Raw genomic sequence first — 54299 nt, forward strand, 5'->3', positions numbered from 1 at the left:
AAATCAATTTGATGCACGTTCTATTTCATTCTCAAGGACTGCGTCCGTTTATCGTCAATTGGGAGAACCTAGCGGGACGGTTGCTGCAACGAGTACAGCGGGAAGCCATGACAGAAGATGAGCAGTCTACAAGGTTGCTCAAGGAATTGATTGGCTATCCGGGTGTCGCCGAGCTTATAAATTCCTCAAAGCAATTGACCCAAGATGCCTTGCTTCTGACATCTCATTTCAAGCGAGACGATCTGGAGTGGAAGTTTTTCTCGACGATCGCCACCTTGGGCACACCGTATGACATCACGCTTCAAGAACTACGGATTGAATGTTTGTTTCCCGCCGATGAAGCCACTGAAAAAGATTGGGAACACTATGGAAATGAGCGATGAATCTACCGATGAAATTTAGGAATTATCGCAAAACTCTTGCATGACTTGAGCTTTAACCTGGTTGAGCGGGAAACTTTTGGGATAAGTCGAATACATCAGCATAATACCCTGGAGTGTGGAAGAGAAGTAAAGCGATCGCATTCTCGGATTTTCGACTCCCAAGGCTTTGAACAGCTCTGTTTGCACTTCAAACTGTCGAGCTTGCTCATTCATCAGCTTTTGCGTGTATTTGGCAACCACTGGATCAAGTCTCGGTTGAGTGAACAGGTTGAGGTAAAACCGAAACACTTCTGGCTGTCGTCGTACATCTTCTAGAGCACCCTCTGCAATGTACCGAATTTGTTTGGCAGGTGTTGACTTTGTTGTAGCCGCATTCATCACTATCAGCACATCATTGATGCGAATTTCTACTAACGCCGCTAACACCTCTGCTTTACTTTTGAAGTAGTGATACAGCAATCCTTTCGAGATTTCTGCTTGCTTCGCAATGTCTTCGATCGAGGTGGAATAATAGCCCTTCTCACAGAATAAACTCAGGGCTGTGCTGAGAAGCTGTTCAGTGGTAGCACGACGGATGCGATCGTTTTCTTCTGGAGTGCGTGGCATTCTGGTTAAATCTGCATTGTATTCTATCCAATGACTGACTGAACAGTCATCTAAAAAATGAAGCCTCAATATATCTTCGCCGATGCGTACTTGGTGACAGTGCTTAACTGGGCGAAACCGTGCAACATCAATCTGGCAGAATGGAGTGCCGTTCACAACTACTACCAGCAGTTGCGGCATCGGGAGAGCATCGCGCAAGCGATTCGCGAAGAATTGGCGCTTTCCCAGGAAGAGCAAGCAAGGTACGCGATGACTGAATAACCCACGCTTCAGCCCTGAGATCATGGAACCGCTCAGCGATCGAGGGCTGCTTTCAATGTCGGACTGTGAACGGTGGGTAAATCCGTATGCAGCAGTCCAGCCCATCGATAGGTCGGCATAGCACATCCGATTTGTCTATTGATGACATGAGGTTGTTTACCCCAATGTTGCAGGAGTTCCAGATCGGCGATCGTAGCAATGCTATGTCATCACCAACTGAGACTGCAAGGTTGAGGACTGCGCTTGACGCAGCATTGGGGCATTGATCACCTGATCAATCAAGCCATACTCTAGTGCTTCCTGTGCTGACATATAGAAATCTCGCTCGGTATCTGCTTCAATTCGCTCTAGTGACTGTCCGGTATAGTTCGCCATGCGCTGATTGATCTGCTGTTTGGCGTAGAGAATTTCCTTCGCCTGAATCTCGATATCCGCCGCTTGTCCCTGTGTCCCTCCCAATGGTTGATGAATCATAATCCGCGAACTGGGCAAACTACTGCGCTTGCCTTTCACACCTGCACCCAGCAGAAATGCACTCATACTTGCCGCAAAGCCATAACAAATTGTGCAAACATCCGGGCGAATGTGGTTCATCGTGTCATAGATGCCCATCCCATCGTTCACGGAGCCACCGGGAGAATTAATGTAGAGATAGATATCTTTATGGGGATCTTCGGCTTCGAGAAATAATAGTTGCGCTACAATCCGATTCGCCATTTCGGGCATCACGGGTTCTGCGAGAAAAATAATCCGTTCTCGCAGCAGTCGAGAGTAGAGGTCAAAGGCACGATCGCCTCGACCCGATTGTTCAATGACAGTCGGAATCATAATTCAGAGTTCCTTTGTGAAGTAGATAGTGAAAGGATCTGTTTCGGGTTCAAGCAACCCATACGAGCATTGGTTCAAATTCCAGTAGGCGCTTGAGGTCGGATAGACACATTGTCCATCGGTGGTGGTGGCTGAGATAGCTTTGAGCCGATAGTTGGTCGTGGATTACGGTCAGCTTGACTTGATATTCAGATGGCTCCAGCAAGAAGCGGACACGCGAGGGCTGTGTATGATCGAGAAACTGAAACGTATAAGCAAGCTGATGCGGTGGTTCAGACTGCAATACTTCGCCAATAGTTTGCGTTCCATGTTCTGGGTCTAGTTGCTCCACAGGCGAACCGACTTGCCAATCCGACTGGAGCAGTTGATCGCCCCAATAGTTCTGAGTGAAGGATTCGCTGGTGATGGCTTCCCAGAGTTGCTCGATCGTTGTGGCAATGTAGGTTACATAAACAAAGGTCGGTTTACTCATGGTCAGTCTCCTGGGAAGTTCCTTCGAGGGTGCGCTTGAGTTGGCTCAAAGCAGTGAGTTGATGGCAATTGTACTTACCGAGCCAGCGATCGTAGATCTCTTGAATCGGGATAGGATTAAGGTAATGCAGTTTTTCCCGCCCGTGCCAGACGGTGACGACAAGATTGGCAGTTTCTAACACCGCGAGATGTTTACTGACTGCCTGCCGCGTCATGGCAAGATGTTCGCAAAGTTCTCCTAGCGTTTGTCCATTGTGGGTGTACAACTGGTCGAGCAATTCTCTCCGACTGGGATCAGAGAGGGCTTTAAACACGGCATCCATTTCTCTATTATGCAACCATTTGGTTGCGTGTCAAGCGATCGCTGGAATTTAGCGCAGGGAAATGCTGAATCAGGTCGCAAATGCCAGTGCCGCAACCGTCCGAATATGATTCCAGGCTGTCCATTGGCTCCAATATTTCGTCCGAAGTGTTGTCCCTTCAGGGCTATCGGGTGAACACTCGCTAGAGCATCATTTAGCGGCACATTGCACGCGATCGAGTTCCTCCTCCCAATACCAATCATCATTCGGGTCTGAGTCAATCACATGGGGTTGTTCGTCCCAATGTTGCAGGAGTTTCAGGTCAGCGATCGTAGCAGTGCGTAAGGTGATCATGATTTTAGTTAAAGCAATCCCAGCGCTTGGAAACTGCGGCGAGTCAGTTCTAACCGATCGCCAGCATCTTTGATTGTTGCCATATCAATGTTGGTGGCATAGAAATAGACATTATTGTTCTGTTCTAGATATCCCACAATCCAGCCGATATTCGGAGTCACACTGGTGATCCAACCCGTTTTGCCGCGCAGGGTAGCGGTCTCCGTCCCGTTCAAATGGCAGCAATCGGGTGCTGCCTATTTGCTAGTCGGTAGCTTGCTCTACCTCATTGGCACGATCGGTGTAACGATCGCCTGCAATGTGACACTCAATGATGCGCTGGCAATTGTTAAGCCAGACAGCCCTGAAGGTGCTACCCTCTGGGCAAAATACTTAACCGATTGGACGTTCTGGAACCATATCCGGACGATTGCTGCGATCGCGGTAGCAACATTGTTTATATTCTCTATAATGAAAACCCCGTGAACACAGCTATCAGTAGAGTTTGCGGACTTTACCACCTTTGCGCCTGTTCATTTTTACGTCCAAAGTTAGATGTGGTTTAACGATTGAAAGAGATGCTTGCGATTTTACGAAATCAAGCCTGTTGGAGGTGTGTGAGTCAATAGCTTTACGATTTTGCGTTTTCAGCCAGAGGATAATTTCGTGAAATTCATGTTCCTGAAATCTTACATTGGGCAGAGGATATCTTCGGAGTTGCGCTTCGCGCTAATCGCTACAGGTCTGCTCCTGAGTCTTGCCGCTTGTAATCTATCTCGACCAGCAAGTCCACCGACTGCAAGTACTCCAACCAAGACCATCCCTTCTCAAAATCTATCTAGAAGCAATCTAATTGGTCTGCTGTTTGTCAAAAAAGACAATCGAAACAATGAGTTTCGAGGTGAGATTTACCCAATCGCATTATTGTTGAACGATCGCTATTTAGAAGTCAGCAATGATGTGACTCAAGCTATCAGAAATGGTGGGTCGCGCGATCGCATTCTTCAAATCAACGATCAAAGAATTGTGACCAATGCAATCAAAGATTTTACGATCGTTAGCAATCATCAAAAGCTGGGCGAATTTCAGGTTAAAAAACCAGTTGTCAGCCAGTTTACTTGTTCTGCTGTGATTACAGGTCAAGGCAATCTCCAAAGTCAATCTTCCTTGCCAACCATTTTCGAGCAGCTTTCGCCAGCCGGTGGGTTCACAGGATCGATCGGTCAACAGACGTTTGATGAAACGTGGCGGAGTACGATCGCGATCAGTCAGGCTCCTACACTCGCTAAACTGTCCGCTCCTTCTGAAGCCGATCTCGCTCGGTATCGACAAGCCGCATTGACCTTTGGGAAAGCTGCGATCGCGAAAGTTGCAAATGCAGGAAAAGTCAATGGGGAAGCTTCGGTTGAATCCATTCAAGTGGTTGACCTCGATCAAGATGGATCACCAGAGATTTTTAGCAAAGTCAAACAAGGCAGTCCTGCGAACGCAACCCAATCGCTTAATCCTATTTGCTTTGCAGCAGTTTGGTTCTCTTACCGAGCAGGTCAGCCCCAACTGCTGGAAATCACTCAAGCATCGGTAAGTTTGTCTGGCTCACAGCGGTTCCCCTATGATCTGCTGGAGACGATCGATATCAATCACGATGGCATTCAAGAAGCGATCGTCAAACGTACAGGCTATGAAAGCACGAGCTTTGAGATCTATGAGTACAAGAACAATCAACTCGATCGAGTCTTTCAAGGTGCAGGCTACGGGTGTTAGGGCGGTGTTGCTAAACGATCTAGGTTAACGCGCATAACAATACCGATTCCCATAACAACCTGTGACCTCAAAGAACTGATCGCGGTTTCAGCGACTCCCCGAACAGTGAGCAAGACTACCACACCAAGAGACAACGGTAGATTTTCGACCAAGTTGGATCGAACCAATCGTTGGGTTTGGGCATTCCCATCATGGACTCCTTCAAAATCCGTCGAAATCTCTTGACATTTAAGTGAATGCTTAAGTATTCTAGAGATAGTTTAAGCATTTACTTAAATATTGTGACATGAGCCGACCCAGTGCCAGTGCTGATATCTTTTATGCGATCGCAGACCCCACTCGTCGTGCCCTGCTCGATCAATTACAACAGGGCGAACAGTCGGTGACGCAATTGGCTCAACCCTTTGCCATGTCACTTCCTGCTATCTCGCAGCACTTACAGGTGTTGTGCGAGGTGCAATTGGTCACTCAATCCCGCAGTGGGCGACAGCGCATCTATCGCTTAAATCCTCAACCGCTTCAACAGGTCTCTGATTGGATCAGTCAGTATGAGCAATTTTGGACTCGCAAACTCGGTGCCTTGGGCGATTACTTGGAGGAACATTCATGAACCAGACTGTCACCTTAGAAGTCTTTTACCCGCACTGCCAGGAGCGAGTTTGGCAAGCCCTCACCGATCGTCGTGCGTTGGCGGCTTGGATGATGGACAACAATTTTGAGCCACGATTAGGGCACAAATTTCACTTCCGGCAGAGGGATGGGTTTGGACTCGATCGCTGCATTCATTGCGAGGTGATTGAACTAGAACCGCCAAACCGTCTTGCTTATCGCTGGCAAGAGGCTCAAACAGAGGATTCAACGATCGTCATCTGGACACTCACCCCTGTTTCTGGTGGAACTACACTGCAACTGCGGCATCATCAACCCGTGCAGACGACCGCGATTACTCCTTCAGTCTTATTGCAACGATTTGGGCAAAGCGCAGCACAGACTCAACCGAGGGCAATGTTTGACTCCATTCCATACGGAAAAGCGGATGATTCTCCGACAAGCGTCATCATTGGAGAATCATGGAATGACTGTTCACGAATGCAACCTTCAGGCTCTATCTCCCTGGTTGCGGAACCCAATCTGGAACTACAGGCACACTGGCATCACCGTCTGATCAGGCTTGAACAGACGCTCAGTTCTGACACTGTGAGCGATTCCGCACATAGTCGCCTCTGAAGCAACCGCATCACAGAATCGCAAACAATAAGAATAAACGGAAGAATCATCATGTTAAAGCTTGAGATATTACTCAAAAACTCGAATCTGATGTTAGCAGTACATCGCAAATCAGAAGTCGATGCCAATCTGCTATTTGAGCAAATTTTAGCGACGATCGCGGGCGAGAAACTGCAACTGTTGCAACTGACGTGCGATCGTCATCCTAAAACTAAGATCGCTGTCTTGAACCAACACGTTGCAGCGGTCAGCCTCACAGACGGTTAGAACCCTATTCAAGCAAGCTAGATTGCAGGGAGAAACACTCCATGTACCTGTTCAATAATGCTTCAAACACTGAAGGCGATCGTTACCATTACCCCTTTGGGGAATTGTGGAACAACCGTTGGCTCCGGTCGCGCACAGTGTTCCTACGGCAACCGATCACTGATGAGATTGCCAATGGATTGATTGCTCAGCTTGTGTATTTGGATGGAGAAGACTCCGATATCATTCAACTTTATATTTACACCGAGGCAGGCTCCGTTGCGGCTGGACTGGCAATTTACGACACGATTAAAAGTTTGCGGTCTCCTGTTCATACTCTGTGTACGGGCAGTGCAGATGGGATTGGATCATTACTTTTAGCAAGCGGCACTTTCGGTAAACGATTGGCACAGCCTCATGCTCGAATTCGATTGGCGCAGCCTGAAGCAAGGTTCACTGGAGGCACCGCGAACGAGATTGAAACGGCGGCAAGAGCAGTTTTTCGGCAACGGCACATTCTACATGAACTGTATGCTGAAGCGACGGGACAGCCCATTGAGAGAATTGCCGTAGATAGCGATCGACGGGCATTTATGTCGGCGACTGAAGCACAAGCCTACGGACTCATTGATCACATCATGCAAGCTAATTAACCAGAATGAAGATTTTAACAGGCACAATCGCAGAAATTAGCAACGATGTCACCATGCAGATGAAAGAGACGACGATCGAAACGCTTGAAGAACACTTGCGCCAAGCCATGCTCAACAGTGATATCTCTACACTGGATGAGTTGATTGTTGATTGCCATTTCCTTTTACTCGGAGGAGTCCGGGCGCATTTTGGTCAATGTGCATCAGTTTGTGCGTGACTTGGCTGGAGCCGTTCTTGCCGATGAGCATGTAGGTCATCGGTTCACCCTTGAACACGGCTTGATTCAAGCGATGGAAGTCTATCCACTGCCATCGTCCACTCCAGAGTCCTAGCCCGTTCAAACTTCTCTGCCATAACTGATGTTTGAATCAACATTGAATTATTCCGCCAGTGCCATAATTTTACGAACAGTCCGCCAGTTTCGAGCCGTGACAGCCACTCCAAGCGTTTTCTCAACTTTCGTTGCCAGTTTAGACCGACCGATTCCTTCAGGTGCATAAAGATAAAATAGCTTGTCAATCAGCCTAAACTGCTCACTATCCTTCTTGACAGTTTCGAGTGCTTTCAAATTCGGCTGCTCTGGCAACGATAATAGGAAAAAGCAGTGTAGTGTGTTTGGTTCCGTCTCAGCTTCTGGAAAAGGGTTTGATGCGATCGCGTTCCTTAACTCGTTGACATCGAGAATCAAGACTTGCGCTACAAAACCACGACGTTTCTCGATCGCAGCACTTATCTTCTGTGAGAGTTCTATGCTATTTATCTTTTTGCTTTGAAAAACAGCGTTGCCACTTTGAATGTAAGTTTTGATATTGCTTAACTCTAGCTCCTCAAGCACTGTTACCAACTCAAGCATAGGCAGTGCGTTGTTACCACCCACGTTGACACCTCTAAACAATGCAATATACGTTTCCATATCACTCTTAAAGATTCGTTGGTCTAACCAGTTGGTGTTGTTGGACATCTCGTGCTTTGATTGCCTTGATGGTTTCCTCTTCTATAGAGGTAGCTTCGTCGGCGCGATCGACAATCTGTTGAAACGAAAAGTGGCGCTCTTCCTGCGCGTCTACGGCGTTCTGTCACTTTTCATCTTCGGTTCGCTCTTTTGGGGCTTTCTGTTTCAAACTCCTGTTCTGGCGGAGGGAGGACGATTAAATTGGGCGATCTGGAATGGTATCCGATGTAGCGGTGAATCGTGCCATGTGCCCCCGATGTTGTTCATCATCTATCTCGTGTGGGGAGTCTTTCTCTTGCTTGCCGCTCGCAAGCCGCTGTCATACCTGTCGTTTCTCAACTTCACCATGTGGGCTAATCTCTTCCACGGTATTCTGATGGGAGCGCAAGCGTTGATGATGGTGGATCACTACTGGAGCAAGTGGTTTACCGATATTCCGTTTGTCCTAATCCTTGCTCTTGGGATCTACCTCTGGCTACCCAAGAGCGCGATCGAGAATAACGCTATTCTCTAATCAAGCAGTTTCAAGTTGGAGTTTGTATGTTGAGGTTCTACTACAATCCAGTTTCTGGCAATGCCCGTCGAGTTTGGATTGCCTTGCTAGAAAAACAGATCCCGTTTGAACCGATTTTGGTCAAGCTGGATGGCGATCAGTTTGACTATGACTTTACGGTTGTCAATCCGCTCCAGCGTGTTCCCGTTATTGCGGACAATAGCTTGCGGGTGATTGAATCGTTGGCGATTTTAGATTACCTAGAAGCAAAATATCCATCTCCTGCTTTGATGCCCAGTCAACCTGAAGATATTGCTACGGTTCGGATGGTAGAGATGTTGGTCGTTAATGAGCTTCAGCCAGCCGTGATGGTGCTAACTCGACCTTTGATGGGACTGGAGGTTGAGAATCAGAAGCTTGACGTTGCAAGAGAGCGTATTACCCTTGTGATGCAGTTTTATGAGAAGCTTCTGGACAATCGATCGTACTTTGTTGGTGCAGAGATCACGCTGGCAGACATTGTGGCTGGAATTTCAGTGTCATTCTTAGATCGGGTTGGTTTTTCTTTAGAAACCTATCCTCGTCTTCAAGCTTGGTTGGAACAGCTAGCGATGCGCGAAAGTTGGCAGCAAACAACGCCACCACCTGAGGTTATAGAAGCAGCTTTGCCCAATCTGAGAAAAATCATAGAGCGGCGGTTGTAGCGATCGCAGATCCGACGATAATCCTCTTCCAAATTCAAATTGGACGGCAGCATTTTGATCAGAACCCGTCGTTCGCGTTCAATATAGCCATACTTCATGCAGCAGTTATTCCTGAGATTTCAGGACAGGCGGATTGGGTTCATCTGTCCAATAATCTGTGCTCTCGAATTTACCAACTTTGCCGATCGAACGTAATAGCCATTTATCCGAATCGGGATAGTAACAAGCCTCATGCGACAGGTTCTCACCCATCATCAAAATATCTACGGGTACATCGGTGTGATTGTAGAACTGATGAGCGATTCGCTCGTTGCGTGGGAATGAAATTGCATCCCCTTCGGTTACTTCAATCGTTCTGTCACCATACCGAAGCGTCGCTTTGCCTTTGAGAATCAGGCAAAACTCGTCTTCGTGAACATGGTAATGAAAAGGGCAAGAGAGCGATTTAGGGCGCAGTCGCTCAACTCTCACGCCGATGTGACCTTGTTTGCGATCCATTGCCGGGGAAGATAACCGCTTTGACCAACCTGTGTAATGTTCTGAGTAATGCTCTTCCTGCCAGTCCAGATCGTTCATGTTGATGATGTTGGGAATGTCGGACATACAAGCTCCTGTTTAATTGGGGATTGATGGTTCGATCGACAGCAGATTAACATTAGTGACTGATCACCAACGACTCTTTTGCCTTGTCCTTTAGTGCTGTTGTGCTAAAAAGTCTGCTTCCCGCTTCACTAATTCCTGGGTAGCGATATACCAGTGATTTCCAACCGGATCTTTTACAGCAGCACCACGCTCTCCGTAATCCATATCGGTTGGTTCTTGCAGTGAGGTTGCGCCTGCTTGAAGGGAGCGCTCATAAACCGCATCCGTGTCGCTCACATACAGATGAATTGCTCCGGGCATCGGTGTCCATTCTCTTCTTGCCTCAGCCAGTTCCACCATCGAGTCACCAATCCTTACAGCGGCATGTCTGATCGTGCCATCGGGTTGCTTGATGCAAAGAACTTCCTCAGCATCAAATGCCGCTTTGACAAACTCAAGCAGTTGATTTGCTCCTTGGACGGTCAGATAAGGCGTGACAGTATGAAACCCATCTGGAATGAAGTTGTTTACCATTGGTAATTCCTCTTTTACAGAATGATATAAACTCGTGGATCGTTCAGCTTATTCAGACCTGCTTTGATTCAGTGTTTGTTCAAGCTGTTCATCCCAAAAAGCAGCTTCTACTTTGTGTCCGTCTGGATCACGAACAAAGCAACCGTAGTATGGCTCACTGTAGTCGAGTCTGCCACCCGGCGCACCTTCGTCTTTGCCCCCTGCTGCTAGTGCGGCTTCGTAGAAGGCATGGACGGCTTCTTTCGTGGGAGCAATAAAGCCGATGTGCGTGCCATTGCCCACCGTTGCAGGCTGTCCATTGAAGGGGGTTCCTACCCAAAATTCGGGGTACTGTTTGCCATACGCGATCCCATATGGATGTTCTCTCAGTCGCTTGCAGCCTAATGTAGGTAAGACCTGATCGTAGAACGCGATCGCGCGTTTAAAATCGTTGGTGCCGATCGAAACATGCGAAAGAATGCTGGGATTGTCGTCCATATCTGAATTCTCCTTCATTGGAAACTGAGTCGATCAGAGGTTTGGAGCGGTACTGTGATGCGTCTGCTGAAAGTCTGATGAAACGATTGTATTCTAGCAGTGCAATTGTACTAAGCTAGCCTGGTTTCTTTTGCTTTTTGTTAAGTTGCAACTTTGTCACTGTCAGAAAATGTATTCCATTTCTTGTTCTACGGCATCCGGTTTGGCAGGAAAGATAGCCGTATTTCCGGTGCCATTAAAACGGCAATGACGATAGAACTGAGCAGCATTCACGTTTTCACGGTTTACCCACAACCGTACCTTGGAGGCATGAGCCTGCTTTGCCCAAAGAATGACATGCTCAACTAAGGCTTTTCCTAATCCTTGGAATCTCGCTTCAGGCGCAACCCACATCGCACAAAGATTGACAATATCTTGCTTTGTCTTGTCGCCGTCGCGCACACTCTAATGCCAAAACATTCGTGGAATCTGAGCAAACCTCGCTGTTGCGAATCGTAGTTACAGTCTGATTCTGATCTAGGGGAGCGACGATCGAGGTTGTGCCAAACGGACAAACCGGAGACAGTTCTACGGGTTCAAACGAGGGCGGCAATACCGAGTAAGCCAACTGGTCAAATTCCAGCAGTTGTCTAGGACTAATGGCAGCAGGCTGTACCAGGCGATTTTGTTCGTATTGCTGAAGCAAATGTTGAGGTGTTAGCGATCGCACTCTGGCTCGGTAGATTTCTAGCAACAGAGATTGTAAGTCCGACTGATTTAGTCGTTCACTAAGGACTTCTAACAATTCAGGGACTTGTGCCTGATTTAAGATGCGTTTAATCAGTTTCTCGTTGATCATCTCTAATTTCCATGCGCTTGATTAAACCATGCTCGAATGGCACTGACGTAACGCACCGAGCCGCCCCCCAACTCCCAAATCTGGGGGAGCTAGAATTTCAAAGTCCCCCAGATTTAGGGGATTTAGGGTCCGAATTTCCTTATGTCAGTGCCATTCAACTATGCTCGATCGCATACAGATGTTGAACTATTTGATTCACAATCACATTGCCGTCCAAATCACGCACCACTTGATGAAGATTCATCACCGTTTGTCCGGTCTCATTGATTGTGAAGCATTGTGGTTCAACGTGCGGATCAATTAAACACCACTGGCGGCTCCAGTAATCGCGGACTTCATTATGCCCATGCACATACCCACCTTCCATGCCATTTGACCAGGCAACATCCGGATGCAGAATAGCTAGAACAGCGTCAATATCACGCGCATTAAAAGCTTGATATGCCTTGCGAAGCAAAGCTTCATTCATCACAGCCTACCTCTTGCGTCACTCGCTGAGAATCTGGCTCTCTTTTGATTGATCCATTTTAGGATTGCACCCCTTGACCGACATCGGATGTTGTTAAACGTTACGACGATCGTTTTCCAGCAGGGCTTGCAATGGATTGAGAAATTTCTTCAGTTCGTCCCATCGTGACTCTAATGCTTGACGGTTCAGCACTACCAGTACTTTCGGCGATGCACTCATTCCACCTTTGGGTGTTCCTGCGGCATGGATTACGGAAGAAGTTGCTCCCATTCCTAAAAACACTTATGGTGTGACAAAGACAGCAGCAGAAAACCTATGCGAACTCTTCTACCGAAATCAGGGTTTGCCGTGCTTGATCTTGCGAACCTCGCGCTTCTTTCCAGAAGCAGATGATCATCAAGAGACCTGCGAGGCTTACGAAGATGGCAACATTAAGGCAAATGAATTACTCTATCGCCGTGTGGATATTGAAGATGTCGTGAGTGCCCATCTCCTTGCCCTTGAGAAGGCTCCTCTAATCGGCTGCGATCGCTACATCATCAGTGCGACTACCCCTTTTACACCCGACGATTTGTTTAACTTGCGAATGAATGCCCCGCTTGTCGTAAAACGAAAGTTTCCGGACTATGAGGAAGTCTATGCCCGTCAAGGTTGGAAGATGTTTCCTAGCATTGAAAGAGTTTATGTCAACCAACGAGCGAGAACTGCACTTGGCTGGGGCTTTGTTGCATGATTGAACAACGGGCAGATTAGTCTTGAAGCAGGCTTGATATTAGGCTTCAACCTCATAGCTATCGGGCTTGGCGATCTGAATCATGCGGTTGAGCGCAGCACATTTGATGAACAACTCTACCGCTTGATTGTCAAATTGACGTGCACTCAGATTGCCACCAAAAATTGTTTTGAAACGAAACATCGTCGTTTCCGCAATCGAACGACGATGATAGCCAGAATCCTGCTTCCAGCGCTTGCGTCCCTGCTTGCGGATCGAGCGCAAATTTTCATCACGCGGATGTAGCTTGCCTTTGCGATTGCCATGCTGCCAAATCACCGCATCCTTGCGTGGGGGAATCACCGCTTTGGCTCCTTTGGCTGCAATCTCGTCATAGCAATGACAATGGTCGTATGCCCCATCGGTCGAGACTTGTTCTAGCGACTCATCAATGGCTTCAAGCATATCGGTTAATACTTCTCCATCATGGAAATCGTTGGTTGTCGCCACTGCTGCTAAGATTTCGCCCGTCGCCTCATCGACTCCCAAATGCAGCTTGCGCCATGTTCGTCGCTTGCTGACTCCGTGCTGACGGGTTTTCCACTCCCCTTCTCCATACACTTTCACCCCCGTCGAATCCACCACGACATGACGAGCACCCTGCTTCGGCGAAACGGGTAGTTCAATGGACAGTTGCCCCAATCGCCGAGACAGGGTGCTGTGGTCTGGTACAGGTAGCTCAATGCCCATCCACTCGAAAAGCGATTCGAGACAGCTTTGACACTGCCGTCCCGCTAGACGCTAGACGGCTTTGAGTGTCGCCATTGTTTGCATGGCGAGGTCACTGTAGAGGACAGACGCACCGGGTTTGCCGCTCAACTCCTCGACGACCCACTGTTCCAGGATGGATTCTGCGAACCAGAAGGTGAGGCTTCCTCTTTGCTTGAGTCCAGCGTTATACTCGAACCAGTTGCGGATGCGGTATTGAGGTTTCATGGCACGTTGTGGTGTGGTAACTACAACCTACCATCCCTCCTCCCGCCGCAACCCCTCTTCATGCAACAACGCCAATTGCTATAAGAGGCTGTTTGAAAAGTCAAAATTTTTGCCCGAACCGCCCCCCAGCCCCCACTTTGGGGGGTTCTGAGATTTAAAGTCCCCCAAATTGGGGGATTGAGGGGGCAAATGCAGCGTATTTGATACTTTTAAAACAGCCTCTAAAGTTTGTCTGCTAGAACCTGGGTAGCTATCAGGTTGAGGTCTGGAAACGTAGGGGACTGAATCAAGTCTGCCCCACGGAATTCAGTTGAATCGTAGAGTTGATGCTCTAGGACGCAAAGGGTGATCTTCTCTTCTATCGGGTCAACGATCCAATATTCGGAAATTTCTAGCAACCCGTATTCAGCCCGTTTAGAACGGTAATCGTCAGTTTTAGTGGAGGGACTAACGACCTCAACCACCAAAATAGGGGGTGGCTCATTGAAATTGATAATGGCTTCCCGGTTACTCATCGCTTCCCACTGAGCAAGGGGTAAGACCGTGACATCGGGAATGCGGGAAGTGTCCCAGTTGCGTCCTCGTGGAGAGCGAACACCAACCAGCGCAGGCAACGGAACCCAGGGTTGTCCTGATTGTGCCAGTGCATCTTCAAATTGGCGCACTAGAAAACGGATAATTGCCCCATGTTTGCCAGTTCCCAAACTCATGGGTACCAATTCTCCATCGACTAATTCATAGCGAGTATCCGTACCATCGTTGTAAGCAAGGTACTCTTCAAACGTCAGCTTTTGGGTGGCGATCGTCATAGAACTGGCTCGCGGTGGAGATCCACGATTCAGGAAGGTGCTTCTAGTATAAACTACGCCTCTAAACCAGGAATTGTTGGTGCTTCAGTCCCACCTTTGGTGGTTTTGCCTTTGAATTTTTGCCCTTTGCCTTTCTTCCCAGCTAACTTGCCCCCCAGTAGTTCTTCTTCGTAGCGTTTCTGGTTCAAGTCGAGCAGGCGTGCTAGCACTTCGTCGTGGGTGGCTTCGTTCCAGCGGTAGCGGTAGGGCTTTTTGCGCTGACGCTTAGCAGAGGTTTCGTCATCATCATCATCTTCGTCTTCGTAGTCGAGCAGGAATTCACATTGAGGTTGAATGTCATTCCAGCCATAGGCAGCAAGAACGGCACGATCCATTTCATCATGCAGTTGACGCAGTTTGAGGATGTCGGGATGGAATTCGTTGGGGTCGTGGAAGCGGTTGTATGTCTGGGTCAAGCCTTCGTTGTTGCGAACCATCAACTTGGCGCGGAATTCGTAGTAGCGTTTGCCGATCGCCTCTAAAGTGGAATGAGTTTCCCAGTTTGCGGGGAAGGTTTCAAAGCATTCGGAAGGTGTGTACTGCAAATCGTCCTTCAAAGTAGAACTAAAAAAGCGTGTCCAGATTTCGTGAATCCGGGACTGAAGGGCTTAGTGGTGCAGAAAAGTCTTGAAAAGTTTGCTAGAGCAGGAATCTCAACTGAGACAGGGAGGGTTTGAAGGGGGCGTTCCATGAGACGCTTAAGTTCCCCAACTCAAAGCAACATTCATGGCAATCCCCCTCTTGTATCGTCAACTGCAAGACCAACTGCGTCAATGGGTGCAGCCGAAAGACCAACGGCTCCTCCAAGGCTTTGCTGAAATGCTGGCGGCGATTCTGCAATCGAGCAGTGCGTGCCTGGGGAAGTGGATTCCCTACCTGAGTCATCGCGACTGTCAAGCCAGGGCGCACTTGGAATGGTTAAGCTACTTCCTACACAATCAGCAGATTAGTGCCGAGCGGTTCTATGAGCCGATGCTACGTCATGTGTTGGCAGCCTTTGCTGGGGAGTCTGTGCTACTGACCCTGGATACCAGCATCTTGTGGGATCAATTTTGTCTGATTGCCGTGTGCTTCGTCTGGGGCGGGCGTTCCTTCACCCTAGCCCAAGTGGTGCTCGAACATGGCAGTGCCACTGTTGGGTTTGAGCAGTATCAGAGAGTGCTGAAGCGTGCCCAACAGGTCTTGCCGCCCCAGTGTCAGATGACTTTATTGGCAGACCGAGGGTTTGAGCATGGAAACTTGATGCATTGGTTGCGCCAACAGCATTGGTCATGGGCGATCCGAGTCAAGTCGGACTTGAAGGTGACACTTGCCGATGGCTGTAGCCAGTCAGTCGAGCAACTCTTACCACCCCCAGAGCAGGCATATCTGTTTGAAAACGTGCAGGTTTTGGATGGCACTGCTTGCCATCTGGTCACGGCAAAAGTGCCAGAGACCAAAGACGCTTGGGCAGTCTTGTCTGACCAGGCACCCTCCCTGCAAACCTTGGCGCTCGATGGCAAGCGTTTCGGCGGCATTGAACCTCACTTTAAGGATGACAAGTCTGCGGCCTTCGGGGTATGGCAATCCGGCTTACGCACGCCCCAAACGCTGACTTGCTTATTCATGCTGCTGGATTGTGCTTCCCTCCTTGCCCTCCTGCTGGGCATGATGCTCGTGCAAGCGGGAGCACGTGCCAGACTCGACTGGCATGGTGAGCGTGGCTTGAGTTTTCTGCAACTCGGTCTACGAGAACTGTCGCGGCTCTGCTACAAGCGCTTGTCTTTGCCCAAACTCCTGGCACTCCCGAAGCAGAATCCACCGCCCGCTTGCGCTTCTCTTCGTAAACGTGAGGCTTTAGACTGCCGGATTGAATTTTCTAAAGTGGTTAAATTCTCATGATGAGACCGTCCTGAGTTTTCTGCACCACCAAGGGCAAAGGACTCAAGCACAAGTCTGGGTTGTTGAATCGGCTGAACAATACCAACCCCTATCTCTTGAAATATCCTTGAAGAGGTTATTTATACACACTTTGGAGAAACTCTTCAATGCTTACACCAGGTGGCTCTTCACCAATAGCTTTGAAATATGCCTGATGAGCTGGAGACAAAATTACAGAAAGATCCCGCCGCTGTCATTCCTGCCCTAACAAACCAAACACAGGTTGAGCGTTGAAGGTAGTTTTGAGCCGTTGCAAACTTAGGTTGGAGATATTTGAAAGCTTTTCCCAGTGTTTGATAATGGCAACAATTTCGACATAATTCAATCGGTGCCCGTAAGTTCGCTCATCATAGGAAATAAGTAATGGAGATTGACTTGTAAGGTTTAAGCGGTGCTTGTTCTGTGATCTCAATTGAATATAGGATTCAACTGCTTCTTGATTACTTCTACTTAAAAGGACTTCTCTCGAAAGCCAGTCCTTAGCATTTTGGCGCAAAGTAAGGTACGCCTATTGTCTTCATTATTCAAACCTTGAACGTTGGCGTTTTGAATTTCTTGAGCAGTCAAGCCACATCCTATACAGGTTAAGAGTGCAACATCTCTAGCAATGACCAATTCGTTAGCATCTTGAGTCAAAATAGCATCTCAAAGCTGGGATATCTCTTTAGGCTGTAGTGCAGAATTTGATATCAGTAATTTTTTTAACTCAATAAAGGTAGTCGGGTTTTGGTCAATCATTGCTGGATAATTAGATTCAAGCCAATCAAAAAATAGTTTGAATGCTGAAATCATCAAATCTAGATGAAATTTGCTACCATGCTTCAGTCTCTCCGTCAACGAGCGGTTGGCGGCGGGCGCAAAGCCCGCTTACGCAATCCCCAAGACAAATTGTTCTACATCCTGTTCTACTTCAAATGTTACCCGACCTTTGATTTGGCAGGGCTTTTATTCGACCTTGACCGTGCCCAAGCTCATTATTGGATGCATCGCTTACAGCCGCTTTTAGAAGCGGCTTTGGGTGAGAAGATGGCGCTGCCAGAGCGCAAACTTGCCAGCATTGAGTCCTTTATGGCACGGTTTCCAGGCGTGGAGCGCGTCATGATTGATGGCACCGAACGCCCGATCCAACGCCCTCAAGATCCAGAGCAACAAAAGCTCAATTATTCCGGTAAGAAGCGGCGGCATACGCGTAAGCACTTGGCAGCGGTAGACCAGCGCAAACGAGTGTTGGTGTTGAGCAAGGCACGAGAAGGCAAACTGCATGATAAAAAGTTCCACGATGAGGACGATATTGCAGGTTCTGTGCCGGACGAAATTCCCATTGAACTGGATTTGGGGTTTCTCGGTGTCCACAAGCAGTATGACAACATCCGCATCCCGCATAAGAAACCGAGAGGTGGGAAACTGAGCGCGGAGCAGAAGGCTGAGAATCGAGCGTTGAGCCAATCACGGGTGATCTGTGAGCATGCCTTCGCTGGAGTGAAGCGCTATGGCGCAGTCAGTAGCATTTATCGGAATCGGATTGAGGCGTTTGATGATCACTTGATGCTGACTGCGGCTGGCTTATGGAACTTCTACTTGATGGCTGCCTGAGAAAGACATTCCAAACCAGGAAGGTCAGAATCTCAACCTAACCTGTAATTATTTCCCAACAGCTCTCATTTAATCGCTAAGGGTCAATTCCCCGCCGCTCTGCGGCGTAGAATGCAGAGATGAGTGAGTACATCCACAAAAGCCATAACGTAACCGTATTGCTTTACCATTTGGTGTTTCCGGCGAAGTACCGACGGGCTGTGTTCGATGAGCAGGTCGATGAAGTGTTGCGCGAAGTTTGCTTGGAGATCGAGAAACGGTACGAAATCAAGTTTGTGGAAATTGGTGTAGACAAAGACCACGTGCCTTTTTTGGTGCAGTCTGTGCCGACCTACAGTGTGACGAAATTGGTGACGATGCTCAAGAGCTTGACGGCACGGGAGGTGTTTAAGCGCTGTCCTCAAGTGAAACAGAAGTTATGGGGCGGGGAGTTTTGGAGCGATGGGTACTTTGCTAGTACAGTCGGCAAACACGGCGATGAAGGCATGATTGCGAAATACGTCAAGAATCAGGGCAATGACTATCTCAAGTTACATAGAGATGAACAACTGGCTCTTTTTTGATTCTGATACCCCGTCCGCTTGCGGCGGGGTAGTTCATTAAGAACATATTTCCCTAAGTAAAAGCTTCAACTGAATAGCGCTCCGAAATTGTAATGACGCTAGAGGGAACTGCTTCAACAGTTCCCTCTTCAGGATTTGCTCAAAGACAGGTCTGACAACAGTTTATACACGATGGTTTGCTGGTTGAAAGGAAGTAAAGTATGAGACAGCTTAGCTGGCTACCAATTGGATCCAACCGCCATCTACCACCAATTCTTCACCCAGCACAAACGAGGCATCATCGCTGGCGAGAAATAGTACTGCTTTGGCGATTTCTTCCGCTTCTCCAAATCGTTTCATCGGAATCACTTGTTGAAGTTTCCCAGCAAATTGCTCAACGAGTGCATCCCACCTTTGCAATGAGCATAAATGCTTAGGCTTAATGGTGTGAATCAGCGCTAGACTTTGGGTCGATGACCTCTGCCTAAGGAGCCTTATGGACGCTGCCAAGAAAGCCGAAATTCAAGCCCACGTTCAAGCCATTGCAGCCTTGTTGTACGAAGAAACCGACCCGGAACAAGTGCAAACATTAGCAGGCATTGAGGAAGCCGTTCGAGGGCACCTGCTTGAGCATGTCAGTCCAGAGATTGGGAATTTTTTATTGCAACAAGTAGCGGCACAACGAGCGGACGAAAACGGAGCATCGACAGTATTGTTGGACGATTGAATGTAAGTGAGAAACAAGCTGCAAAACTGGAGGTCAAAGCCTACACGCAATGGAGTCCCTATCTGGAAAGGTGTTGCTTATTGTTGAGCGCGAATGAGTCCTATGAGCGAGCGGCTGAAGCTATTCAAGTTTTGACTGGGGTGGCAGTGTCTCACAGTACGCAGCAGCGGTTAGTGCATCGTCAAACCTTTGATTTACCGCAAGTGGCTCAAGCCGTTGAAGAGATGAGTGTAGACGGCGGTAAAGTGCGACTGCGAACCCCAAAGGAGAACCAAGTGAATGGCGAGATTACAAAGGGGTGAAGCTGCATGAACACTGTGTGAGTGCGTTTTTCCAAGACAATGCCCGTTTGGTGAGTTGGGTGAATGCCCAACCATTGTCTGACCCGTTAACCTGTCTGGGAGATGGGCATGATGGCATTTGGAATCTCTACGCTGAAATTAGCACGCCCTCTCAAAGACGCGAGCTTTTGGACTGGTATCACTTGATCGAAAATTTGGGCAAGGTGGGTGGCTCAAAGCAGCGCTTAGATGGAGTTGAAGCCTTTTTGTGGCAAGGAGATATTGATAGCGCCATTGCCCAGTTCAACGATTGGCACCACGAGCGAGTGAGCACCTTCATTGCTTATCTCAACAAACATCGACACCGGATTGTCAACTATCGCTACTATCAAGCAGAAGGGAGCTCAATTGGTTCAGGTGCGATTGAATCAACGGTTAAACAAATCGGACGGCGCATCAAACTTTCAGGGGCACAATGGGAGAAAGACAATGTTCCCCAAGTGCTCAAGCATCGCTCTGCCTATCTCAATGGACAGTTCTCAAAATGAGTCTTGCAAGACTGGGATGCACTCAAATTACTTTTAGTCCAAACGGGATTCTCCTTGCATCTTCTAGTCCTTCCGATGATGATCCCACTATCAATATCTGGACTATGAATGGACTGAAGTCTGAACTTGTGAACCAACTTTCTAGTAAACACGATAAACAAAATGATTTAAATGCTACACCACCTAATTTAGAAATTCATGCAATTAGCTTTAGTCCAGACAGTCAAACTCTTGCTTCTGCTAGCGAAGATCATACCATCAGACTTTGGCAAGTATCTAATGGTAGAAGGCGAGTTTTGAGGGGGCATAAAAAAGGTGTTAAATCTATCGCTTTTAGTCCAGATGGTCAAACTCTAGCTTCAGCTAGTGATGATAAAACAATCAAACTCTGGCATGTATCTGATGGTAAAGAAATCTGGTCTCAATTAGGAGGCACACATGAAGTAAGTAGTGTTAATTTTAGTCCTGATGGAAAGACTCTAGTTTCTGGCGATGTAAAAGGAACACTCAGTCTCTGGGATGTGAAAGATAAAGTTTTTCTGTATAAATTGCAAGGACATCAAAGGACAGTCAGGAGTGTCCGTTTTAGTCCTGATGGTCAAATGCTGATTAGTGGTAGCGAGGATGAAAGCATCAGACTTTGGGATCTGAATTTAGACAGCTTAGCTCGACTTTATCCATTTTGAAGAGGAGCCATTCTTGGCGGTGTCTGGATCGCAGACAGAGCCGCAGACTTTTTCGGATGTCTAGTGGTTTAACCGATATCAAGAAAAGTCTAGAGAAAATCCGACATGCTATAACTACTGGTGCCTGGGGGTTTCAGAAAATGGATAAAGTCGAGCTAAGGAAACACAGAATTAACTCTCACACAATCAAATGATTGCTTAATCATGTACTATCTCGTTGAATGATAGTTCGCTCAAAAACGAACATAGTTTTGTTCAGAACCATGAGCCAATCCTCCCTGCCCAAACCACGCGAAAACGTCACGATTTGCATGAACCCTGACTTAAAGGAGCAATTACAGATCAAAGCGATTAAAGAACGGTGTCACCTCTCCGACCTTATTGAACAAGCTGCTCTTCTCTACCTTGAGCAACAAAAGCCTGCATAGGAAAAATGCCCCATCTACAGCCAGCAGCGGGGCATCTACTTGTACTTATCTGCATCATGACAAATTCAGCTCCGCATTCTGAAGCATCAGGGATACAAAAGCCTCCCCAGTTCGTGCAGATTCCCAAAGAGCTGATTCGGTATGCCCGAACTTTAAAGCTGACGGGAACTCAATACGACCTCTGGCTTTACCTCTGGGAACTTGACCCCTATGGCGATCGCTGGGTAGACATTCCCCCACCTGTCGAAATTGCCGCTCTGCTGTCCGTAGACCCTCGCACCGTGCAAAGAGCCGCCCGCCGATTAGAAGACTGCGACCTGTTTGACTTCTAGATTGAAAGCATTGCTTGCAGCCTCGGAGTCAGAGACACAAACCTGGCTCGATTAGTCTTCACCTCCTTGCGCTGCCCCTGGCTCATACTCTCCCCAATCCACATCACCGAGCAGTCATGGTTGAGATGTTCCCACTGAGACCGATGGCAAAGCCTGTGCAATCGCACGTATCGCCTCACCCGTTCGACACCCTGTTGAGAGCAAGAATTCCACGTAGTCCAAATAGTAAGCGTAGTGGCGATCGGCTTTGAACCCAGCCAAAATCTTCCCCATCTCCTCCCTGGTGAACGGCTTCGGCTTTTGTTGAGGTGGTACTCTCACCGTTTTCAAAACATCTACCCAAGGGTTCACCTCCGTTAGCCCCTGCTTTGCTTCCCAAATCCAGCAGGCTCTCATCAACTCGATCTGCTCTCGTAACGTGACAGGCGCTAGCCGCTCTGCTAACCACTCCTTGAATTGTTCGGCATCACCCTCATTCAAGCTGCTAGCGACCTTCCCTCTAAAAAATTGACCGATGTAGCCCAGCAGCGCTCTGTACTTCTCCAACGTCCGCTTATAGACCCGTTTCGCCTTGTGCTGCATAAACTTTTCAAACAAGTCAACCGCTTTTAAAGCACTACTGACACGCTGGTGTGGCTTGTATTTAGACAATGTGCGATCGAAGTTCCCCGTCGCCATGTCGCCTTCAATCTGTTTCGCCTTGCCCTCTGCCACAATCCGGTTCGTCTTACCCTCTGGCAGTTCCAGGTAAAGAAAGTACCGCTGACGCTGAAAACTCCAGCACAACCTCAGCCGCCCCTTGAACACTTGCCCCGAGACTGTCCCTTTTGGCGACTTCTTCCGCTTCTTCAATTGAGATACAGTCGGCGGTAACGCTAGCGATACACTCATACCCATCAAACCTCCCTGAAGGCGGCTCTGCGTATATTTCAGTATCGCAATCCTATCTCAATCAGCGCGTCAAACCGTGTCAGGTTGAGATACCTTGTTGAAAATGATGGTTCTAGACTCAGTTTTCTTTAAAATAGCGAAACCCGCTACTAGAGCGGGTTTCAAACAATGGACACATCCCGACTCGAACGGGAGACCCCCACGATGTCAACGTGGTGCTCTAACCAACTGAGCTATGCGTCCAGGTATGGTTCATGAGTATAGCAGATCGGCTGTGTCGGTTAAAGTGTTTGTGCGATCGATTTGGTCTGAGGAAGCATGGAAGAAAACTAGCTCAAATGGTTAAGCTTACAGGACTGTGCGCGATCGTGATTGGAAGAGACGCGCCAAAAGAGACGTACAAGAAACTTCACGCTTCGCAATCGTTCTACCAGTCAACCGTTAATCTTCGTTGCAAAGTTGGAGGCAAAAAAAGCCTGCATGTTACGTTCGTAACGTTGGTTTCCGAATCCAGAGTTGAGAAGGAGAACGCCTTGAATTCGCCGTTAAATCAGTCTTCAAACGTAGCAAGCCGGGAAGATTTCAGCGAGTATGTTGCTCATCTTCAGCTTCATATGGCGCTCCAAGCACGTAATTTAGTGCCGACCTTGACCAAAGCTGGTGATAGCCGTGAACAAATGCTGCATCAGACTCAGGCGACTTTTGAAAAATTAGTGTCTCGTCAGGCTCTCTAGCTGTTTACGCTTGTTTGCCTGAACCCAATGGCTCAGAAGCCACGACGTGATCAGAGCCACTGTTAAGGCTCTGATTTTTTGTGCTATGCGTTTTTTGTGTCAAATTTTATACCTATAGGACTGATACTATTTCACTAAACTGTGGCTACACAGGCAAGCTTCGGCTGGCGGTCAGCGGTCAGCAGCAAAAACGAATCTGTAGGGCGATTTTGTAGAATTGGTATAAGAGCTCTTTAAAAAATGACTGCACACTTTCAAAGCAGCTATCAGCTATCAGCTATCAGCTTTAAATCATGGCTGACGGCTGACCGCTGACTGCTACAGTCCATGACATTCATTTTTTACAGACCCTAAGGCGATCGCCACGTAGCCAGATTGTGAAGAACTCTTCATCATAAGAGGGAGGGGTTCGTTCTGCGTTTGAATGCCGCTCTAGTTGGTGCAGTGCTTGCGGGGGTGGCTATGTCGGCTGCGTCACGGCTGTGAACGACAACGCCCACAAAGAGCACGAGTCGTTTGGTAAGGAAGGCGTTCTTGAAAATCTTTAACACTCTAGAACCAGCGGTACGGCAAAATCTGTTGGTTTTATTTGGAGTTGGGTTGCTGTTTTGGTCGAGTCTTGCTGCGTTGCTGCCTACACTACCGCTCTACATTCGCGATGTGGGCGGGACAAAATATCAGGTTGGTGTTGTCATTGGTGCTTTTGCAGTAGGGCTGCTGCTGTTTCGTCCGTGGTTGGGGCAGTTAGCCGATCGCCGGGGTCGCAAGATTGTCCTGTTGATTGGGTTGGCAGCAGTAGCGATCGCGCCTCTAGGCTACCTGATGACCCAATCGATGCCGCTATTGATCGCTATTCGGGCGTTCCACGGGCTAAGCATTGCTGCCTTTACGACTGCCTACAGTACGCTGGTTGTTGATCTATCACCACCGTCTAATCGGGGCGAGGTGATTGGCTACATGAGTTTGGTCAACCCGATCGGCGTTGCGATTGGACCAGCGATCGGGGGGTTTTTGCAAGCGTGGGCAGGCTATACACCCCTGTTTCTGATGTCAGCCGGGTTAGGGTTTGCTGGGCTGCTAAGCGCACTCTGGGTTCAAGCGCCGCAGCTTGTGGCGCAGCCAGCAGTCGATACCACGGGCACCTTTTGGCGCTTGTTGTTTAGCCCACGGCTGCGAACCCCAACGCTGACGCTACTCCTGGTGGGGATGGCATTTGGTGTTTTGAGTACGTTTGTGCCGCTGTTTATGCAAGAAGCAGGGGTAGACTTAAATGCTGGCTTGTTTTACACGGCGGCGGCAGTGGCAGGGTTTAGCGTGCGGCTGTTGACTGGGCGTGCCTCTGATCGCTATGGGCGCGGACGACTGATCACTTTGGGGCTGCTGCTCTATGCCTTGACGATGCTCCTTTTGTGGTTTGCTCACAGTGCCAGTATGTTTCTGCTAGCGGGGCTGCTGGAAGGGGCTGGCACCGGAATCTTTTTGCCGCTGATGGTGGCGCTGGTTGCCGATCGCTCCGAGGCGTATGAACGGGGACGCGTCTTTTCGCTGTGCGTGGGCGGCTTTGATCTGGGGATTGCGATCGCGGGTCCAGCGTTAGGCTTTTTTGCTGAATACGTCGGCTATCGGGGTATCTTTGGTCTTGCCAGCGGTTTAGCCTTTTTGTCGGTGCTTGTTTTTGTGACCCAATGCAGCAAGACGTTGCCCCACTCACTCAGCTTCGCCCTCGGTGACGGCAGAGATCTGTATGCTTTGCCGCGCCGCTAGGATCTAAAGAAACGTAGAACGATCTGTTTCTGATGAACCGTCGATTGATAGAGCATCGTCAACGATCGCGTTACTTTCTGTGCCAGTACTTTCTGTGCCAGTATTTTCTGTATCTGTGTCACGAACCGCTGTATCAGCAACAGTGAAGTCGTGCAGTGTCTCGACGACTTCCAGGCGATGAATTTGGATTTGGTGCAGGCGGGGACCTTCAGCGGAAATAATGGTGAACTCAGAATCGCCATAGCGAGAGCTTTCCCCCAGCTGAGGGATTTTTTGGAGCTGAAAAAGGAGAAACCCACCTAGCGTTTGATAATCATCAGACAGGGGCAGATCCAGGTTGAGCAACTCGTTAACTTCCTCCAGGTCGATCTGCGCCTGCACTAAAAACGTTTGCTCATCCAGGACTTGAATGCTCGTTGCCTCATCATTGGCAGGTTCAGCGGCAACGCCCAAAATCTCAGCGATTAAATCTTCGATCGTCACCAAACCTGCTGTGCCGCCATATTCATCGACCACCATCATCATCGGCTGGCGCGATCGCTGCATCAGAGGCAACAGTTCGCTCAACAGCATATATTCCGGCACGAAACGAGCAGGGCGCAGCCACGCTTGAATTGAATGTTCTAGATCAAACGCTTCTTGTGCTAGTGGCTCTGCCAATTCTTGAAAGTAAATGAGACCACGTACGTCGTCCAGTGACTCACCAATGACTGGGTAGCGCAAGTGACCTGACTGCGCGGCTTCCTGCAGCAGTAACTTGAAGGTTGCATCATAGGGGACGGCATCAATGTTCGTGCGCGTCACCATGACCTCACCTGCTGACACATCACCAAACTCAAACACGTTTCTGAGCAACTGCCGTTCTTCTGCTTCTAGCCCACTAGACTCGCTCGACATGGCAATGATGAGCTGGAGTTCTTCGGGTGTCACCTGGCTAGACCATGCTTGTCCCGTATATTGAATGCCGCCTAAACGTAGTAATAGCCGGGTTGATTGGTTCAAAACCCAGATAAACGGATGGAAGAACCGAGCGATCGCCAGACTGGGAGCAGCAAGAAACCGTGCCATCTGTTCTGAATACAACAGCGCTACTGCTTTGGGACATAACTCGCCCAGCACAATTTGGAAATAGGCAAGCAGTAAAAAAGTCGCTGGAATCGCCACTGAGTGGGCGAGGGCTTGCCTGTAGCCGTCTGGCAGCGGCAGTTGGCGTAACCAGTGGGCAACCAAAACAGCCAACGCGCTCTCCCCAATCCAGCCCAGCGCCAAACTAGAGAGTGTAATGCCTAGCTGGGTCGTAGATAGCAAACGCTCGGTGCTCTGCTGCAACGCTTGTACGGTTCGCGCCTGCACATCCCCTGCATCCACCAACTGGCTAATCCGCGATCGCCGCACCGCAACCATGGAAAACTCTGCTGCTACAAAAAAGGCATTAATGGCAATGAGCAACAGCACCAGTAGTATGCGCACCCAGATCGCCGACCAGGTGAGTTCACTCATGGACGGGTCGATCAGCCCCATACTACCTACAAAGCCAAGTGCCAGGAAGCCTATCATGTGCAGCACGATCGAAGGGGTTTTCCTGTAGAAGCATGAAGCGAGAATCCTCTACCGGATGAGGGGAATATTTGACAACTGTAGCTGAAGTCGCTTATTTGGATAATCGGTCAGCGAAAGAGACACGTTTTGAACCCCATCCAGCAAGCTAGCAGGAATACTGACTGTACCAGGAAAGGTGCTGCTTGAGGCTGGTAGCTCTACAGGTAATCCTTCAGTATTTGCCTTGAGCGTCCGCCCTTGTTCGTCAGTCACCGTGAGCGCATCGTAAACGAAGCGGATCGGTTGCTTACTGTTATTACGAAGACTGACAGCTAAAACCAGTGTTTCTCCTTGCTGCCGCACCGATTTTACCTCCAGCACCACGTCCTGGCTGGTAGTTGTCATTGGTAGCTGATTCTTTGCCGAATCGGTGGTGGTCGACACTTTGGCGATCGGGGCAGGGCTTGCTTTCACGTCTTTAGCGATGCCACCGTTCATGCGGACTTTGACATTGGTGATAATGTCGCTTTCTGGCAAAACGGCGAGTTCTTCACGTCGCGCACTGCCTGCCTGAGTGCTTGCCTTGTTGTTGGCTGGGCGAGTGTCCGGTTGTGTAATGCCTTTCAGCGCCTCCCGCCCCAGCGACGAACCCCAGGAGGCACTGACCAATCCAGCGACAACCATCGATACCAGGAGAACCAGAGTCAGTGCTACGGTCGAATTCAGCTTCATGGGAGTAGGCAGTTGGAGTCGGGGGGACAAGTGGTGTCATAAGCGCACAAGCAATTGGCGCGATCGCTCCAATTGTAGACATAGACAGGCACGATACAGAGTAAACATTCTCAATCGCTAGAATGTTGATGCAATAATTTTCCCCAAACGCCTCCACTCACTCACCACCCGCTTGATTGGAGTAGAAAATAAGTCAAAAAATCGGGATACAATAATGGCACCCAGGGTTGGCCGAGCGGTTTAGGCAGCGAACTCATAATTCGCCCCAGGCAGGTTCGACCCCTGCACCCTGGACTATCTTTTAGAACTATGGTTTAACCCCATAGCTCTCGCAGTGAGCGTCAATCCTGCCCTACCAGAGTGCTGGTACTCGTGGTGCTGTCCGCAGTGGTGTAGTGGTTATTGGTGGTGTGGATTCAATCGGTGGGAAGCTGGACGTTAGCGGACGGGCTGCTTCGACGGGAATGTCACGAATAGATTGGTTGAACGGAGTCGGTAGGTCAGGTGTGCGAATGACTGAGCGGCTTGACATCTGACGTGACAGCAAATCTTGGTAGAACTGGTAGATGGCTTTGCCGTCGCGCGCAACTTCGTTCTCAGGAAAGGAGTTGCGAATGAGGATGCCAGGACCAAACATATAACTAACTTGTCTGGGAAGCGAACGATTGCGAAAAAAGTCGCGATCGTTGGAGAAATATACCTGATCAAACTGGTCAGGGATGTTGTTGACGACCCCAGTGGTTGGATTGGTAAAGCTTTCTTGAGCACTTGCTGCTGAAGCTGCGACAGTAGACAATGCAATGATTGCTAATCCAATAACGGTGCCCTTGTAGCCGATACCCATAAAATCACTCCTCAATGTTTTACTCTGTGAATGCTTGTGTTTAGAACTAAGGTCAAGGCTGGATGAACGTTTTCTAGCTTGTGGCTTCAAACCCTTAAGTCCATAAAAATCACGAGCAATGATTAGACTACTTGCTTGGAGTCTACCCAAATTTGCTTTCCAGTCTGCATCAATTCTACTGAGTTTGCGCGAATCTATGACCAAAAATAATCGATCGCTAACGGATTTATCGCAGTCGATTGCTACCGTCGATTTAATTACCTTGCGTCAGCAACTTTTGGATCTATTCTGTCAGGTTGCTTATCAAGAAGGAGACTTTCTGCTGACATCGGGGCAGCGGGCTTCTTATTACATCAATGGCAAGCAGGTCACGCTCCATCCCCAAGGGGGCTTGGCAGTCGGTCGGCTGGTACTGCCGCTGTTACCCGCAGGTACGCAAGCCGTCGCTGGCTTGACGCTAGGAGCCGATCCGATTGTGACGGCGGTCAGCGTTGTGGCTGCCTACGAAGGGCGATCGCTGCCTGCGTTAATCATTCGCAAAGAAGCCAAAGGGCATGGCACTCGTGCTTACATTGAAGGTCCCAATTTGCCCGAAGGTAGTGCTGTCACCGTTTTAGAGGACGTTGTCACGACGGGGCAATCAGCGCTCAAGGCGGTTGAACGTTTGCAGCAGGCAGGGTATCAAGTCAACGGGATCATTTCACTGGTCGATCGCCTGCAAGGTGGAGCCGCCCTCTACGAACAGGTTGGCTTACCCTTTCAAGCTGTTTTTGCCATTACGGAGATTCAGCAGCGATCGGCGGAGTTGGGGAAGGGTGAGGGGGTGAGGGGGTGAGGGGGTGAGGGGGTGAGGGGGTGAGGGGGTGAGGGGTGAGGGGGTGAGGGGTGAGGAGAAAATCCGACTGCTGACCGCTGACCGCTAACTGCTGACCGCTGCCCTTTCTTTACTTAACGCATCCTTTACCCAATGCCGCTAATGTGATGTGGGTAACTGTAAGGACGATATAGCGTGAAACGTGGTGTAGTGCTGGCTTTTGGTTTCTTGCTGCTCACAGCGTGTAGCAAAACGCTGGATCACGATCGCATTGCTCAATCAATTCAGCAAGATGTGATCAAGCAGGGTGGTCTCTCGCTGAAGACGGTGACATGCCCTAATAGCATTAAGCCCGAAGTCGGACAGACCTTTGAGTGCATTGGCGAAACGGATACAGGCTATACGTTTACCATTCCAGTGAAGCAGCAGGATGAGCAGGGCAATCTGCTTTGGGATGTACCAAATGCGAAGGGTCTGCTGAATGTGGCGAAGTTTGAAACGATCGTGCAGGAAGCGGTGCAAAGCGAAATTGGCTCTCGTCCTCTCATTCGCTGTGGTGGCACTTACAAGGCGGTTCAGCCAGGGCAAACGTTTGAATGCGCGATCGATGTCAAGCAGCCAACGCCAAAAGCCAACGCAGGCTCAAAAACAACGGCGGTCAAGACCGTTTCAGTTAAACCCGCTAAGTCTGATACGATTCTGGTCAGAATTGACCCAGAAAGAAACGTAAGCTGGCAGCGAGTGATACCAGGAGCCGTAAAGCCAACGACAGCTAAGTCGCCTACCGCTAAAGCAAAGCAACCGACTGCAACCTCGGCGCAAACACCTGCAAATGCAGCAAAACCTGCACCACCTGCCAAGCGCAATGCCGAAGATTTTCTGAACCAACCGGGTGCTGCCGATCAGTTTTAGGCGTTGCCTTTATAGCGGTTCTCGTTTGGGTGCAATACAAGGCTTGGGGTTTAAGACAGAAGGCAGGAGGCAGAAGGCAGGAGGCAGAAGGCAGAAGAAAAGCCACGCCCCTCTGCTTTCTGCCTCTTTGCGACTGTACTCCACGTGATTAGGAACCGCTATAGGCATCGCTATGGTGTCCGTACCAGGCTTGGAGGGCAAGTTGATGCACCGTTCGCCAGGGAAGATTGTGCTGTTTAGCGATGCGAGCACAATCTTCATATTCAGGCTGCACGTTGGTTGATTCTGGTTGGCTGCGATCGAGCCATGCCACCTTGATTTGAACAGCACCATATTTTGTTTGCACCGACTGCATTTCCCGATGTAGCGCAGTGCGCTCCTGAGTTGATCGCCGAATACCTAGCGTTGTTGTCTCCCGAAAGATGACCGCTTCGCAAGCCGATACGTCTTCTGGCTGGCAAACGACCGCTAATAAAATGCCCGGTCGTGATTTTTTCATGCCGATCGCCTGTGTAAAGACATCCAGCGCACCGACTGCGAATAACGCCTCATAGACATAGCCGATCGCCTGTGGGTTGAGGTCGTCGATTTGAGTTTCCAAAAGGGCGATCGTTTGGAGGTGAGAAGTGAGGGGTGAGGGGAGATTCTGGCTGCTGATGGCTGACTGCTGACCGCTAACCGCTGACCGCTGACCGCTGACCGCTAATTGCTGACCGCTGACCGCTGACCGCTGACCGCTAATCGCCCCTTCTTCTCCAATCCACAACCGTAAAATATTCGGCAGGGGTAACGTGATCGAGCCTGCACCGAGTCCGACGCGAAGGAGCGTCATTGTCGGTGGTGAGCCAAACTGAGCGGCTAATGTAGTGACGATCGCGGCTCCGGTTGGTGTGACCATCTCGCGCTCAATGCCGTTGCTGTAGATGGGTACCTGGCGCAGCTCAAACAGCTTTAATACAGCAGGCGCAGGCACAGGCAAACGACCGTGCGCGGCTCGAATGGTGCCGCCGCCTGTAGGTAACGGCGAACAGTAAAGTTGATCGATACCCAGCCAATCCAGTCCCAAGCAGGTGCCAACGATATCAACGATCGCATCCGTTGCCCCAACTTCATGAAAATGGACTTGCTCTGGAGGCACCCCGTGGATGGCACCTTCTGCCTCTGCCAATTTACGAAAGACGGCTAAACTCCACGCTTCGGCTCGTGCGGGCAGTCCAGCCGCTAGAATCAAGCGCTCAACTTCGGGCAAGTGACGGACTGAGCCAGGATGGTGAGTGCCGATGATAGAAGCATGACTATGGCTATGGCTATGCGAGTGAGCGTGAATCGTTTTGGTTTCAGTCGCAGCAGACGGTTCTGTGGCAGAGTGGGTGTGGTAGCTAGCGTGATGCTCTGTCTTGGTAGAGGCGCGATCGTGAGTCTCATCGTGCACAGGGTCATCAATGCTTAAATCCACATGGACTTTGGTTGCCTGCTGTCCGTTACGCTGCACTCGTTCTGCCCACAAATAATATTCCTTCTCAATGCCGAGCTGACCCAGCATTTTGATCAAATAATCCAGTGGCACTCCCGCATGTACAAGCGCACCAAGGCACATATCACCCGCAATGCCAGTGGGGCAGTCTAGATAAGCAATCTTCGTCATTGATTAGAAGGTGAGTTACTTAGTGGTCAGCGGTCAGCGGTCAGCGGTCAGCGGTCAGCGGTCAGCGGTCAGCGGTCAGCAGCAGTCAGAATTTCCCTTTACCCCTCACTCCTCTCTCCTCACCCCTCTCTCTTCTCTCCTCACCCTCTCACCCCTCTCTCCTTACCCTTCATGTCTACCCTCTTTACGCTTCATCCTGATAATCCACAGACGCGAGTGGTTGATCAAATTGTCGCCGCTCTACGGGATGGCGCTGTCATGCTGTATCCCACTGATACTGTCTACGCGATCGGCTGCGATCTCAATTCTAAGAGTGCCATTCAACGAGTGCGGCAAATCAAGCAGTTCTCAAACGACAAACCACTGACCTTTCTTTGCCCATCGCTTTCTGACATTGCTCAATATGCCACGGTAAGCGATCCGGCATATCGTCTGATGCGACGGCTCATTCCAGGACCTTACACATTTTTGTTACCGACGACCAAGCTTGTACCCCGACTGGTTATGAACCCAAAGCGTAAAGCAACGGGCATTCGGGTGCCTGACCATACGCTTTGCCTTGCGTTGATGAATGCGTTGGGCAACCCCATTATCTCGACCTCTGCTCACCTGCTTGCGGATGATGCAACGCCCAACAAGAGCCAAAAAAACGGCAGCAAAAAAGCAGAACAGCCTAGTTCACGCTTTGAGCTGTTTGACTGCCTGGAAAAACTGGTCGATGTCACGGTTGATAGCGGCACCGAACCGGGCGATCGAGTTTCAACGATTGTGGATTTAACGAGTGAGGAACCGATCATTGTCCGGCGTGGTCTAGGATGGGAAGCGGCGGCAGCATGGACGGTGGAAGCAGGTTAAACCAATTGGTCAAACTGTCCACTCCAGATGGCAAACAATTATGACGTTTCTAAGTGGACGATCGCGCGTATCGAACCATTACCTGCTGATGGGTGTAGGCTAAATCAAGCAACGTTGATGGTATGTTGCTCACGGCACAAAATCCGAGCCTCTGGCTAACCACCCGAGAAAGTGACATACCTCGACCCGCCCTAAACCGTAGCGGCTCGTTTTCTATGCGTAGATGGAAGTGCTGGTTAAGAAGTTATAAGTGATGAATGATGAGGTTTGAGTGAGTCAATTCACAAAAATCAAAACTCAAATCGTTTAACTTCTGCTTCGCCCGATCTAACGTTCTCGTCCCTGTGCACTACCAGAGCCATGAACTTCGACTCAACCCCTTCCCGCCCCCAAGCGGCAGCTCCGACAAATGTAGCCCCCACTGATGCTGTAGCTGCAACCGCTCAAGCCCATCCTGACCTTCGGGATGGGCCAGATCACGATGCTGCACCGACAAAAGCTAGAAGCGCCGCCGACTTCTTAGACATCCCGGCGCTGGCACAAGTTTTAGCGCGAGAGCTTCGCGCTGAGATCAGTACGCCCGGTGGCAACATTGAGCGACTCGCCAACCGTATTGCGATCGAAGTCGATCGCATCTGTCATAAAAGTGGACGCATTCAGACCTCTGGACGTGTGCGCTCGTGGCAACTCTCACTAGCCCGCCATCGCCTGCAAAAGTGCCTGAATTACTATCAGCTTGGCTCTCGACGCGGACGGGTGGAACTGCACAGCACCCTCGGCTCCATGGTTTATCGTCATATTGCCCCTAGCCGAATGCAGCTTGGGTTTCAGGCGCGCTACAGCCTGGTTGAAGATTTTTTACAGGGGTTTTATACCGAGTCGCTGAAGGCGTTTCGCCGTGAGAACGAACTGCCAGAAGACTACCAGCCTCGCACACGGCTAGAGTTAGCTGAATATATGGCGTTTACAGAGCAATATGCGAAGCGCCGAATTTCCTTGCCGAACGGACATAGCCAGCAGTTAGTCGTGCTGCGTGCCCAGCGTTTTGGGCAACGTCAACCGCTGGAAGTGTCGATCGACATTGAGCAAGCTCTAGAGTCACCCAAAGGCGAGGAATCTGAATCGTACAATCGATCGCCGCTGGCACATCAGCTACGCGAACGCATGGTGGCTGATGCGGTTGATGCACCCTCTGAGGCAGTGCTGCGCGATCGTGTCGTCGTCGAACTCATCCAATATTTAGAAGCACAGGGACAAACCGACTGCGTTAACTACCTCACACTTAAGCTGCAAGACCTTTCGGCTCCTGAAATTGACGATGTGTTGGGGCTTTCTGCCCGTGAACGCGACTATTTGCAGCAGCGTTTCAAATATCACGTTGAGAAATTTACCCTTTCCCAAAATTGGAAGCTCGTGCATCAGTGGCTGGGTGCTGATATTGATCAAAATTTGGGGCTATCGACTCAGCACTGGCAACTTTTCCTCAGCCAACTGTCACCCGAACAGCAGCAACTGTTGACGCTCAAGCAAGCGCAAACAACCGATCAAGATCTGCTCAAAGCGCTCAAGTGTACGCCCAAACAACTGCAAAAACGCTGGGGACAACTCTTAGAATTGGCGCGACAGACACGAAATCAGAACTAGAGTGGGGAGTGATGGGTGGGCAGGAAGGCGGCTGAGGGCGGAGTCAGGAGTCAGAAGGTGAAAGGTAACATTCCAAGCTCCACTCTCCGATTCCCAAGCGCGATTTTCCAGGTCTTGAGCACCACCTTCTGACCTCTAAGCTGGCGTTGCAGAATACATGTATGAATTGCCCTCATCCCCAACCCTTCTCCCCAAGGAGAAGGGAGCAGAGACGCTTGTCCCCTCGCCCTTTGGGAGAGGGCTAGGGTGAGGGCAACCCAAGCGCTTCATACCCAGATCCAGCAACGCCCTAAGCTTGACCTTTCGAGTTTCAAGCTCGACCTTTCGAGTTCCAGGCTCGACCTTTCGAGTTCCAGGCTCGACCTTTCGAGTTTCAAGCTCGACCTTTCGAGCTTAAACCTCAAGCTTCCGACCTCTAAGCTCGACCTTTCGAGTTCCAAGCTCGACCTTTCGAGTTCCAAGCTTGACCTTCCGAGTTCCAGGCTCGACCTTTCGAGTTCCAAGCTCGACCTTTTGAGTTCCAGGCTCGACCTTTCGAGTTTCAAGCTCGACCTTTCGAGCTTAAACCTCAAGCTTCCGACCTCTAAGCTCGACCTTCCGAGTGCAAAACTTAAAACCACAACTCACAACTTCTCAGCGCTTAGTGCCCATAATACGGGTGTTGACCATTGAGTTCAGCACACTCCCATGCATAACGAAAGCGCTCAGTCTCAAAGTCGCGGACTGACAGTCTCACAACGCCGATCGCTCAAGGTGCTGCCCCTGAAGCTCGCAGGCGCTTACTTTATAGTCGCTGTTTTGTGGATTATCTCGTCTGATTTTTTGCTCGCTACATTAGCTCCTCACCCAGCAGCGCTGAACCGCCTACAAAGCATCAAAGGATTGCTCTTTGTTAGCGTCACTGCCTGGGCGCTTTATTGGCTGGCGCGTCGATCGCTCCGTACTCTACAGCAAACGGAAACAACGCTGCGAGAGAGCGAAGAGCGGTTGCGTCTCGTTCTGCAAAATATGCCTGTGATGCTCAATGCCTTCGACGAGCAGGGCAATATCATCGTCTGGAATCAGGAGTGTGCGCGGGTCACTGGATATAGCACTGAGGAAATCATTGGCAATCCGCAGGCGATGACATGGCTGTACCCGGATGTCACCTACCGTCAGCAAATGGTGGCTGACTGGACAGAACGGGGCAACGATTACCGTGACTGGGAGTGGGATCTGGTGTGCAAGGATGGTAGCCATCGAACGGTTGCCTGGTCGACGATCTCCGATCGCTTTCCCATTCCTGGCTGGATATCGTGGGGTATTGGTGTAGATGTGACCGATCGCAAACGAACCGAAGCCAACCTGCAAACACGCAACCGAGAATTGCTGACGCTCCACAGAATTTCGGAAATTACGCTCAATCAGCAATCGCTCAAAGCTGCCTTTCAAGACATTGTGAAAGAAATTAGTGTAGCGACGGCGTTTCCCATCATTGCGATCGAGCTTTACGATGCGACTCGTCAAGTGATGGTTTTTGAGGGCACAGAGGGCATTTCCCTGCCGCCTGATGGCAAACCGATTGAAGTACCTGTCACGCAAACATCGTCGGGAAACGTAGTGCAAACAGGGCAGATGTTGGTCAAGACCTATGACTCGCGTGAACCGAAAAAGTGTGACTCCAATGAATCGCTCCGCAAATTAGGCATTAAAACCTTCATTTGCGTGCCCATGACGGTCAACCAAACCACTATTGGGGTCTTAAGTCTGGCGCATCCTGAAGTGGTGCCAACCGAAGAGGGCTTTTTGCATTGGTTGACTAGCCTGGCAAACTACCTGGCATTACTCACCGATCGCAAACGCTCTGAAGTGGCTTTGCTGGAGAGCGAATTGCAGTTTCGCTCCTTGAGTGCTTGTTCGCCTGTGGGCATTTATTTGGCAAGCCCAGAAGGCTACGGCACTTATACCAATCCGCGTTGTCAAGAAATTTTTGGCTGCACGCTGGAGGAGTCAATCGGTGGCGGTTGGGCAGAGCGAGTGCATCCTGACGATCGCGAGTGGGTTTTTCAGGAATGGACGGCTGCTGCCACTGCTGGCAAAGCGTATAGGGCAGAATATCGAGTGCAACCGCGTGAAGGCGTGGTGCGATGGGTGCAAACCCGTTCAGCCGCCATGTATTCTGATGCGGGCAGGCTCACTGGTCATGTTGGCACGATCGAAGACATTACCGATCGCAAGCAAGCGGAAGCGCAAATCCGACAGCTCAACCAAACCCTGGAGCAACAAAACCTCGAACTGGAGGCACTTGTTGAGCAGCGTACCGCTGAACTCATGACCTTTATCAACACGTTGCCCGACTACATTTTCGTGGTCGAGCGCGATACCATGCGGACGCTCTTCTCCAATGATCGGAATGCCTGGTTGGGTGACTGTAAGAGCCATGATCAAATGGTCGGTAAGACCATTTTTGAGTGTTACGCATCCGATCTGGCGGCTACGTTTGCCGAGCAAAATCGGCAGGTCTTTGAATCTGGTGAAACACTGCATTTTCAAGAAAACTACACCACGACTCTCGGCACCTTCCATTTTGATACCTACAAAATTCCGCTGAAGAAGCCGAATGGCGAAGTATACGCACTGATCGGCAGTTCCCGCAACGTTACAGATTTGGTAGCAGCTCGTCAGGCATTGAGCGATCGCACCGCTCAGCTTGAAATTGTTAATCGAGAGCTAGAGTCCTTCTCTTACTCAGTTTCCCACGATCTCCGTGCGCCCCTGCGACACATTGGTGGGTTCGTGACAGCGCTGACCGATCGGTTACAACAAGACGGGTATCTGAACGATCCAACAACGGCGCGCTATCTGCAAATTATTCAGAACAGCAGCCACAAAATGGGAGCGCTGATAGACGGTCTGCTTATGCTCTCGCGGGTCGGGCGGCGGCAGATGGCGGATACTCGCGTTGATTTAGATCAACTGGTGACAGCCGTTTTGGCTCAACGACCAGAGGTCACCACTAGCAGCACTACAGAAACAGTGAGCGATCGCCAGCCAGTTCAGTTCAGCATCGGCGCTCTGCCCACCGTTAAAGGTGATGCCACCCTGCTGCAACAAGTCTTTGTCAATTTGCTGGATAATGCCATCAAATTTAGTCGTCATCGGCAGCCTGCTCACATTGAAATCGGAGCATTATCTGATGGTATAATATTCGTGCGCGATCGCGGCGTTGGTTTCCAGATGCAGTATGCCGATCAGCTCTTTGGAGCCTTTCAACGGTTGCATTCACAGTCAGAGTTTGAGGGTAGTGGCATTGGGTTGGCGATCGTCCAGCGCATCATCCATCGTCACGGCGGTAAGATTTGGGCAGAGAGCCAGCCCGACCAGGGGGCGACATTCTATTTCACGCTTGGCGATCGTCTAGAGTCGTTGGGGCAGGCTAAGTAAAATCAGGTTGACATGTGAGGCTGGCAAATCTGAGGTTTGACATGGCTCAAGCAAATGAGGGTAGTTTTAACCTTGAGCCAACGCGCATCTTGTTAGTGGAAGATGACCCTAACGATGTGGAACTGATTCTGTTGGCGCTGAGCAACTACAATCTGGTCAATCAGATTGATCTGGCAGCCGATGGCGAACAGGCGCTCCACTATTTATTGGGGCAGGAGGGCGAACCTTTACGATCGCTGCCCCGTCTGGTTTTGTTAGACCTGAAGCTACCCAAAGTTAGCGGGATTCGCGTTCTGCAAACCTTACGCAATCACCCCCGCACACAACGGCTTGTCGTCGTCGTCATGACCTCTTCTCAAGAAGACAGTGATCTCAATACTTGCTACGATTTAGGGGTTAACAGCTATGTTGTGAAACCTCTAGATTTTCAGCAGTTTCTCGCTGTCTCACGGGATGTTGGTCTTTACTGGATGCTACTAAACAAGCCGCCATTGCTTCCTTCCTGAAGCCTGAGTCATGTTTGAGCGTCAGCAGCCAATACTTCAATCAGGGTTAACACTTCAATCAGGGTTAGCAATGTCATCAAGCCTGCGTTTGCTGATTGTAGAAGACGAACCAGCCGACGCTGAGTTAATCACTCTGGCATTAGCCGCTGCACACATTGAGTTTGCTTGCGAGGTCACCGATACCCTTGAAGGCTGTCAGCGGCTTTTGCAGACACACACCTGGGATGTCGTGCTGTCAGACTACCGCCTAAAAGGGTTTACGGGTCATCAAGTGTTGAATCTGCTCCAGCGATCGGAGCAGCAAATCCCGTTTATTTTAGTCACTGGTAGTCTGGGCGAGGAAGCGGCTGTAGAGTGCATTAAGGCAGGCATGAGTGACTATGTGCTGAAAGATCGCCTGTTTCGTCTGCCAACAGTGCTGGAGCGATCGCTGCGTGAATTTGCCCTGCACCGTCAACAGCAGTCAGCCACACTGCAAATCCGTCAGCAGGCACAACAGCAAACCATCATTAGTCGCATCGTGCAGGCAATGCGCGAGACCCTGGTGCTGCATGAGGTGCTGAAAACGACTGTAGACATGGTGAGAGATGCCCTTCATCCTATTTGTTGCTTGATCGTGCGTCCAGCAGAGAGCGGTGAGATGACGGTTCGCACAATGAGCGAGGCTCCACCTGACTGGAAGGCGTTGCTGGATTATCCGTGTGCATTGTTTCCATCTTATGAGAAGGCGTTGAGGCAGGGCGAGCTGGTTGTAGTGGATTCGATCGCGCAAGTCCCACTGCGAGAGATTCAGGCGCTTGCAGCCCAATATAAATTCCATGCCTTCTTGCTCGTGCCCCTGATGTATCAGCAAGAGTTTCTGGGCGTACTGTCGTTGTATCAATGCGATCGCGATCGCACCTGGACGGACGATGAAGTAGCGATGATTAAAGCGATCGCTGATCAATGCGCGATCGCCATCCACCAGACACAGCTCTTTAATCAGGTGCAACAACAATCGCAGCGCGAACAACTGCTCAACCAAATTGCGCGTGTGATCAACTCCAGCCTTGATCCAGACTACATTTTGCAGGAAATTACGCGCTTGACTGGACTATGCTTTGCCGTCGATCGCGCATACATTTGTGAAATCCAAGCAGAGGAGGTGCATATTCTTGAGGAGTGGCGGGCAAATAGCCAGGTGCCGTCCATGCTCGATCTCACGTTTCCTACAGAAGACTGGTCTGATTTAGTCGATCCTCATGCTGATTTTTATGTTAAGCGTGTTTTTCATGCACCCATTTTCACCGCGATCGAACCAACGCCAACAAGACTTGCCCAAGTAAATGACTATCAAATCAAATCGTTGGTTAGCGTACCTATTTTCATCCGAGAGCACTTTTTTGGGGGGCTTACCCTCAGTACCACAACGACCTTTCGTGAGTTCACAGACGACGAGATTCATCTGCTACAGCAAATCAGCGACCAGGCGGCGATCGCGCTATACAACGCCCACAGCTACGAGCAGCTAGAGCAAATCGTTCAGGCGCGGACTCAAGAGCTAGAGTACGAAAAACAGCTCTCTGAAGCGGCTAACCGTGCCAAAAGCGAATTTCTCACGAACATGAGCCACGAACTACGGACACCTTTAACAGGTATTCTGGGCTTTTCTAGCCTGTTGCTCAAGCAAATCTTTGGACCGCTGAACGCCAAACAGCACCAGTACGTCGAGCATACAGCGGCTTGCGGCGAACACCTGCTGTCACTCATCAACGATCTGCTGGACTTGTCAAAAATTGAGGCAGGGCGAGACGAGACTCTGCTAGAAGCCGTTGACGTTAGAGAGCTTTGCATGAGTTGTCTTGCTTTCATCAGCGAACAGGCACAAAATCGCGGCTTGGAGGTTGTGTTGGCGATCGCCCCCGATGTGACGACCTGTATCGCCGACAGCCGCCGCCTCAAGCAAATTCTGGTCAACCTGCTCTCAAATGCCGTCAAATTTACTGACAAAGGAACGGTGACGCTCACTGTTGAAAAGACGAACGCTGTGAGACCAAACGCTGTGAGACCAGCCGTGCAAGATGCCTCCGAGCAAGATGCCTCCGAGACCATGCATCCGCCTTCACCGTTTCTCCTTTTTCATGTTGCTGATACAGGGATTGGTATGACCGAGCAGGATCTTTCGATTCTGTTTCAGCCGTTTCAACAACTCGATAGCGGACTGGATAAAAAGTATCAGGGCACCGGGTTAGGTTTGGCACTTGCCCGCAAACTCGCTCAACTGCACGGTGGCGATCTTACAGTGACATCTGAACTCGATCGCGGCAGTTGTTTTACTTTAAGCCTGCCACTGGACGGTGTTGGTTGAAGCCAGCAGGGTAAAAGTCAAAAAGTAAACTTGCCTCATCGTCTCAACCCTCTCATACCAAATCAAATTGCAAAAGCTACAGATCCTCTGCCCTCATCCCCAGCCCTTCTCCCGAAGGAGAAGGGAGCTAAAATCCAGTCCCCTCGCCCGTTGGGAGAGGGTAAGGGTGAGGGCGGTTGGGTTGCTTGATCTGTAGCGCCTATTTTTGGATTTGGTATTACTGCCTTACCCTCTCATCTCTGCTCTCGTCGCAATTGATCAATAACAGTCTGTAGGCGCGATCGCAGTGCCTCTGCTAACCGATATGTGCGGGTTTGCGTTTTCTCCTTTGGTTCAATCTGCTCCCAGGGACGCTCGATCGGCTGCACGTAATAGTGCAAGCGCGATCGCATTGCCCAAACGCCCATTGATGGAAACAGCACAAAAACCAGCACCAGCGGCGACAGGGGAAACAGTGGCATTCCTAGTCGGCGTGCTAACCAGGGGAGATTGAGCGTCAGTGGATGCAAGTACTCGCTGCCGATACAGACGACTGGTAAAACGGGTACGCGATCGCGCACACTCAACCGCAAAAAGCTAGGGTCAAACGTTGCCAGTTGATAGCGCTGTTGCCAGCCTTTGCTCAATCCTCGCCAGCTTTCTGGCGCGTACAGCAGCACATGCTTTTTCGCATCGTTGCCCTGTAGTGCAGTCTCCAGGCTCTGCCGCTCTGCTCGCACACCGCCTAGCACCTGCGCCCAACCGTTAGGTAGCCACCACATCAGCCAGGGGTGGTCAAAAAAGATGGGGTGTGCCAGCGGCTGTACAAACCAATCGCGCTGCTTGCCGATTAAAAAGCCCAAACTCACAAAGTCCCACGGAAAGCACATACCAGCGTGATTCATCGCCACAATGAGCGGACCGTTTGCAGGTAACTTCTCGACGTAGTGCAGTGTGGCGCGGAAGTAACGGGTCACGATCGGCGTAAGAATTTCTTCCTGAAAAGCCTTCTGATACACCGGATCGGGTTCGGCACTTAGACTAAGGGTTGGCGATCGACCGAGCGATCGCACTTTCAGGCGTAGCCAGCGGTTTGCCAGCGCCAGGTAAAACCCACACGGAAGCAAAAATAGTCCATATTCTAGCCAGTTCCAGCCGTTCGCATCAGGCTTGTAGTGTTGCCAGTGACGGTTAAACAAGATCAGCCAGCCGGGAGGATACCAGAGACAAAACCAATCAAACCAACTAAAGCGATAGGGCTGAGTCAACGTCCTAACCCGCCAATGATTCCTTGCTCTCCGAGTTCTTCCCCGTTGCTGGCAGTTCTAAACAATAGCCTGCACCGTACACTGTTTTGATGTAGAGAGGGTGACGCGGGTCAGGTTCCAGCTTGGTTCTAAGATGGCGGACGTGAACACGAATCGTTTCAATGTCATCGTTCGGGTCATAACCCCAGACTTCTTTAAGAATCTCACTGGGCGAAACGGTCTGCCCATGCCGTTGCAGCAAGCAGTGCAGCAGCTCAAACTCCAGGTGAGTTAGCTTCACCGTCTGGTCAAACCAAAGCGCTTCAAAGCGTTCTGGCACCAGTGTCAAGGGTCCGTAGTTCAAAATTTCACTATGCTTGGCGGCTTGAGGAATGCGATCAGCACGACGTAAGAGCGCCCGCACCCGTGCCAGCATTTCCTCCACCTCAAACGGTTTGGTGAGGTAGTCATCAGCACCCGCGTTGAAGCCTTCGACTTTGTTTTGTGTTTGACTGAGTGCCGTCAGCATTAAGACTGGAATATCGGATGTACGATCGTCACGGCGTAAGCGCTGGCAGACTGTAAACCCATCGACTTTAGGCAGCATCAAGTCCAGCATGACCAAATCGGGCTGTAGCTGCAACGCCATCGCTTGCCCCTTAATGCCGTCAGCCGCCTGACTCACATCATAGCCAGCCATTTCAAGATTGACGGCAACGAGTTCTGAAATTGTAGGGTCGTCGTCGATGACGAGTATCCGGGGCATCGTTCAAAGAAAGTAAAGGTGCTGATTGCTTATAAGTGTTAAGGCATTACGAAGATGTCTGTACAAATTATAAGCAAGAATCTAAATCTTTTCTAAAGAAAGTAAATTTACCCAAAAAGAATATTTCTAGAGTTGGTTTTGGCTGGCAGCAAGATGTAGCCGTTGTGTGACCCAGATTGGCGAGCGTGAGCTTGAGTAGAGTCGCAACCTTATGCTGTCTGGCAGAATCCTTTAGAATGCTGGTGACTCAAATTTCAGGCTGGTTCAAGTAGGGTGTCGTACTATCACCCAGGTTATGTTGCCCGTTTAGGCGTGGTGACGATCGACCAGACCTCTAACGTAAATCAAACCCACGGTAGCTAAAACATTGATAGTACTTGCAGTGACGATCGTCGCTCTACTGGGGACACTGCTTTACGCAGCCAAACTACATCGCGTTGCGGTAAATGCTCCCAAGCTGACGATTGCAGTCAACAGCAGCGATCGCGCCTTGTCAGAGACCAACCAGCAGCGTGAAACGGTAGCCCTTCCTCGTGTTTCCGTGATTATTCCTGCTTATAACGAAGCAGATAATATTGAGGCTTGCATTCTCTCTGTCTTGCAGGAACCAGTGCTACCGCCAGAGCACTTGGAGGTTTGGGTGCTGGATGACCAGTCGAGTGATGCTACGCTGGCGATCGCCCAAGCGTTACAACAATCCCTTAACGACCCGCGCCTGCGGGTGTTGACAGGCAAGCCGCGACCTGATCAGCAAACCTGGATGGGCAAGAACTGGGCATGTGTTCAGGCAGCCACGTATGCAACGGGAGAGTTTTTGCTGTTTCTGGATGCTGATGTGAGGCTTAAACCAGGGGCGATCGGTGCTGCCATTGAGATCGTAGAGGAAAAGCACGTCGGTCTGCTAACCTTATGCCCAGAAGTGGTATGTGGCTGTCTTGCAGAGTGGCTCGTACAACCGTGGATGATGAGCTTGCTCATGGCTGGATTCGATTTTAACGAAGTGAATGATCCCAACGCGGAGGCTGCCTTTGCAGCAGGAATGTTTATGTGCTTCCGCCGCACGGCATATGAACAAGTCGGTGGGCATCAAGCCGTTGCTGATCAAGCGGTTGAAGATGTAGAGTTAGCGCGGCGGCTGAAACAGCAAGGGCTGAAGCTTTACTATGCTGTCGGAGCCAATTTAGCATCGGTTCGCATGTATCGCTCTCTAGCAGCCGTCTGGGAAGGGTGGACTAAAAATTGGCATTTAGGGTCTCGTCGCAACCTTTCAACGAGTCTCTTTTCAGCCACTATTATGCTCTGGGTCTGTGTGCTGCCCTGGCTTGGCTTGGTCACGTTGCTCTATCAAGGTGCAACGGTTGGGCTAACGCTCCTTAACGTGTTGGCGATCGCGATCGCTTTGACTGCAATCGCCATGCAATATCGTATCCGTTGTTCGATCGAACGAGTAGCAGCCATTCCACCCCGCTACTGGTGGCTTACTGGCATTGGTGGTCTACTGGTAGCAGCGATCGCCCTTGTCTCGATCATTAAGACTGAAACTGGCTGGGGTTGGACATGGCGCGGGCGATCGCTACAACTGCCAGATAAAAGTAAGTGAAGGCTAAAGGCTAAAGGCTAAAGGCTAAGTTTTTATACTTTATACTTCATCCTTTATCCTTTCCTCCTCACCCCACACCCCACACCCCACACCCCTCTCTCCCCATCTGCCACACCAATGAAACTCGATATCGTCGTCCAGGTTCTGATCGAAATTCTGATCGTCATCGGGCTTTCCCGACTGGTTGGTTTGGGCTTTCGTCGCTTCAAGCAGCCACTGGTGATTGGTGAAATTGTCGCTGGAATCATGCTGGGACCATCCCTGCTGGGTCTGCTGGCACCGAGTTTAGCAACGACGCTCTTTCCGCCCGAAACCATTCCTTTTTTGAACGTCCTGGCTCAGATTGGGCTGATCTTTTTCATGTTTTTAATTGGACTGGAGCTTGACCCCAAGTATCTGCGGAGTCAGCTTGATGTGGCGGTGCTTGTCTCACACGTCAGTATTCTGGTGCCGTTTTCGCTGGGATCGCTGCTGGCACTGCTGCTCTACCCGCTGGTGTCAAGCGGCAGCGTTTCTTTTACAGCCTTTGCGCTCTTTTTAGGGGCAGCCATGTCGATTACGGCGTTTCCAGTGCTGGCACGGATTATTACTGAAAATAATCTTCAGGCAACGCGGCTGGGGACGATGGCATTGACCTGTGCGGCAGTGGATGATGTGACTGCATGGTGTGTGCTGGCGCTGGCGATCGCTGTCACTCGCACCAACAGCATGGCGGGCGCGATTCCCACCATTTTGCTGTCGATCGCCTACATTGCGTTTATGGTGACGGTCGGGCGGAAGTTCTTGAAAACGTTTGCCACCTATTACGATCGCAGCGGACGGTTGAATCAGTTTGTGCTAGCAGTCATTTACATGGGTGTTGTCATCTCCGCACTCATTACAGAATTGATTGGTATTCACCTGATCTTTGGCGCTTTCTTAGTTGGCGCGGTGATGCCCAAACACCCTGGGCTAACGCGAGAACTGGCGCAAAAGACCGAAGATTTTGTCCTGACCTTCCTCCTACCTGTCTTTTTTGCCTACAGCGGCTTACGTACCCAGGTCGGTTTGCTCAACACGCCGTTTCTGTGGCTGCTCTGTGGGCTGGTTTTGTTGGTGGCGATCGTCGGCAAATACTTTGGCACGTACATTGCTGCACGGGTTTCCGGGATTGACAAGCGAGAGGCATCGGCGCTCGCTTGGCTGATGAACACACGCGGCTTGACCGAACTGATTGTACTCAACATTGGTCTGAGCCTGAATGTCATTTCGCCGCTGCTCTTTACGATGCTGGTGATCATGGCGTTGGTGACGACGTTTATGACCTCGCCGCTACTGGAATGGGTGTACCCCAAACGGTTGATTCGCAAGGATGTTGTCGAACCGATTGCGGATGGAGTCGAGCCGGGTTACAAGATCCTGGTGCCGATTGCAAATCCCAGCAGTCAGAAGGGATTGATTCAGCTTGCAGTGACGATCGCGCTGGGCGACACTCAGCCACCGAAAGCGCTTGCCTCTGCTGCCGTTTATCCCTTGAGTCTGATTCAGCTTGATGAGGACTACGCGTTTGGCAGCACCCCAGCAGAGGCAGAGCGGCTGATTGCTGAACGATCGCAGCGGATGGCTGAACTGGTCGAAAGCCTCGAACCGCCGTATTTTCGTTCTATTGTGCATCCCATTATCCGAGTCGCAACGGATGTGGCACAGGAGGCAGTGAGAGTTGCCGACAACGATCGCGCCGATCTCGTCTTGTTAGGATGGCATCGTCCTGCCTTTAGCCGTAACCGTTTGGGGGGACGCGTAGGGCAAATTCTCAGCACGGCACGCACAGACGTTGCGGTGTTTGTTGACCGTCAACAGGGCAAGCTAACCAATTTACTCGTGCCGTACGTTTCCAATGTTCATAACGATTTAGGGCTAGAAATTGCGCTACGCATTCTAGTGAATTCCCAAGACGCAACCCTCACCATTTTGAGCGTGACCCAAAGCCATCAGGCAAACGATCGCACCTACGAATTTCGTACTCTGATGGAGCAACTCCCTGCTTCGGTACGCGATCGTATCCACACGCCCCAAGTGGAGTCCAGCAATCCGATTCAGGCAGTCGTCGAAGCCTCCGCAAACGTAGACCTGACGATCGCGGGAGCCAGCCGCGAATGGGGCTTGGAGCGGCAAACGCTAGGCTTCTACGCCGACCAACTGGCAGTACAATGCCACTCCTCTCTACTGATCACCCGTCGCTATAGCCAGGTCACAGCGCACCTGTCTTCAGTTTTAGGTGTAGTAGACGATGAAACAAGTCGTGAAGCCGACGAGTCAGAGGCGGTTACTTAGTGAGAAGGCTAAAGGATAGATGATGAAGGATAAGTTATGTGCTTTGTGTTCGCTCTGACCACAACCTTTTAGCCTTTAGCCTTTAGCCTCTAGTCTTTCTCCCGACTTCTGCTAACAACTAACAACCAAAACCTAACAACTATCAAATGGGCAGTCACTTTACTCTCAAATCTCTCAGTTTCTACGGCAGTGCGATCGCGTTCGTCATCATCTTATTTAGCGTCGTAACAACTTACGGCGAAGCCAACCTGAAAGCCGCCGAGAAAATCGACGGTCGCTACCAGATTCCTGCTCAAGATCTGCCGGGATGCTTAAAGTCTGAGCAGTTGATCCTCTTAGTACAGCAATCGGGTATCTATCTGACGGGATCACTGTTGACGGCTGATACGGCTGATACCCTGGAAAAAAGAGCGACAGAGCGACCTTCTATGACTGGAAATTGGGAGAATCAACGGCTTACTCTGCATGGTGATGCCAGCTATTTACCAAAATGTCAGGGTGAGGTGAAGCTTCAGGGGACGATCGCACAACAATCCCTCAACGGCACGCTCAACCTCAGTGCTACCCCTAGCGACATCCCTTTTTCAGCCAAGCTAGAGGCACCCCAACCAACACAATCTCAAGGGCATTGATACCCAGATCTCCGATTATGCTGCTGTCGCTTTCGCAATTTTCGCAAGCAATCGTAGTGCCTCATTCACAGCAGCCGAATCCCGAAAAATTTCCGCCACATCCGGATCGAGAACAACAACATTGCTGGATTGCATATACGCTTCGTAATACTTGCCACGAATACCACCAGAAAAATCATATTCAGGTCTCATCTCGTCATCGACGTTTATCTCAGGTTCCTGACTCATAGCTTCTTCTCTCCTGTCGAGTGGCTAAACGGGCACTGATCAAACGCACTTCACCGTCTCGCTCTGTATGTGAGACAACCAAAAGACGTTGTGATCTTGATAACCCTGTCGTCAGAAGACGAAATTCGCCGTCTGAGTGATCAGGGTCTGGAATCGTCACAGCTAGCAAATCCCCAAACACTGTGATGGCTTCTTCAAAAGACACACCATGCTTCTCGGCATTACTAACGGCTTTGCTAGGATTCCACTGAAATTTCATGCATCCATTCTACGCTCAAGCCGAACTATGGTCAGGTAGAGCAGCATCAGCGCAACAAACCCTCAACCTCAGTGCTGCCCCTGGCGACATCCCTTTTTCAGCCGAGCTATAAGTACCCCAATCAACACAATCCCAGGGTCATTGAATTATTTCCTGGTCTCTTTAGTCGCTGCTAAAGGTTGAGCCGAAATAAAGAGCGTGATACCATGCAAAAAACAATCAGTGTAATACCTTGGTATGCCGCAAGTCTCCCTCATAATAGTACTCTCTCTTGTCATTTCGCTCATACCATTCGTAGTATTACTCTATTCAAATGTTTTGTATGCAGTGATTCATCTACTGCTATCACTGCTAGGTTCTATCATCTATTTCCAACTGTTTAGAAGAGTTATAAAGCAATTTTCTGGTTCAAGTTATCTCTAAAGTCCAAATGTGTACAAGAATAATGGAACGGTGGTCTGTGTCGCGGCATAACAACCCTGGTGCAGTGGACAGTATCAAACCCTTGATTTTTAGCAAAGTTATTATCTACCGCTGACCAAGAACGTTAGGCGAACGTATTACACTTATGGTTGAGGAGATCGCTCTGTCCAAGAAGGCAATTCTCCAGAGACACGGTTACGCCAACGGTTGAGGCGGTCAATGAGCGTAAATCAGATTAACCGTGAACGACTCAAATCAGCGGCGGCAGACACCCTCTAACTCAGCACCAGCAGCTTTCAACCGTCCGCCTGCATTTGAATTGTTGGGCGGTTCGCTACCCACATATCATTACTAGATCACAATTCACGTCGCATACACAGTTCGCCATTCTCTTCTTCTTGTCCGGTGTAGACAAAACCCATCTTCTCGTAAAACGGACCAGGACCACCTTTAGTTGGCACGCAGCTTGTTTCAACCGCATCCGCTCCAGGGCGCGTCTTGACGTGCGCGAAGAACAACTCCAGTGCCTTTCGCCCGTACCCACGCCCCTGGTACTGCTCAGCGATCATAAAGCGCCACAGAAAGTACTCTTGCTGAGCTACATTGTCTTCCAACATCAAAAAACCGACTGGTACATCACCAGCATAGATCGCGCGGAACCAAGCAACCTCTGGATTAAAATGCGCTTCTGCGATAGACGCGGCGTTGGATGCCACAAACTGCTCTTGGTGTGGGGCTACTTTTAAGCGGAGGATGTCACGCCAGTTTTCCTTAGCAATCTCACGCAGCGTTATTTCGAGGTCGAACTCGGACATACAGAGTGTTCTCCCTGAACATTGCTCTTAAGCATAAAATAGTTTCTCGCTCAGCAACACAGACCAATACCATAACTGCCGCCCAACTAGGCAATCATCGTTACCTTGCCCGTATCTAAGTCGTAACGACCGCCCACGATTTTCAACTTCCCGGACTGCACTCGTTCTGTAAGTAAGGTCGATCGCTGCAACTGTTCAATCTGATAGCGTACATTTGCCACCACCGCGTTGTCCACCGCATCACCTGGTTGATTTTTCACCCGTTTTACAGCAGGCAAAATTGGCTCGACAAACGTGCCAATTTTGCCTGGGAGTGGTTCGTTTTTGACGGCGGCAGTCACGGCTCCACAGCGCTCATGACCCAGCACCATCAACAATGGTGTACCGACCAATGCCACGGCATATTCAATGCTGCCGATCGCCTCCGGTGTGGCAATATTTCCTGCAATCCGCACATCAAAAATGTCGCCAATGCCTTGATCAAACACAAGTTCAGCCGGAACGCGTGAGTCTGCACAACTCAAAATAGTCGCGAAAGGATGTTGCACTTGAGCGACCTCCTGCAACCGTTTCGCAGACTGATCGGGATATTGAGGCTGATGCTGGACAAAGCGCTGATTGCCCTCCACGAGCCTTTTCAACGCTGCCTCAGGATTGAGTGCAGGCTCGATCGCAGTTAATTCAGCCGCTTGAGCCTGTTCAACCTGCCAGAGTAAATTGCTGGTTGCTGCTAAACCAAACGCTGCAATCGACCCTAGTTTAAACAGATCGCGCCGACCAATAAAACCATTTTTGCAACTCATACTCTGTGTCTCAATAACGTCAGTTAAAAAATAACTAATAGAGTTAGGATCGCTACCAGCTTTTACAGACCACTGATAGCTGAACGTCGATCGCTAAAATTTTCGACTTGTTTTGTTGTGGTTTCACAGTGAAGCGATACATTTAATGGAGCGAATCTCCATCACATCTGAGATGTAACAGGTGCCACCAAACTTGTTGAGCAGTGGACGCACGTTTTCGGCAACGGTCTTGATATGTTCAGGCATACAAAACGCAATGATATAAACATTGTCAAGCATGGTCATGTCTAAATCTTCGCCGTCTCGTAGACCTTTGCCAGCTACGTTGCGAATGACAGCATGACCATATACACCTGATTTATCAAGGTTCTCCAAAATCTTGCCAAGCTCAAAAGAGTTGGCAATAATTTCTATTTTTTTAACGAGATGCATGCACTTACCTCCACAACAGGTTAATTGCGTACAGATAAAGCGGAATTCCCACAATGATATTGAATGGGAACGTCACCGCTAGAGCAGTCGAAACGTATAGGCTGGGATTCGCTTCAGGCACCGTCATTCGTATCGCGGCTGGGACAGCAATATAGGATGCGCTAGCGCACAGGACGGAGAACAAGAGTGCATTTCCCTGAGGCATGTGAATGAGCCTAGCGATCAGCACCCCAATACCTGCATTGAGTATAGGAATCAGTATGGCAAACGAGACGAGGAAAACGCCGGTTTTTTGTAAGTCTTTAATTCTTCTGGCGGCGACTAATCCCATATCGAGCAAAAAGAAGGTCAAAATGCCATAGAACAGTCCTTGGGTGAAGGGTTCCAGAACTTTCCATCCGCGCTCTCCCGTTAGGACACCGATGATGAGGCTACCCACGAGCAAAAAGACTGAACTGTTAAGAAACGCTTCTTGCAGCACCTCAGACCAGGAAAACTCGCGCTTCTCATCCACAGTAAAAAGACTAACCAGGATCAGCCCCACAATGATTGCTGGAGACTCCATCAGAGCCAGCGCTGCGACCATGTAGCCATCAAACGCAATGCCAAGATCAGTCAAGAAAGCACTCGCTGTAATGAAGGTAACGGCGCTGATGGAGCCGTATGTAGCGGCGATCGCTGCGGCATCGTAAATGCCAAGCTTCAGCTTCAGAATGAAAAAAGTGTACAGCGGCACAAAACAAGCCATCAACATGGCTGCGAGAAGCGTCAGAATGACTTCCTGAGTCACACCGCTTTTAATGAGCTCTACCCCGCCCTTAAAGCCGATCGCAAGCAGCAGGTAAAGCGAGAAGAGTTTCGGGATAGGAGCAGGAATTTCCAAATCGGATTTGACGAGAACAGCCGTCATTCCCAAAAAGAAAAACAGGATCGGTGGGTTCAGAATGTTGGACACAATCAAGCTGATATCCATGTCCATGCCTCCGGGCGTTGATAAAACCTGAAGTTTGAAAAACGTTGCATTGTGGAAAACTGGTTATGACGGTTGAATCATGATTTATCGCGTTCTGTCCTCCGTGTCAATGAGAAGACAGTGGCTTGAGGCTCATCAGACCAAAATACCCGTTACCACGTTGGTCGTTGTGTCGAGTGAAGGCGCGATCGAGAACACAGCTTTCGAGCGAACTGACCCAGCTACTGGGTTACTCATCCAGGAATCATTGTAAGGTGCAGGGTTGCTTCAGAGCCACGCTTCATCCTGCTAGTCCTCTGGCTTTAGCAGCCAGAAGCCGCTGTAAGTGACACCAGAATCATCAGGTTGCACCAGCAAGAAGTGGAGTCCTTGGCTGAGCTGTTTACGCCGTTCAAAAGCTTGTCCAGCAGCGGCAACTTCGGCATCCTCAAAGGTGGTGAGAATCCAGCGATCGACCAAGCCAGCCTCCAAAATTAAGCCATCCGGTGCGCCGGGAATGTGGCTGAGCGAGACGGGTTGTGCCTGTTGTAGCCAGAGAGCTAACCGCATTGCCTGTCGTCCCCCATCAATGACCACACCGGGAATGGGCACGGTAGACGCAAGCCCCAGGTTGATCGGTAACAGCGAATCGGGCAGGTCGAGAATCGGAATCATGCGATCGCTGAACGCATTCACCAGATCAGCAGCAGGTAAGGCAGCAAACCGCCAGCGATCGCCCCACAGTGTTTCTGACAGAGGCACGGGTGGCAGTTTATCAAGCGCTAGTGGTTGATAGGGTTGTCTGGTATAGCTTGCCAGCGTGGAATATTGGCGTGCTCTCTCTTCTAGCCAGCGCTTGAGTGTGGGTGTACGGCGAGTTGGCTCTACAGCAATTTCAAGCTGTTTTCCAACCTGTTCAATGAGGTTAAAGGTTTGCGGTCGAAAGATGCGGATGCGATCGGGGAGTGAATGCCCCTTCTCCACAAGCATCTGTAGCTGCGCGACGAGCCAGCCTGCACTCGCTTCTGCCTGTGAACAAAACGCCTGATACTGAAAATCTCCTGTAGGAGTGCAAATCAACAGCTCCCAAAGCGGATTGCCAGCCTCATCTTGTAAAGGACGACGGTAAAAATCGATTTCCCAGACGGTCATTAGTTGTTGTTGGTTTTTAGTTGTTAGTTAACGCAATGTGCAACTAATTTGCTCTCATCCCAACCCTTCTCCCCAGGGAGAAGGACTTTCAGACGTTTCTGGTTCCCTCTCCTGCTGGGAGAGGGCTAGGGTGAGGGCGCTTAGCAAGTATTCTATGAAAGCGCACGTCGTATTAGTCATTACTTCGAGCGAAGTTGCATGGTTGCTAGACACGCTGGTAATAAGCAGGGCTGATAAGTAAGTTTACCTAACAAAACTTTACAGATCGCGATCGCTCAACTGATAATAGGGGTGTAGCAAGTGACAGAAACCTAAACGTCGTTAGACAGAGAGGCAGGTATGGTAGCACTCACCGATCGGGTTCAGCGATTGACCCTTGAGACCGTCGCATTGGCACATCCCGACGGCGTTAGCGAGACGGATACCACTGCTATTCGCTGCCTTGACTGGGATCGAGAGCGCTTTGATATTGAGTTCGCGCTTAACAACGGTACGACCTACAACTCGTTTCTGATTCGTGGTGAAAAGGTGGCTCTGGTTGACACCTCCCACGAAAAGTTTCGACGACTCTACCTGGATACGTTAAAGGGGCTGATTGATCCCACTGACATTGATTATTTAATCATTAGCCATACGGAGCCGGATCACAGCGGTTTAGTAGCAGACATTTTGAAACTGGCTCCGCATGCAACGGTTGTGGGCGCAAAAGTAGCAATCCAGTTTCTCGAAGATCTGGTGCATCAGCCGTTTGAGCGCAAGCTGGTGAAGAATGGCGATCGCCTCGATCTTGGCAACGGTCATATCCTGGAGTTTGTGTCTGCACCCAATCTGCACTGGCCCGACACCATCTTTACCTACGATCACCAAACGCAAGTGCTGTTTACCTGCGACGCGTTTGGGATGCACTATTGCGATGATTCCACCTTTGATGAAGATTTGGAACTCATCGAACACGATTTTCGCTACTACTACGACTGCTTAATGGGTCCCAATGCGCGATCGGTGCTGTCTGCCCTCAAGCGCATGGGCGATCTGCCGGGTGTAGTGACAATTGCCACCGGGCATGGTCCTCTCTTGCAATCTAACCTGGATGAACTCGTCGGACGCTATCGTACCTGGAGTCAAGAACAGGCAAAAGCCGTTACAACGGTAGCGCTATTCTACGTTTCGGACTACGGCGAAGCGGAGCGGTTGGCACACGCGATCGTCCAGGGCATCTTCAAAACAGGTGTTGCCGTTGAACAGATGGATCTCCGCACGGCAGAACCTCACGAAATCCGGGAACTGGTTAGCCTTGCCTCTGGTGTGGTCATTGCAATGCCGCCCCAGTCCGGTGACTTCGCGCCCACAGCGAAAGCGTCTCTGGGAACGATTCTAGCTGCAACCCATGCGAAACAGTCATTCGGTCTTTTTGAAAGCGGGGGCGGCGATGATGATTCCGTTCATCTACTGCGAAACAAGCTGCAAGATGTCGGGCTGACCGAAGCCTTTCCACCCATTTTGGTGAAGGAGGCACCCACTGAGGCAGTCTACCAACTCTGCGATGAAGCGGGCACTGACCTGGGACAATGGCTGACCCGCGATCGCACGATCAAGCAAATGAAATCTCTGGATGGCGATTTAGATAAAGCGCTGGGACGACTGAGCGGCGGGCTTTACATCATCACAGCTCAAAAGGGTACAGCGTCCAGCGCCATGCTTGCTTCCTGGGTTGCTCAAGCAAGCGTCGAGCCATTGGGCATTACAATCGCGGTTGCCAAAGATCGGGCGATCGAATCCTTTATGCACGTGGGCGATCGCTTTGTGCTCAACATTCTCGAAGAAGGCAACTACCAGCCCTTAATGCGGCATTTTCTGAAACGCTTTGCGCCGGGTGCCGATCGCTTTGTTGGCATCAAAACCTATCCTGCCACCAATGGCTCACCGATTCTGGCAGAGGCATTGGCGTATCTGGAGTGCGAAGTAACCAGTCGCCTGGAGTGCAGCGACCATTGGATTGTGTACAGCACGATCGACGCAGGACGACTATCCAACCAGGATGGGCTAACGGCAGTGCATCATCGGAAAGTGGGCAACCATTACTAGAGCTGTTACGTGTAAAAGCTCTAAGAGAATTAGCAGTAAATCCTCGATACACAGCCTTGCTGATAGATGAACTAACCACAAAAAATGGAGGTGAGTTATGACTTATAGCTCAGGCGCAGCCGCAGCAGGTGCAGCCGCAGCAGCACGTGCAAGAGCACTTAACGCCTCTGGGGCGATTGTGAAGGTAACACCTGAGAATTTTCTAAACGTTCTACAGCGTCAACAA

The 54299-nt window shown here is 50.1% G+C and carries 59 protein-coding genes, 2 tRNA genes and 8 pseudogenes (2 of these 69 cut by a window edge); 35 read left to right on the forward strand and 34 right to left on the reverse strand.

Annotated features, from left to right (window positions below; translation table 11 throughout):
- On the forward strand, nt 1–383 hold the end of the coding sequence (locus AC5JO6_RS19105; RefSeq protein WP_496082646.1) for a helix-turn-helix domain-containing protein. Its footprint begins 457 nt before the window's first position; 383 of the gene's 840 nt are visible here — the last part of the coding sequence; its start codon lies off the left edge, out of view; the stop codon is at nt 381–383.
- Between the two features lie 15 nt (nt 384–398).
- On the opposite strand, the gene AC5JO6_RS19110 is transcribed toward AC5JO6_RS19105, so the two are convergent.
- Complete coding sequence (locus AC5JO6_RS19110; RefSeq protein ID WP_496082647.1) at nt 399–989, reverse strand: TetR/AcrR family transcriptional regulator; 591 nt, start codon at nt 987–989, stop codon at nt 399–401.
- Between the two features lie 57 nt (nt 990–1046).
- On the opposite strand from AC5JO6_RS19110, the gene AC5JO6_RS19115 reads away from it, so the two are divergent.
- Complete coding sequence (locus AC5JO6_RS19115) at nt 1047–1250, forward strand: hypothetical protein (RefSeq protein WP_496082648.1); 204 nt, start codon at nt 1047–1049, stop codon at nt 1248–1250.
- Nucleotides 1251–1451: 201 nt separating this feature from the next.
- Here AC5JO6_RS19115 and clpP read toward each other — a convergent pair whose 3' ends face one another.
- From clpP to AC5JO6_RS19140, 5 genes and pseudogenes are all read right to left on the reverse strand, one after another.
- Nucleotides 1452–2078, reverse strand: a complete 627-nt coding sequence (gene clpP / locus AC5JO6_RS19120; protein ID WP_496082649.1) for an ATP-dependent Clp endopeptidase proteolytic subunit ClpP — start codon at nt 2076–2078, stop codon at nt 1452–1454.
- Nucleotides 2079–2127: 49 nt separating this feature from the next.
- Nucleotides 2128–2550, reverse strand: coding sequence for an SRPBCC domain-containing protein (locus tag AC5JO6_RS19125; RefSeq protein ID WP_496082650.1), 423 nt, complete (start codon nt 2548–2550; stop codon nt 2128–2130).
- Entirely contained in the window at nt 2543–2872 is a 330-nt protein-coding gene (locus tag AC5JO6_RS19130) for an ArsR/SmtB family transcription factor (RefSeq protein WP_496082651.1), read from the reverse strand. Before AC5JO6_RS19130 ends, AC5JO6_RS19125 begins: the two co-directional genes overlap by 8 nt.
- A 210-nt stretch (nt 2873–3082) precedes the next feature.
- Nucleotides 3083–3205, reverse strand: a pseudogene (locus AC5JO6_RS19135) (GNAT family N-acetyltransferase); the annotation flags it as partial.
- An 8-nt stretch (nt 3206–3213) separates the two neighbouring features.
- Nucleotides 3214–3411: pseudogene (locus tag AC5JO6_RS19140) on the reverse strand (penicillin-binding transpeptidase domain-containing protein); the annotation flags it as partial.
- On the opposite strand from AC5JO6_RS19140, the gene AC5JO6_RS19145 reads away from it, so the two are divergent.
- The 6 genes from AC5JO6_RS19145 to AC5JO6_RS19170 all read left to right on the forward strand — a co-directional run bounded on the left by AC5JO6_RS19145 (nt 3371) and on the right by AC5JO6_RS19170 (nt 7074).
- Nucleotides 3371–3670: an anthrone oxygenase family protein gene (locus tag AC5JO6_RS19145; RefSeq protein ID WP_496082652.1), complete on the forward strand. Its 300-nt coding sequence runs from the start codon at nt 3371–3373 to the stop codon at nt 3668–3670. The pseudogene AC5JO6_RS19140 and the gene AC5JO6_RS19145 sit on opposite strands and share 41 nt — an antisense overlap.
- Nucleotides 3671–3859: 189 nt before the next feature.
- Complete coding sequence (locus tag AC5JO6_RS19150) at nt 3860–4948, forward strand: hypothetical protein (RefSeq protein ID WP_496082653.1); 1089 nt, start codon at nt 3860–3862, stop codon at nt 4946–4948.
- Nucleotides 4949–5234: 286 nt separating this feature from the next.
- The gene (locus tag AC5JO6_RS19155) at nt 5235–5558 is read left to right on the forward strand and encodes an ArsR/SmtB family transcription factor (RefSeq protein WP_496082654.1); all 324 of its coding nucleotides are present in this window, start codon (nt 5235–5237) and stop codon (nt 5556–5558) included.
- Nucleotides 5555–6175, forward strand: coding sequence for an SRPBCC family protein (locus AC5JO6_RS19160; protein WP_496082655.1), 621 nt, complete (start codon nt 5555–5557; stop codon nt 6173–6175). The genes AC5JO6_RS19155 and AC5JO6_RS19160 overlap by 4 nt, the downstream gene beginning before the upstream one ends.
- A 51-nt stretch (nt 6176–6226) precedes the next feature.
- Nucleotides 6227–6442, forward strand: coding sequence for a UPF0367 protein family (locus tag AC5JO6_RS19165; protein WP_496082656.1), 216 nt, complete (start codon nt 6227–6229; stop codon nt 6440–6442).
- Nucleotides 6443–6483: 41 nt separating this feature from the next.
- Complete coding sequence (locus tag AC5JO6_RS19170) at nt 6484–7074, forward strand: ATP-dependent Clp protease proteolytic subunit (RefSeq protein ID WP_496082657.1); 591 nt, start codon at nt 6484–6486, stop codon at nt 7072–7074.
- Nucleotides 7075–7088: 14 nt separating this feature from the next.
- On the opposite strand, the gene AC5JO6_RS19175 is transcribed toward AC5JO6_RS19170, so the two are convergent.
- The gene (locus tag AC5JO6_RS19175) at nt 7089–7232 is read right to left on the reverse strand and encodes a hypothetical protein (RefSeq protein WP_496082658.1); all 144 of its coding nucleotides are present in this window, start codon (nt 7230–7232) and stop codon (nt 7089–7091) included.
- Between AC5JO6_RS19175 and AC5JO6_RS19180 the strand changes: the two are divergent.
- Nucleotides 7231–7407: pseudogene (locus AC5JO6_RS19180) on the forward strand (nuclear transport factor 2 family protein); the annotation flags it as partial. The gene AC5JO6_RS19175 and the pseudogene AC5JO6_RS19180 overlap by 2 nt on opposite strands.
- Nucleotides 7408–7454: 47 nt before the next feature.
- Here AC5JO6_RS19180 and AC5JO6_RS19185 read toward each other — a convergent pair.
- A complete protein-coding gene (locus tag AC5JO6_RS19185; protein ID WP_496082659.1) occupies nt 7455–7988 on the reverse strand; it encodes a DUF1697 domain-containing protein in 534 nt (177 codons plus the stop codon).
- Nucleotides 7989–8028: 40 nt separating this feature from the next.
- Here AC5JO6_RS19185 and AC5JO6_RS19190 point away from each other — a divergent pair, with 40 nt between their 5' ends.
- Both AC5JO6_RS19190 and AC5JO6_RS19195 read left to right on the forward strand, forming a co-directional pair.
- The gene (locus AC5JO6_RS19190) at nt 8029–8541 is read left to right on the forward strand and encodes a DUF6632 domain-containing protein (RefSeq protein ID WP_496082660.1); all 513 of its coding nucleotides are present in this window, start codon (nt 8029–8031) and stop codon (nt 8539–8541) included.
- Nucleotides 8542–8567: 26 nt separating this feature from the next.
- Nucleotides 8568–9224: a glutathione S-transferase family protein gene (locus AC5JO6_RS19195; protein ID WP_496082661.1), complete on the forward strand. Its 657-nt coding sequence runs from the start codon at nt 8568–8570 to the stop codon at nt 9222–9224.
- A 105-nt stretch (nt 9225–9329) separates the two neighbouring features.
- On the opposite strand, the gene AC5JO6_RS19200 is transcribed toward AC5JO6_RS19195, so the two are convergent.
- The 7 genes from AC5JO6_RS19200 to AC5JO6_RS19230 all read right to left on the reverse strand — a co-directional run bounded on the left by AC5JO6_RS19200 (nt 9330) and on the right by AC5JO6_RS19230 (nt 12343).
- A complete protein-coding gene (locus tag AC5JO6_RS19200) occupies nt 9330–9827 on the reverse strand; it encodes a cupin domain-containing protein (protein ID WP_496082662.1) in 498 nt (165 codons plus the stop codon).
- Between the two features lie 90 nt (nt 9828–9917).
- Nucleotides 9918–10340, reverse strand: coding sequence for a VOC family protein (locus AC5JO6_RS19205; RefSeq protein ID WP_496082663.1), 423 nt, complete (start codon nt 10338–10340; stop codon nt 9918–9920).
- Nucleotides 10341–10388: 48 nt separating this feature from the next.
- Nucleotides 10389–10817, reverse strand: a complete 429-nt coding sequence (locus AC5JO6_RS19210; RefSeq protein WP_496082810.1) for a VOC family protein — start codon at nt 10815–10817, stop codon at nt 10389–10391.
- 162 nt (nt 10818–10979) lie between these two features.
- Nucleotides 10980–11210, reverse strand: a complete 231-nt coding sequence (locus AC5JO6_RS19215) for a GNAT family N-acetyltransferase (protein WP_496082664.1) — start codon at nt 11208–11210, stop codon at nt 10980–10982.
- Complete coding sequence (locus AC5JO6_RS19220) at nt 11194–11655, reverse strand: hypothetical protein (protein ID WP_496082665.1); 462 nt, start codon at nt 11653–11655, stop codon at nt 11194–11196. Before AC5JO6_RS19220 ends, AC5JO6_RS19215 begins: the two co-directional genes overlap by 17 nt.
- A gap of 154 nt (nt 11656–11809) precedes the next feature.
- The gene (locus tag AC5JO6_RS19225; RefSeq protein WP_496082666.1) at nt 11810–12124 is read right to left on the reverse strand and encodes a nuclear transport factor 2 family protein; all 315 of its coding nucleotides are present in this window, start codon (nt 12122–12124) and stop codon (nt 11810–11812) included.
- Between the two features lie 93 nt (nt 12125–12217).
- Nucleotides 12218–12343, reverse strand: a complete 126-nt coding sequence (locus AC5JO6_RS19230) for a hypothetical protein (protein ID WP_496082667.1) — start codon at nt 12341–12343, stop codon at nt 12218–12220.
- Between AC5JO6_RS19230 and AC5JO6_RS19235 the strand changes: the two are divergent.
- Nucleotides 12312–12842 (forward strand): annotated as a pseudogene (locus AC5JO6_RS19235) (NAD-dependent epimerase/dehydratase family protein); the annotation flags it as partial. The gene AC5JO6_RS19230 and the pseudogene AC5JO6_RS19235 sit on opposite strands and share 32 nt — an antisense overlap.
- 54 nt (nt 12843–12896) lie before the next feature.
- Here AC5JO6_RS19235 and AC5JO6_RS19240 read toward each other — a convergent pair.
- From AC5JO6_RS19240 to AC5JO6_RS19250, 3 genes and pseudogenes are all read right to left on the reverse strand, one after another.
- A pseudogene (locus AC5JO6_RS19240) lies at nt 12897–13832 on the reverse strand (IS5 family transposase).
- Between the two features lie 221 nt (nt 13833–14053).
- Entirely contained in the window at nt 14054–14641 is a 588-nt protein-coding gene (locus AC5JO6_RS19245; RefSeq protein WP_496082668.1) for a Uma2 family endonuclease, read from the reverse strand.
- Between the two features lie 53 nt (nt 14642–14694).
- The gene (locus tag AC5JO6_RS19250) at nt 14695–15225 is read right to left on the reverse strand and encodes a hypothetical protein (RefSeq protein ID WP_496082669.1); all 531 of its coding nucleotides are present in this window, start codon (nt 15223–15225) and stop codon (nt 14695–14697) included.
- A 181-nt stretch (nt 15226–15406) separates the two neighbouring features.
- On the opposite strand from AC5JO6_RS19250, the gene AC5JO6_RS19255 reads away from it, so the two are divergent.
- The 3 genes from AC5JO6_RS19255 to tnpA all read left to right on the forward strand — a co-directional run bounded on the left by AC5JO6_RS19255 (nt 15407) and on the right by tnpA (nt 18756).
- Entirely contained in the window at nt 15407–16561 is a 1155-nt protein-coding gene (locus AC5JO6_RS19255; RefSeq protein WP_496082670.1) for a transposase, read from the forward strand.
- Between the two features lie 840 nt (nt 16562–17401).
- A complete protein-coding gene (locus AC5JO6_RS19260) occupies nt 17402–18193 on the forward strand; it encodes a transposase (RefSeq protein ID WP_496082671.1) in 792 nt (263 codons plus the stop codon).
- Between the two features lie 119 nt (nt 18194–18312).
- Entirely contained in the window at nt 18313–18756 is a 444-nt protein-coding gene (tnpA, locus tag AC5JO6_RS19265; protein ID WP_496082672.1) for an IS200/IS605 family transposase, read from the forward strand.
- A 210-nt stretch (nt 18757–18966) separates the two neighbouring features.
- Here the strand turns inward: tnpA and AC5JO6_RS19270 are convergent.
- A pseudogene (locus tag AC5JO6_RS19270) lies at nt 18967–19128 on the reverse strand (SDR family oxidoreductase); the annotation flags it as partial.
- A gap of 103 nt (nt 19129–19231) precedes the next feature.
- Here AC5JO6_RS19270 and AC5JO6_RS19275 point away from each other — a divergent pair.
- The 4 genes and pseudogenes from AC5JO6_RS19275 (at nt 19232) to AC5JO6_RS19290 (ending at nt 21737) form a co-directional block, all read left to right on the forward strand.
- Nucleotides 19232–20291, forward strand: a pseudogene (locus tag AC5JO6_RS19275) (ISKra4 family transposase).
- Nucleotides 20288–20977, forward strand: a complete 690-nt coding sequence (locus tag AC5JO6_RS19280) for a WD40 repeat domain-containing protein (protein WP_496082673.1) — start codon at nt 20288–20290, stop codon at nt 20975–20977. Before AC5JO6_RS19275 ends, AC5JO6_RS19280 begins: the two are co-directional and overlap by 4 nt.
- A gap of 263 nt (nt 20978–21240) precedes the next feature.
- Entirely contained in the window at nt 21241–21405 is a 165-nt protein-coding gene (locus AC5JO6_RS19285) for a hypothetical protein (protein WP_496082674.1), read from the forward strand.
- A 56-nt stretch (nt 21406–21461) separates the two neighbouring features.
- Nucleotides 21462–21737: a hypothetical protein gene (locus tag AC5JO6_RS19290; protein ID WP_496082675.1), complete on the forward strand. Its 276-nt coding sequence runs from the start codon at nt 21462–21464 to the stop codon at nt 21735–21737.
- Between the two features lie 114 nt (nt 21738–21851).
- Here the strand turns inward: AC5JO6_RS19290 and AC5JO6_RS19295 are convergent, their stop codons facing one another.
- Both AC5JO6_RS19295 and AC5JO6_RS19300 read right to left on the reverse strand, forming a co-directional pair.
- Entirely contained in the window at nt 21852–22628 is a 777-nt protein-coding gene (locus AC5JO6_RS19295) for a site-specific integrase (RefSeq protein WP_496082676.1), read from the reverse strand.
- Between the two features lie 169 nt (nt 22629–22797).
- Nucleotides 22798–22871, reverse strand: a tRNA-Val gene (locus AC5JO6_RS19300).
- Between the two features lie 290 nt (nt 22872–23161).
- On the opposite strand from AC5JO6_RS19300, the gene AC5JO6_RS19305 reads away from it, so the two are divergent.
- Together AC5JO6_RS19305 and AC5JO6_RS19310 are read left to right on the forward strand one after the other, a co-directional pair.
- Nucleotides 23162–23362: a hypothetical protein gene (locus tag AC5JO6_RS19305; protein WP_496082811.1), complete on the forward strand. Its 201-nt coding sequence runs from the start codon at nt 23162–23164 to the stop codon at nt 23360–23362.
- Nucleotides 23363–23896: 534 nt separating this feature from the next.
- Nucleotides 23897–25126: an MFS transporter gene (locus tag AC5JO6_RS19310; protein ID WP_496082677.1), complete on the forward strand. Its 1230-nt coding sequence runs from the start codon at nt 23897–23899 to the stop codon at nt 25124–25126.
- 3 nt (nt 25127–25129) lie between these two features.
- Here AC5JO6_RS19310 and AC5JO6_RS19315 read toward each other — a convergent pair whose 3' ends face one another.
- Together AC5JO6_RS19315 and AC5JO6_RS19320 are read right to left on the reverse strand one after the other, a co-directional pair.
- On the reverse strand, nt 25130–26647 hold the full coding sequence (locus AC5JO6_RS19315; protein ID WP_496082812.1) for a hemolysin family protein: 1518 nt from the start codon (nt 26645–26647) through the stop codon (nt 25130–25132).
- Nucleotides 26648–26734: 87 nt separating this feature from the next.
- A complete protein-coding gene (locus AC5JO6_RS19320) occupies nt 26735–27397 on the reverse strand; it encodes a hypothetical protein (protein WP_496082678.1) in 663 nt (220 codons plus the stop codon).
- Between the two features lie 221 nt (nt 27398–27618).
- On the opposite strand from AC5JO6_RS19320, the gene AC5JO6_RS19325 reads away from it, so the two are divergent.
- A tRNA-Ile gene (locus AC5JO6_RS19325) sits at nt 27619–27691 on the forward strand.
- A 58-nt stretch (nt 27692–27749) separates the two neighbouring features.
- Here the strand turns inward: AC5JO6_RS19325 and AC5JO6_RS19330 are convergent.
- Complete coding sequence (locus tag AC5JO6_RS19330) at nt 27750–28241, reverse strand: hypothetical protein (protein WP_496082679.1); 492 nt, start codon at nt 28239–28241, stop codon at nt 27750–27752.
- A gap of 196 nt (nt 28242–28437) precedes the next feature.
- Here AC5JO6_RS19330 and pyrE point away from each other — a divergent pair, with 196 nt between their 5' ends.
- Nucleotides 28438–29076, forward strand: coding sequence for an orotate phosphoribosyltransferase (pyrE, locus tag AC5JO6_RS19335; protein ID WP_496082680.1), 639 nt, complete (start codon nt 28438–28440; stop codon nt 29074–29076).
- Nucleotides 29077–29250: 174 nt separating this feature from the next.
- Nucleotides 29251–29967 carry a DUF4333 domain-containing protein gene (locus AC5JO6_RS19340; RefSeq protein WP_496082681.1) on the forward strand — a complete coding sequence of 239 codons (717 nt, stop codon included), beginning with the start codon at nt 29251–29253 and terminating at the stop codon, nt 29965–29967.
- Between the two features lie 148 nt (nt 29968–30115).
- On the opposite strand, the gene larC is transcribed toward AC5JO6_RS19340, so the two are convergent.
- Nucleotides 30116–31612, reverse strand: a complete 1497-nt coding sequence (gene larC, locus AC5JO6_RS19345) for a nickel pincer cofactor biosynthesis protein LarC (protein ID WP_496082682.1) — start codon at nt 31610–31612, stop codon at nt 30116–30118.
- A 171-nt stretch (nt 31613–31783) separates the two neighbouring features.
- Between larC and AC5JO6_RS19350 the strand changes: the two genes are divergently transcribed.
- From AC5JO6_RS19350 to AC5JO6_RS19370, 5 genes are all read left to right on the forward strand, one after another.
- Nucleotides 31784–32467 carry an L-threonylcarbamoyladenylate synthase gene (locus AC5JO6_RS19350; protein ID WP_496082683.1) on the forward strand — a complete coding sequence of 228 codons (684 nt, stop codon included), beginning with the start codon at nt 31784–31786 and terminating at the stop codon, nt 32465–32467.
- A 360-nt stretch (nt 32468–32827) separates the two neighbouring features.
- Nucleotides 32828–34111 carry a HetZ-related protein gene (locus tag AC5JO6_RS19355; protein ID WP_496082684.1) on the forward strand — a complete coding sequence of 428 codons (1284 nt, stop codon included), beginning with the start codon at nt 32828–32830 and terminating at the stop codon, nt 34109–34111.
- Between the two features lie 687 nt (nt 34112–34798).
- A complete protein-coding gene (locus AC5JO6_RS19360) occupies nt 34799–37534 on the forward strand; it encodes a PAS domain S-box protein (RefSeq protein WP_496082685.1) in 2736 nt (911 codons plus the stop codon).
- Nucleotides 37535–37575: 41 nt separating this feature from the next.
- Entirely contained in the window at nt 37576–38040 is a 465-nt protein-coding gene (locus AC5JO6_RS19365) for a response regulator (RefSeq protein WP_496082686.1), read from the forward strand.
- 70 nt (nt 38041–38110) lie between these two features.
- A complete protein-coding gene (locus tag AC5JO6_RS19370) occupies nt 38111–40387 on the forward strand; it encodes a sensor histidine kinase (RefSeq protein WP_496082687.1) in 2277 nt (758 codons plus the stop codon).
- Between the two features lie 233 nt (nt 40388–40620).
- Here AC5JO6_RS19370 and AC5JO6_RS19375 read toward each other — a convergent pair whose 3' ends face one another.
- A complete protein-coding gene (locus AC5JO6_RS19375) occupies nt 40621–41634 on the reverse strand; it encodes a 1-acyl-sn-glycerol-3-phosphate acyltransferase (RefSeq protein WP_496082688.1) in 1014 nt (337 codons plus the stop codon).
- Nucleotides 41635–41638: 4 nt separating this feature from the next.
- Nucleotides 41639–42379, reverse strand: a complete 741-nt coding sequence (locus AC5JO6_RS19380) for a response regulator transcription factor (RefSeq protein ID WP_496082689.1) — start codon at nt 42377–42379, stop codon at nt 41639–41641.
- 382 nt (nt 42380–42761) lie between these two features.
- Between AC5JO6_RS19380 and AC5JO6_RS19385 the strand changes: the two genes are divergently transcribed.
- From AC5JO6_RS19385 to AC5JO6_RS19395, 3 genes are all read left to right on the forward strand, one after another.
- Entirely contained in the window at nt 42762–43979 is a 1218-nt protein-coding gene (locus AC5JO6_RS19385) for a glycosyltransferase family 2 protein (RefSeq protein WP_496082690.1), read from the forward strand.
- A gap of 117 nt (nt 43980–44096) precedes the next feature.
- Complete coding sequence (locus AC5JO6_RS19390) at nt 44097–46292, forward strand: cation:proton antiporter (RefSeq protein WP_496082691.1); 2196 nt, start codon at nt 44097–44099, stop codon at nt 46290–46292.
- A 146-nt stretch (nt 46293–46438) separates the two neighbouring features.
- Nucleotides 46439–46924, forward strand: coding sequence for a hypothetical protein (locus AC5JO6_RS19395; RefSeq protein ID WP_496082692.1), 486 nt, complete (start codon nt 46439–46441; stop codon nt 46922–46924).
- 15 nt (nt 46925–46939) lie between these two features.
- Here the strand turns inward: AC5JO6_RS19395 and AC5JO6_RS19400 are convergent, their stop codons facing one another.
- From AC5JO6_RS19400 to AC5JO6_RS19425, 6 genes are all read right to left on the reverse strand, one after another.
- Nucleotides 46940–47152 carry a hypothetical protein gene (locus tag AC5JO6_RS19400; RefSeq protein WP_496082693.1) on the reverse strand — a complete coding sequence of 71 codons (213 nt, stop codon included), beginning with the start codon at nt 47150–47152 and terminating at the stop codon, nt 46940–46942.
- Entirely contained in the window at nt 47136–47411 is a 276-nt protein-coding gene (locus AC5JO6_RS19405) for a BrnT family toxin (protein ID WP_496082694.1), read from the reverse strand. Before AC5JO6_RS19405 ends, AC5JO6_RS19400 begins: the two co-directional genes overlap by 17 nt.
- A gap of 779 nt (nt 47412–48190) precedes the next feature.
- On the reverse strand, nt 48191–48649 hold the full coding sequence (locus AC5JO6_RS19410; RefSeq protein WP_496082695.1) for a GNAT family N-acetyltransferase: 459 nt from the start codon (nt 48647–48649) through the stop codon (nt 48191–48193).
- Between the two features lie 86 nt (nt 48650–48735).
- Nucleotides 48736–49452 (reverse strand): carbonic anhydrase, encoded by a 717-nt coding sequence (locus AC5JO6_RS19415; RefSeq protein ID WP_496082696.1) that lies wholly within the window; start codon nt 49450–49452, stop codon nt 48736–48738.
- 123 nt (nt 49453–49575) lie between these two features.
- A complete protein-coding gene (locus AC5JO6_RS19420) occupies nt 49576–49884 on the reverse strand; it encodes a P-II family nitrogen regulator (RefSeq protein WP_496082697.1) in 309 nt (102 codons plus the stop codon).
- A gap of 4 nt (nt 49885–49888) precedes the next feature.
- A complete protein-coding gene (locus AC5JO6_RS19425) occupies nt 49889–50857 on the reverse strand; it encodes a sodium-dependent bicarbonate transport family permease (RefSeq protein WP_496082698.1) in 969 nt (322 codons plus the stop codon).
- 109 nt (nt 50858–50966) lie between these two features.
- Here AC5JO6_RS19425 and AC5JO6_RS19430 point away from each other — a divergent pair, with 109 nt between their 5' ends.
- Nucleotides 50967–51110, forward strand: a complete 144-nt coding sequence (locus AC5JO6_RS19430; protein ID WP_496082699.1) for a hypothetical protein — start codon at nt 50967–50969, stop codon at nt 51108–51110.
- A 35-nt stretch (nt 51111–51145) separates the two neighbouring features.
- Here the strand turns inward: AC5JO6_RS19430 and AC5JO6_RS19435 are convergent.
- Nucleotides 51146–52003, reverse strand: a pseudogene (locus tag AC5JO6_RS19435) (Tab2/Atab2 family RNA-binding protein); the annotation flags it as partial.
- 324 nt (nt 52004–52327) lie between these two features.
- On the opposite strand from AC5JO6_RS19435, the gene AC5JO6_RS19440 reads away from it, so the two are divergent.
- A complete protein-coding gene (locus AC5JO6_RS19440) occupies nt 52328–54073 on the forward strand; it encodes a diflavin flavoprotein (protein WP_496082700.1) in 1746 nt (581 codons plus the stop codon).
- Nucleotides 54074–54170: 97 nt separating this feature from the next.
- On the forward strand, nt 54171–54299 hold the 5' end (the start) of the coding sequence (locus tag AC5JO6_RS19445; protein WP_496082701.1) for a hypothetical protein. It continues 159 nt past the right edge of the window; 129 of the gene's 288 nt are visible here — the first part of the coding sequence; it begins with the start codon at nt 54171–54173; the stop codon falls past the right edge of the window.

The sequence above is a fragment of the Tildeniella sp. genome, from assembly GCF_059505325.1.

What these genes read in the sequence shown, in the direction of transcription:
- AC5JO6_RS19110 (WP_496082647.1), bottom strand. Translation starts at nt 989, where the DNA reads ATGCCACGCACTCCAGAAGAAAACGATCGCATCCGTCGTGCTACCACT.
- AC5JO6_RS19115 (WP_496082648.1), top strand. Translation starts at nt 1,047, where the DNA reads ATGAAGCCTCAATATATCTTCGCCGATGCGTACTTGGTGACAGTGCTT.
- clpP (WP_496082649.1), bottom strand. Translation starts at nt 2,078, where the DNA reads ATGATTCCGACTGTCATTGAACAATCGGGTCGAGGCGATCGTGCCTTT.
- AC5JO6_RS19125 (WP_496082650.1), bottom strand. Translation starts at nt 2,550, where the DNA reads ATGAGTAAACCGACCTTTGTTTATGTAACCTACATTGCCACAACGATC.
- AC5JO6_RS19130 (WP_496082651.1), bottom strand. Translation starts at nt 2,872, where the DNA reads ATGGATGCCGTGTTTAAAGCCCTCTCTGATCCCAGTCGGAGAGAATTG.
- AC5JO6_RS19150 (WP_496082653.1), top strand. Translation starts at nt 3,860, where the DNA reads ATGTTCCTGAAATCTTACATTGGGCAGAGGATATCTTCGGAGTTGCGC.
- AC5JO6_RS19155 (WP_496082654.1), top strand. Translation starts at nt 5,235, where the DNA reads ATGAGCCGACCCAGTGCCAGTGCTGATATCTTTTATGCGATCGCAGAC.
- AC5JO6_RS19160 (WP_496082655.1), top strand. Translation starts at nt 5,555, where the DNA reads ATGAACCAGACTGTCACCTTAGAAGTCTTTTACCCGCACTGCCAGGAG.
- AC5JO6_RS19165 (WP_496082656.1), top strand. Translation starts at nt 6,227, where the DNA reads ATGTTAAAGCTTGAGATATTACTCAAAAACTCGAATCTGATGTTAGCA.
- AC5JO6_RS19170 (WP_496082657.1), top strand. Translation starts at nt 6,484, where the DNA reads ATGTACCTGTTCAATAATGCTTCAAACACTGAAGGCGATCGTTACCAT.
- AC5JO6_RS19175 (WP_496082658.1), bottom strand. Translation starts at nt 7,232, where the DNA reads ATGGCAATCAACAATCAACTCATCCAGTGTAGAGATATCACTGTTGAG.
- AC5JO6_RS19185 (WP_496082659.1), bottom strand. Translation starts at nt 7,988, where the DNA reads ATGGAAACGTATATTGCATTGTTTAGAGGTGTCAACGTGGGTGGTAAC.
- AC5JO6_RS19195 (WP_496082661.1), top strand. Translation starts at nt 8,568, where the DNA reads ATGTTGAGGTTCTACTACAATCCAGTTTCTGGCAATGCCCGTCGAGTT.
- AC5JO6_RS19200 (WP_496082662.1), bottom strand. Translation starts at nt 9,827, where the DNA reads ATGTCCGACATTCCCAACATCATCAACATGAACGATCTGGACTGGCAG.
- AC5JO6_RS19205 (WP_496082663.1), bottom strand. Translation starts at nt 10,340, where the DNA reads ATGGTAAACAACTTCATTCCAGATGGGTTTCATACTGTCACGCCTTAT.
- AC5JO6_RS19210 (WP_496082810.1), bottom strand. Translation starts at nt 10,817, where the DNA reads ATGGACGACAATCCCAGCATTCTTTCGCATGTTTCGATCGGCACCAAC.
- AC5JO6_RS19215 (WP_496082664.1), bottom strand. Translation starts at nt 11,210, where the DNA reads ATGTGGGTTGCGCCTGAAGCGAGATTCCAAGGATTAGGAAAAGCCTTA.
- AC5JO6_RS19220 (WP_496082665.1), bottom strand. Translation starts at nt 11,655, where the DNA reads ATGATCAACGAGAAACTGATTAAACGCATCTTAAATCAGGCACAAGTC.
- AC5JO6_RS19225 (WP_496082666.1), bottom strand. Translation starts at nt 12,124, where the DNA reads ATGAATGAAGCTTTGCTTCGCAAGGCATATCAAGCTTTTAATGCGCGT.
- AC5JO6_RS19230 (WP_496082667.1), bottom strand. Translation starts at nt 12,343, where the DNA reads ATGAGTGCATCGCCGAAAGTACTGGTAGTGCTGAACCGTCAAGCATTA.
- AC5JO6_RS19245 (WP_496082668.1), bottom strand. Translation starts at nt 14,641, where the DNA reads ATGACGATCGCCACCCAAAAGCTGACGTTTGAAGAGTACCTTGCTTAC.
- AC5JO6_RS19255 (WP_496082670.1), top strand. Translation starts at nt 15,407, where the DNA reads ATGGCAATCCCCCTCTTGTATCGTCAACTGCAAGACCAACTGCGTCAA.
- AC5JO6_RS19260 (WP_496082671.1), top strand. Translation starts at nt 17,402, where the DNA reads ATGAAATTTGCTACCATGCTTCAGTCTCTCCGTCAACGAGCGGTTGGC.
- tnpA (WP_496082672.1), top strand. Translation starts at nt 18,313, where the DNA reads ATGAGTGAGTACATCCACAAAAGCCATAACGTAACCGTATTGCTTTAC.
- AC5JO6_RS19280 (WP_496082673.1), top strand. Translation starts at nt 20,288, where the DNA reads ATGAGTCTTGCAAGACTGGGATGCACTCAAATTACTTTTAGTCCAAAC.
- AC5JO6_RS19285 (WP_496082674.1), top strand. Translation starts at nt 21,241, where the DNA reads ATGAGCCAATCCTCCCTGCCCAAACCACGCGAAAACGTCACGATTTGC.
- AC5JO6_RS19290 (WP_496082675.1), top strand. Translation starts at nt 21,462, where the DNA reads ATGACAAATTCAGCTCCGCATTCTGAAGCATCAGGGATACAAAAGCCT.
- AC5JO6_RS19295 (WP_496082676.1), bottom strand. Translation starts at nt 22,628, where the DNA reads ATGAGTGTATCGCTAGCGTTACCGCCGACTGTATCTCAATTGAAGAAG.
- AC5JO6_RS19315 (WP_496082812.1), bottom strand. Translation starts at nt 26,647, where the DNA reads ATGGGGCTGATCGACCCGTCCATGAGTGAACTCACCTGGTCGGCGATC.
- AC5JO6_RS19320 (WP_496082678.1), bottom strand. Translation starts at nt 27,397, where the DNA reads ATGAAGCTGAATTCGACCGTAGCACTGACTCTGGTTCTCCTGGTATCG.
- AC5JO6_RS19330 (WP_496082679.1), bottom strand. Translation starts at nt 28,241, where the DNA reads ATGGGTATCGGCTACAAGGGCACCGTTATTGGATTAGCAATCATTGCA.
- pyrE (WP_496082680.1), top strand. Translation starts at nt 28,438, where the DNA reads ATGACCAAAAATAATCGATCGCTAACGGATTTATCGCAGTCGATTGCT.
- larC (WP_496082682.1), bottom strand. Translation starts at nt 31,612, where the DNA reads ATGACGAAGATTGCTTATCTAGACTGCCCCACTGGCATTGCGGGTGAT.
- AC5JO6_RS19350 (WP_496082683.1), top strand. Translation starts at nt 31,784, where the DNA reads ATGTCTACCCTCTTTACGCTTCATCCTGATAATCCACAGACGCGAGTG.
- AC5JO6_RS19355 (WP_496082684.1), top strand. Translation starts at nt 32,828, where the DNA reads ATGAACTTCGACTCAACCCCTTCCCGCCCCCAAGCGGCAGCTCCGACA.
- AC5JO6_RS19360 (WP_496082685.1), top strand. Translation starts at nt 34,799, where the DNA reads ATGCATAACGAAAGCGCTCAGTCTCAAAGTCGCGGACTGACAGTCTCA.
- AC5JO6_RS19365 (WP_496082686.1), top strand. Translation starts at nt 37,576, where the DNA reads ATGGCTCAAGCAAATGAGGGTAGTTTTAACCTTGAGCCAACGCGCATC.
- AC5JO6_RS19370 (WP_496082687.1), top strand. Translation starts at nt 38,111, where the DNA reads ATGTCATCAAGCCTGCGTTTGCTGATTGTAGAAGACGAACCAGCCGAC.
- AC5JO6_RS19380 (WP_496082689.1), bottom strand. Translation starts at nt 42,379, where the DNA reads ATGCCCCGGATACTCGTCATCGACGACGACCCTACAATTTCAGAACTC.
- AC5JO6_RS19390 (WP_496082691.1), top strand. Translation starts at nt 44,097, where the DNA reads ATGAAACTCGATATCGTCGTCCAGGTTCTGATCGAAATTCTGATCGTC.
- AC5JO6_RS19395 (WP_496082692.1), top strand. Translation starts at nt 46,439, where the DNA reads ATGGGCAGTCACTTTACTCTCAAATCTCTCAGTTTCTACGGCAGTGCG.
- AC5JO6_RS19400 (WP_496082693.1), bottom strand. Translation starts at nt 47,152, where the DNA reads ATGAGTCAGGAACCTGAGATAAACGTCGATGACGAGATGAGACCTGAA.
- AC5JO6_RS19405 (WP_496082694.1), bottom strand. Translation starts at nt 47,411, where the DNA reads ATGAAATTTCAGTGGAATCCTAGCAAAGCCGTTAGTAATGCCGAGAAG.
- AC5JO6_RS19410 (WP_496082695.1), bottom strand. Translation starts at nt 48,649, where the DNA reads ATGTCCGAGTTCGACCTCGAAATAACGCTGCGTGAGATTGCTAAGGAA.
- AC5JO6_RS19415 (WP_496082696.1), bottom strand. Translation starts at nt 49,452, where the DNA reads ATGAGTTGCAAAAATGGTTTTATTGGTCGGCGCGATCTGTTTAAACTA.
- AC5JO6_RS19420 (WP_496082697.1), bottom strand. Translation starts at nt 49,884, where the DNA reads ATGCATCTCGTTAAAAAAATAGAAATTATTGCCAACTCTTTTGAGCTT.
- AC5JO6_RS19425 (WP_496082698.1), bottom strand. Translation starts at nt 50,857, where the DNA reads ATGGATATCAGCTTGATTGTGTCCAACATTCTGAACCCACCGATCCTG.
- AC5JO6_RS19430 (WP_496082699.1), top strand. Translation starts at nt 50,967, where the DNA reads ATGAGAAGACAGTGGCTTGAGGCTCATCAGACCAAAATACCCGTTACC.
- AC5JO6_RS19440 (WP_496082700.1), top strand. Translation starts at nt 52,328, where the DNA reads ATGGTAGCACTCACCGATCGGGTTCAGCGATTGACCCTTGAGACCGTC.